Raw genomic sequence first — 57,333 nt, forward strand, 5'->3', positions numbered from 1 at the left:
ATCACTACGTTGCGCATCTTGCTCGGACTACGGCTCACGCAACGCTTGCACCATTCATCGAAGCAGTGGTCCTCAGGATATATGACACAGTAAGAGTAGGTGGATGAGAAAAAAGTCCGTCGCTTTCGAAGCGACGGAGTCGCTTCTAAGGCGACAAACTAGATTCTCATGAACGCAAACGCGGTGATATGCATGGCCGGGAAAATTCGGAGAGCCGGGTTTTGATGGGAAAGGTTGGGAATCCGAAAAAAATTAGCGCCAGGGGTCCCGAGTCGGCTTTCTGACTGTGGCGGCGAGCGCAAAGGTGCGTTTAAGGGAAGATTGGATCGATACTCGGCGGACGCCGGGCGGACACGCGAAAATTATGGCTCGGCGCGCGCCGGGAACTGCAGCAGGCGCCGACTGCCGGATTCGGTCGATCACCCGCCAGCTGACACGACGGTAAGAATGACCGTCGTGCTTTGGAAGCGGCCCTTAAATGAAGCCGGGCCGAACGGCAGAAGCGGGGTCGACTGCGGCCTCACGGTTGGCCCGAAAACTGCGTGAATCAATTGTCGGCGAAGGACAATCCGGACGTTGATTAGTGGCACGACTTCTTGCTTAACGGCATACGGGGACCGGAGATCCTTGCTGGACGGGGCTCTGCGGGCGTTGGCCGTCAGAAATTGCACGGAAAGGACGATTACCCCGAGTAAAGAGACAAGCCTGCCTCAGCGAGTTGCCGCGCCAACTTACCCCGCGTATGACGGCGGATCTGATACGCATGTTTTGACACGTAACTGCTACTCGTTTTGGAAATGCAGTCAGGTCATAGTTCGCAACTCAGATAACCGTGCGAAAACAACTTCATGCGATTTTTGCAACGCTACACAGCACGAATACGCCGGCAGCGCGCTGTATTGGACGAGCGTCTTAACGTGGCGGTGACTGCCGCCGTTGCGTCGAGCCTGGCTGGTTTGCTCGCGGCCAGCCTGATCGCATCTCGGGACGCCGGGGTGCTGGCTGTCGCGCTATCGGCTTGCGCAGGGGCTGTGTCCGTTGGTTACCTGGTTCGCCCAAAGGCAAGATTACGCCGCGCGGCGCGCATCGGTCTTCGCCGCGGGGAGTTCCAAGTCGTCTATCAGCCCATTGTGGACACGCGCACGCGACACTGCGTGGGCGTGGAAGCCCTGCTCCGGTGGGGCCATCCAAAGTTCGGAGCCGGGGGCCCGGGGCTGTTCATTGGAGAGATCGAAGGCACGCGTTTGCTCAGCGCGTTGACCTGTTTCGTGCTGCGCGAGGCGAATAACGCACTGACCCAACTGCCGTTCCCTCGGCACTGGCACATATCGGTAAACATCTGCGCGCGGCATCTGATGGAGGACCGCTTTGTCGAGGATATCTGCGAGTCCGCCGGTCCGATGCTGGAGCGCCTTGTTCTGGAACTCACCGAGCGCAGCTTCGTCGAGCGTACGCCGCGGGTTGTCACGGCGCTTAGCCATATGAAGCAACGCGGCGTACGCCTGTCACTCGACGATTTCGGCACCGGCTTCAACAATCTCGACTTACTCGCGGACTTCCGGTTCGATTACGTGAAGGTAGACCGGCGATTTCTAGCCATGCGCGGCGAAGCGCGCATCCAGTTTCTTAAGTCGGTAACCGCGTTAGTGCATACACTTGGTGCGAAAGTTGTCGTGGAAGGCGTCGAGAGCGCCGCAGAACACGACGTGGTACAGCGCTCGGGAATCGACCTCGCGCAGGGATACTGGTATGGGAAGCCGATGGCAGTCGATCAGCTTCGCGCGTTCGCGTCGTCGACTGCGTCGATAGACACATTACACGATGTGACCGGAACGGAGCATGGAGCGTGAAAGACGAATGCATCATGGATGCGCAGCAACAACGACAACCAGCCAGCGCCCCCGTGCCCCCGGAAAGCGACTACGATCAGTACTTTGAGCGCGTGACCAGAATCGCCGCTCGTGCGCTGAATCTACCAATATCCGCCGTATGTCTCGACAGTCTGGGCCAGCCAGAAGTCATAGGCGCGAGCGGGTGCGAACGGGACGTCATATTCCATATGGAGACGTACTATTGCCGGACGCTCCAATGCGAGGAACCGTTCGTCGTCAGGGATGCGTTGTCCGATGCGGAGCTTGCGCAGGGGCCACTGGCAACCAGCGAATTGGGGATCCGCTTTTTCGCAGGCATTGCGCTGCGTCTCCCGTGCGGCAAACCCATCGGTATGCTATGCGTGATGCACTCGATGCCGCGGCGCTTCACGCGCCAACAGCGTCAGATGCTGGTCGACCTGGGGCAAATGATCGAGCACGAAGTTGGCCTGCGCCAGCTGGACAGCTCTGATCGTTTGCAGGTGCTTCAGGCGATTGACCGGCTTCAGGGCCAGAATGCGCTTTACGTCGACACGTTCTATCGGACACCGGTCGCTATCGCGCATATCGGAAGGGACTGGGAGTGGCGGCACATGAATGATGCCTGCGTGAAATTCTTCGCGCACTCGCGCGCTCCGCTGACGAAAACGAACATACTCGATCTGCTGGATGCGAGCGACCGGACCAGGTTTGAACAGGTCGTGCAGGCACTCAATCGTGGCCGAGGGGTCGAGGTCCTGACGCTCGACGTAACCTTCCGGTTGCCCAACAAGCAGAGTAAGCCAGCGCGAGTGCAGGTGGCATTGAAGCAGCCGGGGTCGACCCGCGACGGAGGCTGGCTGTTTGTCATTCACGATACCCAGGCGGAGCAACGGGAAAAAACCGCGCGCGATGCGCGGGAGGCGGCGTTGCATCGGGCAGCCCATGAGGCCTCGGAAGTTCTGCGCAGGGCGCATGAGCAACTGACGACCGCCGAGCGACAATTGGGAGCCACGCGCGTAGATTTGCGCGCCATCGCTGACAATCTGCCGGTGCTGGTCGCTTACGTCGACGGTGAGCGACGTTATCGGTTCGCCAACTCAACCTATCGCGAGTGGCTGGGGTTGGACCCGGAGGAGATCGTGGGACGGCTCACCCATGAGGTTCTCGACGCTGACTATTTTGCTGCCATCGAGCCGTACGTCCAACGCGTGCTCAACGGCGAAAGGGTCGAGTACGAGGTTGGAGCGACGCTTAACGGGAGTCAACGTGTCCTGCGTGGTGTGCTGGTGCCGCGTCGCGTCCACGATCAGGCGGCTGATGGGTACTACCTGCTGGTGCAGGATGTGACGGAGCGAAGGACGTTGCTCGATCGCCTGCGGCATCAGGCGTTCCACGACGCGCTGACCGGCCTGCCGAACAGACGCTCGTTCCTCGAGAGGCTGGACGAGGCATGCGCAGCAGGCGGCGACGGTGTGGCTGCCATCATGTTTATCGACCTGGACGGCTTCAAGGCTGTGAACGATACATACGGGCATCAGTGCGGCGACGAAGTACTTGTTGAAGCCGCGCACCGGATCAGCCGCTGCGTGCGTGGCGGGGATCTGGTTGCGCACCATGCCGGGGATGAGTTCACGGTGCTGCTGACCGGCCCTGCAATCGATCGTGCTGCACTGGAGAGAATTGCACGCGCAATCCTGCTGACACTGAGCCAGCCCATAAGGTTCGGGGCGAAGGTCGTCCAGTTATCGGCGAGTGTCGGCATGCTACCGCGCGACCAGGCAGCGTCATTGAGTGGCGAAGCCCTGTTACGCGCGGCTGATGCCGCAATGTATCGTGCGAAAGTAGCGGGCAAGGCGCGTATTGTCGTGCACGAGCTTCACGATTCACCGGCCGGGATGTACGGTTGAGATCGACGCCCGTGTCATGCCGGCTGAACCGGACCGGCCAGCTTTGCGCCGCAACGCGATTCATCCGCGCACAGGGCGCCTAGCGTCGCGACCGCTTTATCGAGCTGCGCCGACCACGGGTATCCATAGTTCAGACGTACACGGTGTCGAAAGGCGCCGTCCGCAGAGAAGATAGGTCCGGGCGCGACGCTGATGCCACTGCTGAGCGCAGCCTGGAAGAGGTGTATCGAGTCTGCGTGATCCGGTAGCGCCACCCATGTGAAGTAACCGCCGTCAGACCTCGTCGCCATCGTATTGGCCGGGAAGTACCGGCTAATCGCGTCGAGCATCTGCGATTGCTGATGGGCCAATTCGCGACGTAGTTTGTGCAGGAAACGTTCATAGCCGCCGTGCTCCAGATAGTCGGCGATTGCGCGCTGCGCCGGCATGCTGGCCGATAGCGTGGTCATCCATTTTGCACGTTCCAGCCCGCCCGCGAACCTTCCGGCTGCCGCCCAGCCGATACGATATCCGGGCGCAAGGCACTTCGCGAACGATCCACAATGGATGACAAGACCTTTCCGGTCGAAGAATTTGGCCGGACGCACCGGCTCCGGGCCAAAATGCAGCTCGTTGTAGACGTCATCCTCGATGAGCGGCACGTCGTGTCTGGCGAGCAGATCAACCAGCGCCTGCTTCCTAGAATCGTCCAGCGTCACCCCGGTCGGATTGTGGAACGAGGTCATGAACCAGCAGGCGCGAACCGGATGTTGCTGCAGCGCCCGCGCGAGCGCATCCAGATCATGACCCTCCACCGGGTCAACAGGAATCTCCACTACGTTCAGCCGCAGTCGCTCGATAGCCTGCAGAGCTGCATAGAACGTCGGCTTTTCGATCACGATCACATCGCCTGGAGCGGCGAGCAACTGGGCGCTTAGCGTCAGGGCTTCGAGTGCACCGCTCGTTATGATTATCTCGTCGACGGGCACCGTCATCCCCGCCATCAGGTAACGCAACGAAATCTGCTGGCGCAATCCTTCGTACCCCGGCGGCAGTCCGTCAACCATGCTGGCCAGGTCCGTTGAACGATTGACAGTCGCGCACGACTTCCCGACGCGCGCCATCGGAAACAGCGCAGGGCTCAGGAACGCTGAACCAAGTGGGACAGTCTCGGGCTGCCTGATCGTCTTGAGGACCTCAAAGACAAGGTCGCTGATATTGACGGTCTTCGGGTCGGTACCCAGCGAGGTCCCGGGCCTTTGCCGCAGTAATTCTCCGGAACTCGGCGACACGAAATAGCCTGAACGCGGGCGCGCCTTGATCATGCCCCGATTTTCGAGCAGGTAATAGGCGCGAAATACCGTCGCGGGGCTGACACCCCAGGCCTTGCACGCCGCGCGAACCGAAGGGATACGCGCGCCGGGTGGCAGATCACCGCGCTTGATGAGCTCACTGAGTTGGTCGGCTAGCCGCTCGTACCGTTTCAACCTGTACTCCTCACAGATAACACCGTTGCGGGCGTCGCACTCGCCCTGGTAGCGCACACACTCAACGTTAGAAGAATGCCACTTATCAATCTGATACGGCCTTTCTTTTGCAATCTGCGTCTATTGCGGACGCGCACACGCTGGCAAAGTGCGGCGCAGACAGTTTCCACTTCTTTCGATGTTTCGCGTACGCGTAGCGGGCCAATCGATAGCGATTTTTAAGCCGAATTTTTTAACGATAAATCAATGGCATTTGGGTTCCCGGTATCAACCACGAGATGCAGCGCGTTCATCGCGCTCCGTCGGGCCTGGAGACGAGGTATGGCAGTCGTACTCGTCACCTGCGCAGGCACCTCACTCGCGGTTGCAGGTCCGGCCGACACTGGTTCCAGTCGCAGTCTTACGTTTGAACGCAACGTCTGGCAACAACTGACGGACTGGCTTGCTGGTCCACCAGCGCCCCCGATTCGCTTCGGCTCAGCCTGCGCGTCCATTGCGCAGTTGCCCGCTATTCCCGCCGCCCTTGCCGGACCGGTTGCTGGCCCGATGCCTGTACTGGTTAATACTTGCGATTCGCTGGACGACACGCGTGGCGAGGCCACCGGCACCGATGCTGCGATGGCCAGTTCGGGGCCGAACGTTGTGACGCTGCTTAGGGAACTGCGGTGGCAAATCAGCGACCACGCGGCGGCAGAACGAAACGGGCTTCTGGCCTCTGACGCAGTGGCCGCTACCGCGTCGCGGGTCGACCGCGCAGAGCAGTCGCCGGAACCACCAGCGATGTCGACCCCGGATTGCTCATTGGGTAGGGGTTGTGAAACGCGAGAGGTCTCGCCTTCGATCGGCGCCGACACACTCGTCTCGGTGCAGCCTTCGGCGAGCACTGCTACGCAGCGCATCTCAGTATGGACCATATTTGGATTTATATTGTGGCCGATCCTGGTGGTGGTCCTGGTCGTTGTTGTCAGTTGGGCTCTCAAAAGCTGGTTTCGCTACGACAAGTCCCTGCTGCGTGCAGCGCGTGCAGGGCTGCGTCGTGGCCGGTTCCATGTTGAGTATCAACCTGTCGTTGGCGTGCGGCGGGCCAGGTGTGTCGGCGTCGAAGCGTTGTTGCGATGGGACGACCAGAAGTACGGCGCGCTGGGCCCGGCTCACTATATGGAGTTCATTGAGAACAGTAGTTTGATCGGACCGATGACGCGATTCGTCCTGTCGCGTGCTGCTCAGGAGCTGCGGGAAATCGGCGCTCCGAAATCGCTCTACCTGGGCGTTACCGCTCCCGCGTCTTACCTGGTAAGTTCCGCGTTCATCGCGGACCTGGGTGACGTTGACTCCCTCGGTCTTCCACCGCTAATACTGAAGATCGGGGCAGGCAGCGCGAGGAAGTTCAGAAAACGTCTCATTCCGATGATGGCACAGGCGCGTGATAAAGGAATGCGTTTTGCCCTGTCGGGCGTGCGTCCCACTGACGTCGGATTTGAACTGCCTGCAGACATGACCTTTGAGATGGTGAAGATTGACAGGGACGTGCTGGGAATGGATCCCGATGAGCGCACGAAACAGATCAATGCGTTGACGTGCATGGGCCATGACATGGGCGCCGTGGTCGTGGTCGAAGGCGTTGAGAATGCGGCGCATCACAGCATCGCGCGGGCAAGCCGGGCTGAATTCGGTCAAGGTTTCTTCTACAGCCGTGCACTCGGCGCCAGCCAGCTGAAGGCATTTTTCCAGACCGCCAACGCCCCGTCCTCAAAGCCGGCTGGAGCTGCAACCGTGCTCGGCTGGCGGGTCCGAAATTTCTAGATGAGGCATTCCGCCCGCAACCGGAGCAGCTCGGGACAACTCTACTTAATTAGCATGACATAATAATGAAGCGCTATCTCCAACTGGCGGCAGAGTTCGAAAACCTGATTTCGAACGGTACGCTTGAGTCCGGCGTGCGGCTCCCGTCGGTGCGCCAGGCGAGCAGTTCGTACCGCGTCAGCCCTTCAACGGTTTTCCAGGCTTACTACACGCTCGAACGACGAGGCCTGATCGTAGCAAGACCTCGGTCGGGTTATTTCATTGCAAGTCGGCCTGCGCTAACGAAATCACTGGCGATTGTTTCAAAGCGAAGTATTGACGAGGCTGATGGCGACAGCTTGGTTATCCGCTTCATGAAGGCTCAACGTCGATGCGCGCATCCGGGGCTTGGCTCTTCGGAGCCAAGTGCCCAGCTGTTCCCGTTTGGCCGGATCTCGCGCTCGTTGACTGCGGCAACCCGGAGGATGGCGAGTTCCCGGAATGCCTTGTCGGCGGGAAAGGCGGAAGCAGATCTGCGTCGCCAGATTGCCCTGCGCTACATTGTCACAGGTGTTACCGTTCCAATCGATGAGGTTGTTGTGACGAGCGGCGCGCTCGATGCACTGATACTGTGTCTGCAGGTTCTGACGCGGCCTGGCGACACCATCGCAATAGAACGGCCCGCTTTCCATGCTGTGCAAGATGCGGTTCAGCGCCTGCATCTGAAGGCCGTGGAAATCCCTGTCGATCCACACCGTGGACTCGACCTCGGCGCATTAGCGGAGGCGTTGCGGCAGCATCCGGTACGGGCTTGCTGGTTTATGACAACGCTGCACCAGCCTACCGGCGCGACGCTCTCCGATGAACGGAAGGAGGCGCTCGTGAGGTTGCTGGCAAAACATGGCGTGCCGCTAATCGAGGACGACGTATTCCGCGAACTGCATTTTGGCTTGACGCCCGCGTATCCGGCGAAGCGCTTCGATTCTAACGGCCTCGTGCTGCACTGCGGTTCGTTTTCGAAGAGCCTTGCGCCTGGACTGCGCCTCGGTTGGGTAGCGGCGGGGCGATATGCCGCGAGAATTGAGCACGCGCGTTGGCTGACGATGGCCCCGGCATCTGTGCCCGTGCAATGCGCAATTGCCGACTACCTTGAGCATGGGGACTACGACCGGCTTCTACGCAAACTGCGTCGCGAACTGGCGTCCCTTCAGACCCGGATGGTGGCCGCGGTCGTCAGGTACTTCCCCCAAGGGACATTAGTGGTGCGGCCGCCGGGCGGATTCTTTCTATGGGTGGAACTTCCAGAAGGAGTCGAGGCAGTGCAGTTGTTCGAGATGGCGGAAGCGCACGAAATCGCGATAGCACCCGGTGCAATCTTTTCATGCAGCCGCGAATTTCGCCGTCACATCCGGCTTAACTATGGCCGTCCGTGGACCCCGGACGTTGAAAGGGAGATGCACACTTTGGGCATGCTGGCCAGGCGAGCATTGGCTGAGCAAGGGACAGCCCAGCATACTGGGCGCGAAGGAGCGGATTAAATAGCAACGATGAGCCATGATTGAAGGCGGTGCCAGCTGGAGCGGAGAGCATCCGGGGCCGCCTGCGACCCGCGTCTGGCGGCAGCCGGCCGAGGCTGTGTGAAAACGCACGCTGAACGCGGCGTTGTGGAAAATCGACCCTTCAGATCGCGCCGTATCGGCCTGGCAGCAACTCGGGAAGGGTAGAGCGACACCCGAAAATCGGGTACTTTTGCGTTTTCACACAGGCTCGGCCGGCTACAGACGTTGGCCCGCGGCGTTGTTGAATAAATTGATCTTCCAGCCCGAGGGCGCGCGATCTGGCAATGATCCGCGGTGATTTCACTTGCAGAAGAGCCAATGCCGTACAAACGCAATCAGAGCCTTCGTCACAAGATTGAAAAAGCGCATTAGAAGGTGACCAATTGGCCCGAATATAACGAAGCGTTGCGCCAACGTGGCGATATCACGATTTGGTTCACCGAAGAGGCGCTCGCCGCATGGCGCCCCGGCAAGACCGGAGCCCGTGGCAGGCCGCAGGAATATTCCGATCTCGCCATAGAAACCGCCTTGTTCATCCGCCAGGTCTTTCATCTGCCGCTACGCCAGACCGAAGGTTTCATGAACTCGCTTAGCCGCATCATGAAGGCCACCATCAGCATTCCCGACTACAGCAGAATTTCCAAGCGAGATCACCCGGCGTGGTGAGCTCGCAGGCAAGAACTTGATGGTGTTCGTCGATCGCAAGATGGAGTTTGCGCCAGGTCCGGGGAGCCGGAACATCATGCTTCTCCTGATGCCATTCATCTTTACCGTAGCCCTTGAGTCCGGTGGAATCAACGATCACGAGGCTACCCGGGTCCACCGCCTGGCTCAGGACGTGCATGGGTATTGAAATGCTGGTTCAGAACAGCTTGCGAAACCGGCTCGCCATCGTAGGCGCGGTCACCGATAAAGGTCTCAAACGGGGTGACAATTTGGGGTGAGCAGTTCCGCCACGGCCGAGGGCACCCGTGCCACGTTCACGCTTTGCGCCGCGTGGCGAATGACGCAAAATGGGCACTTGGTCTTGCCGGTCTTCGAATTATCGCGAGCGCGCTCGCGTGTGCCGCAAACGTCACGCCGGGCAAGGAAGCGAAGCGAATCAAGAGGAGGAGGCCGTATGCTCGATATCGCAGCCGAGATCGCGAAGTTCAATAGCGGCCGGGACGCCGAGCGCCTGAACATGAAGTACCAGCGCATGCGCACGTCGCCGTTTATCTTTCTGCGCGGCACCTGTCACCTCTTCTACAAGCGCTTGCCTTCTGGCGGCGTGCTCGAAGCGTCGCCGCGTACTTGGGTCTGCGGCGACATGCATCTGGAGAACTTCGGCAGTTACAAGGGCGACAACCGGCTTGTCTATTTCGACATCAACGACTTCGACGAGGCTTGCCTTGCACCGAGCCTGTACGAAATCGTCCGCTTGCTGACAAGTGTGCTCGTCGCCGCTGCGGATCTGCGCCTCAGCCGGGCAGAGGCGCTTGCGCTGTGCCATACGGCGGCCGATGCTTACAGTGCGGCGCTGCGCTTCGGCAAAACCCGCTGGATCGAAGAGGAAACGGCGGAGGGCATGGTTCGCGAGCTGTTCGACGGTTTGCACAAGCGTTCGCGAATCGACCATTTGAATCGGCGCGCCGAACTGAGGGGCAAGATACGCGTCTTGCGGCTCGATGGAAAGAAGGCACTGCCGGTAGGCGAAAAAGTGCGTGTCGACGTGACTGCCTTCATGGCCGAATTTGCCGCCCGCAAGGACAACCCGGACTTCTACAAAATGATCGACGTAGCTCGGCGAATTGCCGGAACCGGCAGTCTCGGCGTCGATCGTTACGTGATCCTGGTCGAGGGTAAGGGATCGCCCGACGGCAACTATCTGCTCGACATGAAAGAGGCGTTGCCCTCGGCGGTGAGCCCACATGTGAAGGCGCCGCAGCCACGCTGGGATACCGAGTCAGCGCGCGTGGTCGCGGTCCAGCAGCGCGCTCAGGCGGTTTCACAAGCCTTTCTGCATGCTGTTGAGTTCAACAAGCGATCCTATGTGTTGCGCGGCCTGCAGCCCTCGGAGGATCGTGTCGCGTTGGGCAACTGGAACGGCAAGTTGCCCCGGCTCGAAACGGTCGTCAACAACATGGCGGAACTGAGCGCGTGGGCGCAGTTGCGCTCCGGCGGTCGCCAGGGATCGGCGATCGCTGACGAGCTCATCGAGTTTGGAAGCAGCAACCATTGGCAGATGCCATTGATCGAAGTCGCCGTGCAATGCGAAGCCCAAGTCACGGCTGACTGGCGCGCGTACTGCGAAGCCTACGATCGCGGTGGGTTCGGCGCGCAGGCGAAGAGCTAGGCGGCGCCGCAAGCCAGGCGCCGGGAACGATGCGTCCATGATTCAGGCTCAGGCGCCCGCGCCTGGTGCACAGCATCGCGCTCTTCCGCAGACCGCCGGATCTCGGGCTCGCCATCACGTACGAATCGTGGTGCGGCGGTACGCAAACTCAAACCCTCGCCCGGCACGAAGAAGCAACGCACATTCACCCGAGCCGACCTGAACCAGGCAATCGTGCAGATCGCGCAGCAGTCGAAGACACCTTCAACACTTGGCCAACGGTCTGCACGCACTCGCTGAACGGACTGACACGCGCTGCCCGTTCAAGGCTGTCCTTCGGCACTACGTGGATTCAAACCGTCAAAGACAGACTCAAACCCGACATCAAAACTACGACATCTGTATTCAGCCAGCGCTACGACATTTCAATCTGGCCTCGGCAAAAATCGCGCGCTTTGCAACACTCCATTCCGCACAGCCTTCGTAATCCGTAAGAAGCGCCGTCATGATTTTGATCGAAACCCGCAACCAGTTGTTCATCTTGATGGCGCTCCGAACCCTGCGTCCGTTAGCGTGGCATTCATGTCGCTCTCCGTACTTGCGGCGAGCGCTCAAAAATGACTGCGTCCCATCTCGCGTTTCACTGGGCCGTTGCCGCAAACAGTCCGGCAAGCCTTTCTGCCGATCGCCAGCGCGTATCGCCGTATCAACGTCATGCTGCGACCACCAGAGACGCGTCGATCAGGTGCTCCGCGAGGAACCAGACCTGCAATTCGTTAGTGCGCAATACGTCGCTGACCAGCACGTCATTGGTGCCAAAGTCGCCCAACTCGTTGGCCTTGCTGGCTGCACTGCGAGTGGCCACAATGACGATTTCATGCGCCTCCAACAGACGCGAAAGCTGTACCGGCACCTCTTCGCGTCCGCGTGGCGGACGCGGGACCATGGTCATTTCCGCCACATCGGCAGCCATGGCGATGCTGACCCCACCGAGCAGTTGAATCCGCTCTGCTAGCGTGTCGACGAGTTTGACCTGCTTATCGTAATGCGCGTCATACAGCTGATGCAACGACTGGAACGTAGGCCCAACGACCTGCCAATGATGCTTCTTGTACATGTCGCGCAGCGTCATAGTGTCGGCCAGGATCTGATTCAACAGCTCTATGCCCGTTTCGCACGCGGTTTGGGACAACGCGATTGGCAGCTTTACGACATGACCGTACGGCTGCAGCTCATGTGCGCGCTGGTGCAGCTTCGGCTCGGGCACATGTATCACGTCGCTGGATTGGTTTCGGGTTTCGGACCTGCTGGCCCCGGTCGTCTTTGCCATGACTCGCTCCTTCAACTCAAGCGTCGTATCAGGCCATGCTCAGCCTCGAGAGCAGCGCTTTTGCTGCTGCTTCCGACGACGCGGGATTCTGGCCAGTAATTAGGTTTGCCGCGACAACCACATGTGATTGCCAATCCGGCCCCTTCGAATACTTGCCTCCATTCTTCTTCAACATGTCCTCGACGAGGAAAGGCACCACTTCGGTAAGACCGACGGCCGCTTCTTCCGAATTGGCAAAGCCCGTAACGGGTTTATCGCGCACAAGCGGAGAGCCATCGGACGCCTTTGCATGACGCAGCACACCGGGAGCATGGCAAACCGCGGCGACCGGCTTTCCCTCCGCATACATGGCTTCGATCAATGCGATCGACTGCGGATCTTCTGCCAGATCCCATAGCGGTCCGTGCCCGCCGGGATAGAACACGGCGTCATAGTCAGCGGCCGAGACAGTTGAGAGCTTCGCTGTATTTGCCAAAGCCGCTTGCACTTCCTTATCCTTCTTGAAACGCCGGCTCGCTTCGGTTTGCGAATCCGGATCGTCGCTCCTGGGGTCGAGGGGCGGCTGCCCGCCTTTTGGCGAAGCGAGTGTCATCTCGACGCCTGCGTCCTTGAACACGTAATAAGGCGCGGCAAACTCCTCGAGCCAGAATCCGGTTTTCCGGCCCGTATCGCCGAGCTGGTCGTGTGAGGTCAGTACCACCAGGATTTTCAGGACAACCTCGTGAGTCCGTTCAATTCACGTTGCAACGAGCCGAAGAGCGGTGTCATCAACCCAAGTCATTCTGGCAGAATAGGCCGCAGTCAAGAGCGCTGAGGTGTTTCCGGTTTTGGTGCTGTGGCCTTTCCCGCCCCTCGGCCACGTCGATACGCAAGCGAGCCGCCCCGTCTCCAGCAGCCCCTCAGCGCCCGATGTTGATCCGGTTGTCGACGTGCGTCACGCCGGGGGCAAGCCATGCGACCCGCTCGGCCTCCTCGCGCTCGGCCCATGAGCGGACCGTGCCGCGCAGGAGGACCTTACTGCCTTCGGCCTCGACCGTGATGTGCTGTGCGTCGACTTCCGCGTTGCGCTTGAACGCGTCCTCGATCTTGCGCTTGAGGTCCTCGGGCTTGACCTTCGGCTTGATCTCGATCTCGTTCGTCAGGCCGGTTACGCCACTCACCCGCAACGCCGTGTCGGCCGCACGGCGGCGCTGGTAGTCCCATTCGACTTCGCCCTTCAGCGTCACGTCTCCGTCCCTGACGACCGCCTTGATGGTGTCCGCCGCATAAGGTAGCTCGGCCTTCAGTTGGGCAATGATCTCGCGCACGATCTCCGGATCGGGCCGCTTGTTGATCAGAGGCAACCGCACCTCCACATCGTTTGCGACCCCCTTCACGCCGCGCACACGCGTCGCGTCCTCCTCGGCCTTGCGCCTTTGCCGGAAGCTGCGTGCGAAACCAGACAATGTGACCGCGCCGTCCTTGACCGCAACCCCGATATCTGACGGATCGATGTCCGGATCCCACTTCAGTTCGTACTCCACGTCTCGTTTGATGTCTTCGTCGGTTCTCATCTCTGCTCCTGGTCGGTTTGTTAACGGTCTAACGCGCGCGCGGGCTACGCCCTGCACCGCACGCATCCGTCCACCGTAGGGCGCGCGGGGCAGATTTTCTTCCCTACGCCTGCGCAGTTTTTGCGGAATGCTGCCGTACGTTCACATCTGAAAGCCGCGCAGCTGGAGCGCAGAGATCCGACACGTCTTTGCAGGAATGAGGAAGAAGTGCAACCGGCAAGAGCCTAGTCTAGATGTCATCGTCATCGGGTCAATGGCCACGTCGACGTCCGAAGGTACGCGCCGGGCGGGACATGCAAGGCTGGCTGGCACCACCGCTGCTTCGTGGCGCGGTCGACCGGCTTGCGCGCTGAGCTGAGCATGAATTCAACCGTCTTGCCGCGAAAGGGTCTCGTTTTATTTCCCAGAGAAATGGAGCAAATCGATGAGCGATCTAGTCGTTGTAAGCTTCAAAGGCGAAGAGACGGCCGACCAGGTATTGACCAAACTCCAGCAGATGCAAAAGGAGCACCTGATCGACCTTGAGGATGCCTGCATCGTGGTCCGTAGCGCGAAGGGCAAGGTGCACCTCAAGCAAGCCGTCGATCTCGTCAAGATCGGCGCGCTCAGCGGCGCGGCTTGGGGCGGTCTGTTTGGCGCGCTGGTTGGGCTGATGTTGCTCAATCCGCTCGTCGGTCTGGCAACGGGCATGGCCATCGGTGCTAGCACGGGCGCGTTGTCGGGCGCGCTCTCGGACTATGGAATCGATGACGATTTCATGCGTTCGACGGGCCAGAACATTGAGCCGGGTTCGTCGGCGCTCTTCATCCTCGTGCGTCGCGTGAATTTCGACAAGGTCCTGCCAGAGCTGAAGCCTTTCGGCGGAAAGCTATTAAAGACGTCTCTCACGAACGACCAGGAGGAGCGCCTGAGGAAGGCGCTAGAAAGCCTGAACAGCAGCGGCACGACAGCATGAGTCCCCTTGCGCTGCATCAGGGTTGTGATCTTGAATTCTGTAGAAGTTCGCATTTGGGTCGGATCGACACCCCGACAATTATGCGGACCATACGGTGTGGACGTCGATCACATCGACGCGCAGTTCGACATTGGAGAGTACTCACGCTTAATCCTCCGAAGACTAATATGACCGCATCTGAAGGCCGGAGAATCGAAATTCAGCAGTTGCGTGAACTGAGCGTCGGCCGACCGTGCTGTAGCGGACGCTTCGTCACTGGATGTGCTTCCTGGGCCAACAAGGTCGTTGAGAACACTTGTGTGCGTGGGACAAGCGGCGGGGAAGGTCTCTTTCGGGTCGTGAGCTCCGGAGGTAGCGCAACGGACTTCTAATCCGTTGGTCACCGGTTCGAATCCCGTACGGCGCGTCCGGTGGAGGACGGTATGCAAGCAGGAAGCACCACTATTGCGGCGCTCGCAGCGGTCGTGCTGTCAGGGCTCGTCTACGTGAATTGCCCACAGATAAGGTCGCTATGCGCCGAAGGCATGGCACTCGACCTAGCCGTCTGCGCTGCGTCTAACATCCAGGTCGCTTGTAAGACGGAAGCGCGCCGGAAGTACAAAATGTGTGTGGAACGAACGACATGTTCCCTTTAGGTAATGCCCGCCGTTAGCGTTTGGGTTCCAAGGCGAGCACACAGAGCGCCGCCAAATCGAGAAACCCGGAGAGTATCTGCATGCCAGATCGTGCGACGTCAGAAACGCGAGCCTTTCAGGCTTGTTCAACTCAGAACCGATCTTCGCGAGGAGCTTGTAGTCACGATGCCGGGGTCGAGCGTCTCCTGCTTCACGCACGCGCCGATCTCTCGCGCCACCCGGCAGATCGGTGACGTCGATTTGGATGTCGTCGATGCCGCGATTTTCGATCTGCGTGATGAAGGTGGCGATCTCCGCCTCCGATAACCGTGATTGCATGTACGCAACGCCGCTGCAATAGCGAAATTCCGCTGGTTCCCTCATGGAGCGCAATATGACAAAGGTAAGCCGCGTCGCCCCCCGGAAGTCGAAAGTCGAGGAGCCGGAAGCGCCGATGACCCTGGACGAACAACTCGACGAAGCGCTCGAAGAGACCTTTCCTGCGAGCGATCCGATTGCTGTTCACCCTGAGCCCGAGGAACAACCTGCGAAGAAGTAGACTCAGCCGTCGTCGGTACTGGAAAGCAACAGAGCGAGCTTCTCGACGCGCTGCAAAAAGCGTTTCCTGTGCGTGGATTTGTTCGAGGCCCCCGGACCAGTCGGAAAGTCTTACGGCCCAACGGGGAAATTTACTGTGATCGGGGGCTAGGCTTCAGGCCCATTTATGTTGACAGTGCCGTTCCACGTTCGCGAAGTCGCCATGTTCATTCGCAAGGAAGGGCGGAACTAAAAGCAGCAATGCGCAATAACTGCGCAGGCAAAGGGAAGACATGCACGTCGGCACGCTTTACGATGGATGAATTTGCGTGGCGCAGCCCGCGTGCGCGCGTTAGTCCATCAACAAACCGACGAGCGCAGCGATGAGTTCCTCATCGACGAACTCGATGCTGTCGTTTGTCGGGAAGTTCGCATCGGCCTCGTCGAGCGCTGCGTTCAGCTTGTCTCGCAGAACCTTCGCGAAGCTCTTGCCGTCCGTGGACAAGCCCACGATCTCGCAGTAGCGCGGCAGCTCACGCCGGAATTGCTCGTCGGAGACCTGATGCACCCGATAATCGTCGAAGCGATCACTACCCTCGACGTAAAAATCGCCGGAATTCAGTTCCCGCATGATCTGGCTGAAGACACCCAGCTCGAAGAACCGGCGGTGCAGAATCTGCAGGACGTCCCGGAACTGCCCGACCAGTTCCTCCAGCACATCGGCGTGTTCAAGCTGGTCTTTCTGCAGCCGGACATCGACCGAATTGCTCACCTGCGGTTGTGGGATCGCGAGCGTGGGCATGATATCCAGCGCTTGGGCCGCGGCCTTGCGACGACGGAACCGTTAGCCCACCGCGCACTGGAGCAGCCGGGCCAGATCGGCGCGATGCCGGCTGAGGGCGACAGACGTGTCGAAGGCGGCGGAACGCAGTCTGTCAATAGCGACCGCATTCCCGCGGTCGCCTCGGACTTGCAACCGGAGGCGGCCGACTTCGCGTGACCGTCGACGCCGTCCGCTAGATTGACGCTTACGCTGCCATTACGTGACGAGCATGGCGAGTCGGGTCAATTGTCGCGCTGCCCGCCTTCGCCGGGCCGTACCCCTTGCTGTCGCTGCGCGTGCGCCACGCGATCGCGCTCCACTTGCTCGGCGGCCGTCGCGTCGGCCGGGTCATCACGCTGCCGCATCAGCCAGTAGACGCTCCCCAGCGCCACCAGCGCAAATGCAAGCGCCGCGATCTGGGCGGGCGCACTGGCCGGATCGAGAATGATGAATTTGCGGGCGATAGCCAGCAGCGCAACCAGAAGCACCGTTTTGACCTGCACGATGTGATCGCGCCGCGTCATCACGCGCGTAATCGAATGTTTGAATTCCATAGCGATCAGCAGCGTCATGACCATGCCGAAGATGGTCTGATATACCGCGTGATCCAGCGGGTTCAGCGCGTCCGAAACCAGCAATGAAATCACCGCGCGAATCAACTGCCAGAGCGACACGAGGATGATGATAGAAATCACGACGCTCAGCACATGCGCGACAAGCTGCTCGAATCGTTCATAAAAGGTGAGCATGTCCCACTGCAGACGCAACGCATCGAGATCCTTGCGCAGCCAGCTTTTCTTTGTTTCCATGATTTGGCTCCCGGGCGGCCGTCGCTGCGCCGCGTACGCACCGTGCGTGTGCATGGATTGCACATGCGCCGTGCTCAGTTCATTCGACGGTCGCGTAACGCACATGCTACGGCCCTTCGCGTTTGCGCGGGTTCTTTGCGGATAGCGGCCCAAAGTAGAACGGACGTATTCAGTTACTGATAAGAGAGGTCAAGCTATTTGCGCTTGTGATACAGGGTACCTGTCATGTACTCGAAGAGGTGCCAGGCTGAAGCAGCAGGTCCATGCACTGTACCCCGAAGAGCGCAATATGGAATACGCCATTTGGGTAGCGCCCATCAGGGATTACGTCACTACCACTCAACCAGGACGCGCCGACCGGTCGTCAACCGCTCATACGATCTGTGCAGGTCTTGGGAGGCATCGCGTGACGCACGGTTCAATGCAGCCCCGCGCGCGTCACGCGCGGCTTTTTGGCGTTGGTCTGCTTGCATATCTTGAATAACAAACAACCAGTCTCCGTCGCGGGCCGGTGTCGCCTGCTTCAAGGCCACCTGCATACGCGCTGGCTTGCCTCGGTTATCGCGCAGCCGGAACATTACGTCGAGCGTCAGGACCTCGACACCGCGCCCCCGATCCCGCGCCTGTACGACTTGTTCAAGCCTGGCCCGGTCACTTGGGTCTGGCAGGTCGAGTATCTTCGTTTTTGCCAGCTCATCAGCCGCGGACACCCACTTCAGATACGATGCGGGCTGACTTGGAGAGGATCGGGCCTTTGCACACCGGCGTCTTTCGGCTTTTTACGCATTTTTCCGAAAAGCAGCTTTGCGGCGCGCCCTCCCGTGATGCAGTCCGCAGAAGCGACCGATTGTCCAAACATACTCGGATTAGCGACTAGACTTAAGGCATCGTTGGCGCATGCTCACGCAAGAGGAACGCATGCGCCATTCAGTCACGATCCGGACGTGCGACCGAGGGAGGCAGACCGATGCCGAAGACCGTTCGAAGCGCTGAGCAAATTCGCGACGAACTGCAGAACCGCATGGCGAAAATCGCCGCTGACGTGCCGGGAGCTTTGCGCGTGCGCATACCGCTACCAGAGCGGCACCCGCCCGACGCATCCGGCCGCAACTGGAACATAGTGCCGCTTAATGACCCCGGCGCAGATTGCGTACATCATCTCCAGAAGGTGATCGAAGACATGCGTACCGAGTTCGTGCTTCCAGATTGACGCCTTGATACGAAACCGGAGCGGTTCATGCAAACGCACGTGTTTGAACATCGAGGCTACGAGATCGTGGTACAGCCGGAGCAGAACGCATACGGCGCGTGGCAGGCGAAAGTGAGCGTGCGCCATGCCGATGGCACCGTGGCCGAATTCCGTCCGGATACGGTTCAGCCGGAATGGCTTGCGCAGGAGGAGGCGGTGCGGGACGGCATCGAATGGGGCATGCGTTTTGTCGATCACAAGCTGGAAGAGTCGCACGACCCGACGTGATGGAACCATCAGCGAAAAGCGAACAAAACCCGGCAGTTGAGCGAAAGACGCTACCCTTCGATGGACCTACAGTGCACGAATACGGCCAACCACCGTTATCCGGCGCGGCCGCCTGCTTGTGAAGCGCGAGAAACGAAAGAATGTTCTGAACGTCCTCAATGGCGGATAGCATATTCATGGTCAGGATCTATGGACGCATGCGCAGCGCAAATGGCTACGCGATACGCGACTTCCTGCATCGCTGCGACATACCGTTCGAATGGATCGAGCTGGGCAGCGATAAAGAAGCGGAGGAACTGGCGCACGTGCAGCATCTTTCCGATTCGCGCTTGCCGGTCTGCGTCTTCCACGACGGAACGCGGCTCGAATGTCCCACCGTCCGGCAAATCACAGAGAAGCTCGGCTGGTTTGCGAGTCCATCCCGTGAGGCCTACGATCTGGCGATTTACGGCGCAGGACCGGCGGGGCTGAGCGCGGCGGTGTACGGTGCATCGGAGGGGCTGCACACCGTACTGGTGGAGCGTTTGGCACTGGGCGGCCAGGCAGGCAGCAGTTCGAAAATCGAGAACTATCTGGGCTTTCCACAGGGCGTGAGCGGCGCGGAGCTCGCTGAACGGGCACGCGCCCAGGCCATCAAGTTCGGCGCCGAAATCCTGCTGGCTCGCGCCGGCGTGCGCGCGGAATTTCTGCCCGGCCAGGGCATCGTGTATCTGGAAGACGGCACACGTATCACGGCGCGCACGTCTATCTGCGCGACCGGCGTGGCATATCGTACGCTAGGCCTGGCAGGTGAAGAGCGCTTTCTCGGCGCGGGCCTCTATTACGGCGCCGGCGCGAGCGAGGCCGCGCTGATCCATGGCGAAGACGTATATGTGGTGGGCGGCGGCAATTCGGCGGGACAGGCCACCATGCATTTTTCGCAGTCCGCCAACCGCGTTTATATGCTCGTGCGTGACGCATCGCTTAAGAACACGTTGTCCCAATACCTGGTGGATCGCATCACGTCGGCGCCGAACATTGAAGTGCGCACGTGCACCGAAGTTACCGCGCTCGCAGGCAGTGACGTGTTGCAGGCGATCACGCTGACCGATGTGCGCACCGGCCGTCAACGCACGGTAAGGACGAGTTGGCTATTCGTCTGCATTGGCGGCGTACCGCAGACCGAATGGGCGCGCGAAGTTGGCATTGTCCGCGATGAAGGCGGCTATCTCGTGACCGGTCCCGACCTGCAGGAATATCGGGCGAACCTGAAATGGCCGCTCGAACGCGCGCCGCTGCATCTGGAAACCTGTGTGCCTGGCGTATTCGCCGCGGGCGATGTCCGCCACGCGTCGATCAAGCGTGTGGCGTCGGCAGTCGGCGAGGGCGCAATGGCTGTGGCGCTGGTGCATCGCTATCTGAATAGCGCTTGAGCGCAAGCGCAACCTTGATCCGCGCATGTCTGCGCGTACCTGTCCGAGGAGTACGATCATGACCCCTGGTTGCACGCACCTGGGCGAGGCCCGCATTCTCCACACGCCCATCGACTATTGCGAGGACTGCGTGAAGCTTGGCCAGCCGTGGGTACATTTGAGGCTTTGTCTTTCGTGCGGACACGTCGGCTGTTGCGATTCGTCGCCCAACCGGCATGCAAGCAAGCATTTTCACGCGACCGGCCATCCGCTGGTGCGTTCAATCGAACCCGGCGAAACGTGGATCTGGTGCTATCGAGACGAGATCGTCGTAGGGGAACTTGAATCGTGACGGCGACGCCACCCGCACGTGCGGGCGGCGTCGCGTTCTTCAGCATGCCAGCGTCACGCATGCGCCGGTGCCTGCTTCGACGCCTCGCTGGGCGCTTCTGTGGGCGCTGCTCCTTTCTGCACACGCACAGAGTGCGTACCCGAGTCGTAGGTCATTGTGACCTTGTCGCCGTCGTGCACGTCGCCTCTCAACAGCGCATCGGCGAGTTGCGATTCCACTTCAAGACGGATCTTGCGTTTGAGCATCCGCGCGCCGAACTCGGGGTCATAGCCGATCTGCGCGAGGTGATCGCGCAAGCCATCGTCGAACGACAGATCGATGCCTTGGGCCAGCGCCGTACGCCGTACGCGCGCAAGTTGTAGATCGACGATGCTGCGAATCTGCTCCTTGCCGAGCGCACGAAACACGACCACCTCGTCGACGCGATTGAGAAACTCCGGCCTGAAATGATGCCGCAGGATTTCCATCAACCGGTCGCGCAGTTCAGGATAATCGAGCTGCTTCGAGTCGGCCTTCATGTTGTCCTGGATCAGCTGTGAGCCGACGTTGCTGGTCGCGATGATGATCGTGTTGGTGAAATCGATCAGACGTCCCTTGCCGTCGGTGAGCCGCCCTTCGTCGAACAGCTGCAGCAGGAGGTTGTGCACCTCCGAGTTCGCTTTTTCGATTTCGTCGAGCAGCACTACGCAATATGGCCTGCGCCGCACGCGCTCGGTGAGTTGCCCGCCTTCCTCGTAGCCGACATATCCGGGCGGCGCACCAACCAGCCGTGCCACGGTATGACGCTCGGAATACTCGCTCATGTCAATGCGTACCAGCGCGTTCTCGTCGCCGAACACCGAAGTGGCAAGCGCCTTCGCGAGTTCAGTTTTACCCACACCTGTAGGCCCAAGAAAAAGGAAGCTCGCAGTCGGCTTGCCGGCCTCCGTCAAACCGGCGCGCGAAAGCCGCACCGCTTTGGCGACCGCGGAGACGGCTTCATCCTGGCCGACCACGCGCTCCTTCAGGCGGTCTTCCAGTCGCAACAGCTTTTCGCGGTCCTCGGCCGTGAGTTCAGATAACGGTACGCCCGTGAGCGACGAAACGATCTGCGCAATGTCTTCCGCCGTCACTTCCTGCGAGCTGGTGCCGCGCTCCTTCTTCCACGTTTCAGTAGTTTCATGCAGCCGTTCTTGTTCCGCGACGAGCTGTTCTTCCAGTTCCTTGGCTTTATCGAATTGCTTTGCAGCGCTGGCCGCGTCCTGTTCCTGCTTGATGCGGCGGATGCTCGCCTCGATATCGTGCAATGGCTGCGGACGCGAATTCGACGATATGCGCACGCGGGCGGCGGCCTGATCGAGCAAATCGATTGCCTTGTCGGGCAAAAAGCGCGCGGCGATGTAGCGGTCCGAGAGCTTTGCCGCAGCAGCGATCGCCTCTTCGGTGATTTTCACCTTGTGATGCGCTTCGAGCCGGTCACGCAGGCCACGCAGAATCTCGATCGTTTCCTCGACGCTAGGCTCAGGCACCATCACAGGCTGAAAGCGCCGCTCCAATGCCGAGTCCTTTTCAATGTACTTCTGGTATTCGTTCAGCGTGGTCGCACCCACGAGGTGCAGCTCACCGCGAGCGAGGGCGGGCTTGAAGACATTGCCGATATCAAGGCCGCCTTCGCCGCCGCCCTGGCCGGCGCCGACAATCGTATGCAGTTCGTCGATAAACACAACCAGACGGTCCTGATTCTCGATGATCTCATCCAGCACCTGCTTGACGCGTTCCTCGAACTCGCCACGATACTTCGCACCTGCCACGACGCTATTGATATTCAGTTCGACCACGCGCTTGCCGCGCAGCACTTCCGGCACCTGGTCCTGAGCAATGCGTTGCGCGAGGCCTTCGACGATAGCGGTCTTGCCCACACCGGGTTCGCCAATTAGCACCGGATTGTTCTTGCGCCGCCGCGCGAGCACTTCAATGGTGGTTTCGATTTCCTTGTCACGGCCGATCACCGGATCGAGCTTGCCTTGACGCGCAAGCGCGCTGAGATCGCGCGCGTACTTGTCGAGCGTAGGCGTGGTGGAGCGGTCTTCCATCTTGCCGTCTTCGGCACCCTTGCCGACCACCTTGACTGCTTTTTGCCGCAGCGATTGCGGCGACAGCCCGAGCTTGCGCAGCAATTCACCTGCAAAGCCGTCTTCTTCCTCGACGAGCCCAATCAGAATGTGCTCTGGTCCGACATAGCTGTGACCCAGTTCCAGCGACGACTTCAACGCATTTTCCAGCGTACTCTTGGCGCGTGGCGACACGCCGATCTGCTCGTTGTCTCCCGGTTCCTTGCGGGTGCCGCGTGGCGCGGTCTGGTCGATGGTTTTCCTGATCTCTTCGGGATCAAGCCTGAATTCGCGCAGGATTTCCTGCACCACATTGTTATCGGCGAGCGCTAGCAACAGGTGTTCCGTATCGACTTCGTTCTTGCCATATTCGACCGCTGCTTGCGCCGCGGCCTGCAGGCGATCCAGACCGCTCTGGCTCAGGTACGTCTGCAGGTCCACCGCTTCACGCGCCCGGCGATGTCGGCGTGTGCGGCCGCCTGGGTGTCCGCCCGCTGAATCGCCCATTTGCCCGCTACCGGCGCCTGTACCCTGATCCGCGCCGGCGGATTGTCCGGGCGCGCGTCCGATGTGTGACCGGCTACCGCGGCCGCCTTCCGTCTGTGGCCACATGTCGTCGAACAGACTTTCGAAAATTCCGCCGTGAAAGAGGGACTCGAGCGGCGACAGGCGGCGCTGATTGCGCGCCATGAACTCCATGTAGTGCTCATCGCACAGCATCAGCTGACGGCGTTGGCCGTTTTCGGTGATCGTGATCTGCGAGGTTGCGGGCTTTCCACAAACACTGCACTCGGCCATGATGAACTCCTTTTCGTCCGTGAGGGCATTGCCTCCCGGGCGGGTAATGGGGTGGGTGGAGAATATCTGTTTCGCCGCTCATTCCGATGCCGCCTTGTTTGCGCGCTGGCTCGCGCTGCACTCGAAGCGAGGTAATCCAGTGGACGGCACGTCGATCGATCCGTCGTTCCCGCGGCACCCAGTTCCTCTATCCGTGCGCGCAGGAATGCATCGGCATCAAGCCAGCACCGCACGGTGACTTGGCCTGTGTTGAGGCGTACCGCGACTTCCTGCAGTGGCACATCGTCCACTTCCACTGGCAGCACCGCGTGCCGCCACGCGTTGGGCAACTGGCCCAGCAGCTTGCCTGTGCGCGAGCGCACTTCATGCTCGCTCGCTGCCTCTTCGGTTTTTCGTCCCTGCCAGGCAGCACGTCTTCGAGCTTGAGCGTCTCGTCCGGTCGCCGGAATTCGAAAATCTGCTGTTCGCCTCGCCGACTTCGTCTGGGGTCCGAACCAGCGTAGCGGTGCAGCGCGCCCTCTTCAATGGATATGCCGGGATGCCCGCGAAGGCGCTGAAATCCGCCGCGTGTTCGGCTTCTTCCCCGGCGGTTCGCGTGGTAGTGGACAGTACCAGTCGCAGCTTTACGCGATAAGCGTCGCCGCTACACAGAATGTCCCTTTCGACACCCGCCCGCAAACTGGCCAGTTCCGTTGAAGACGGGTGCAGATGCCGCTTCGGATGGTGCGCGGCCAGTTCACCAATCTGTTGCTCGACGCTGGCGTGGGCCGAATCACCGAGACTGCGGAAGCTGACGAGTTGTTTCACGATAGGCCTGACCGTGGAGTACGAACGGTGCTATTTGATCTCGATGCGCCGCTTCGCTGCCGGTTCTCCGGCCGCTTTGGGGACGCGCAACGTCAGCATGCCGTTTTCAAATCTGGCCTCTGCCCGATCGAGATCGATGCCCGCGGGTAGCGGGACCGCGCGCTGAAAGTGTCCAAACGACCGCTCGACCCGATAGCATCCCTGTTCTTCGCTGGTCGATTCGAAGCGCTTGTCGCCGCTGATGATCAGCATGTCTTCAATCACTTCGAGTTCGACGTCGTCGCGGGTCATGCCCGGCAATTCAACGACAATACGCAGTGCGTCTCCTTCGTCGGTGACGTCGATCCGCGGTTGAAACTCGCTCGCGCTGAAGTCGCCGAACCAGATCCCGAGCGGTCCACGCCCGCCGAACGGATCGCGGATCAATTCGGCAAACAGATGAATCGGATCAGGCAGCGGCCAGCTGGCAGGCGCGAGTACCGGCGCAGCAGCCGCTGCAATCGGTGCCCCGTTACCCGTTTGCGTGCCGCCCGTCTGTTGCCCATTTTGCCGGACGCTCTCCTGATTGATGCGCGGCGCACCGGTCTGGCCCGATGCGTTTTTCTGCGTGGGGTGCGAGCGTAAGAACCGGAACGGATTCCATTTGTCGAGATCCAGAAGCATGTGATTCTCCTTACGTGACATATACCAGTGCCAGACCTGACGCTGGACCACTGGAGATGACGGGCAGTCTATTCGCCCTCCGGATGCGAGGGGCGCGGGTTTGACCTTGTAACCCGCGAGTGCCCGCGAGCAGTGCGCTTACGGATGCAATGGCGCGTGTGGCTCGCCGGTCAGGCCGTCACGGTGCCAGGCACGCGCAGTGATGCCGAGTACGAAAAGCAGCGCGCCCGTGAATAACGCATACACGCCTATCAGCCAGACGAGCGCTAGTGCGCCGGCGCCCGGAAAGAGCAGCACGAAGATGCCGAACAGCACGGACAGCACTCCGGTTAGCACCAGCATCCACGCATTGCGCAGGCGCCTGTGCAGCCGCGTTGCTGCGATCAGATCGAATACGCCGGTGATAATCGCGTTTGCGCCGATGATAGCGACCAGCACGAGCGTGGTAATGCCCGGCACTAACGCGGCTATCAAACCGGCGCCGATGCTGCAGATGCCGAGCAGCAAGGGCACCCACCAGCCGGCGTGCGTCGCGCGGTAGCGGATGGCCCCGACAATCGCAACAATGCCGCCGGCGATCGCGTAGGCGCTAAAGAGGGTAATAAGAAGTAGCAGAGTGAGAGCGGGCCAGAATAGCGCCAGAACGCCAAACAGTAGCGCTACCGTGCCACGCAGAATGAGCATCCACCAAGCGCGTCCAAGCAGTTCATCCATGTGGGACTCCAAGCTGTACCGTCATGCGATGAACTTCAGTCTAGGCTCCACGCAGCTGCGATTCTTTCGCGTTTCTGCCATGCGTTTCGCAATTCTGCATTCGTTCACGAGGCGTGCGGAATGGCATCCAGACGCACGAAAATAACCTGATCCATCACCGCTTTTTTATAGCAGCTTGCGGTGAGACCTTCTAACATGAACTTACGCCGCGCACGGTCTGGCATTAGCCTTTTCATTGCTGGCCCGGCGTCGCACCTCAACACCAGAACGAAGGGAATCTCATGAAAGCGAATCTCCTTGTATTGCTGCTCGCGTCGTCGCTCGGACTCGCTCCATACGCGAACGCCCAGGTGGCCGGCGCCCAACCGCTTGGTGTCAGCGTGGAAGAGTCGGCCGCGATCGTGGCAGGCTGGAGCGTGAGAAAGTCGATCATGGACAAGCCGGTCTTCAATGAGAAGGGTGAGCGTGTCGGTGTCATTCATGACATTATCGTGGCACCGGATCGGTCGGTATCGTTTGCAATCGTCGCCGCAAACCAGTTTCTGGGGGTGTCGCATCACGACGTGGCCATTCCGATTGAGCAGCTCGATTTCGTCAATGGCAAACTGGTGCTTGCCGGTGCGACGAAAGATGCGATCAAGGCGCTGCCCGAGTTTCAATACGCAAAGGTACGCGTGACACCTAAGGCGAGGTCCGACTACAGCGAGCATCACTGACTTATGTCTCGCATCGTCCACGATCGATGCATTTGACGCGCGGCACATTCGGTCCATGGGCAGTGCGCGGATTAGTGCGCGGCCGCGTGACTATTCGTCGTGCCGCATGACCGCCGCCTGCTCTTCAGGCGACTTTCTTAACCAGCGCCGGTGCAACGCACGTTCAATGCTGCCGCCCACCGAGAGCAGCAGCAGGAGCAGGGCGGTGGCAATACCCGCAATCTGCCATGCGCCGATGCCGCACACAATGCCGAGCGCGGCGGTGACCCAGATCGAAGCCGCCGTCGTCAAGCCGCTGATCCTGCCGGTGGCGCGGTTTTGCAGGATCACCCCGGCGCCGAGAAAACCGATGCCCGTAATGACGCCCTGAATCGCACGGCCGGCGTCACTGCTGTCGCTGAAACCGTGCAGTTCGAAGGACATGCCGGCCATCGTGACGAGACAGGAACCAAGCGCAACGAGGCCCAGCGTCTTGACACCGGTTGGCTTGCCGTGCAGGTTTCGATCGAGCCCGACGATACAACCCACCAGCACTGCCGCGACCATGCGCAAGATCGCCTCAAGCAATTGCACGTGTGAAATCATCGACATTCCCGCTAAGGTTTCCAGGTAACGTCGCGCTCGGCGAGCACCTGGCTGCTCACTACAGTCTAGCGTCGAGGGGAGCAAACTGCTTGAGCGTCAAACGCGGCTCAGGCGACCCGTCAGCCCGGAAACCGCAGTTATCCTCTTGCGATCGCAGCGATCGGTCGCCGTTGCAGCGGCGCAGATGCGGTGATGCGGTGATGCGGTGATGCGCGCGCAGATGTAGCGCAGCAACTCGCGTCAGCGCTGGAGCTTCGGGAACTGCTCCGCGAAGCGTGCGACGTTGATACCGTGATGTGGCTTGATAGTAAGCCGATGCAGCAAAAAGTTTAATTGACCCGAAGTGGTGACTGCCTCTTCGAGCACGCTTTTCAGTATCAGTGCACTTCAACTACTTAACCGCGCTTGCAGCCCCGCCGGAGCGCGAAAAGCACATAGATCGCGGATTCCAATAGGGACTCGACATGGCTATTTCGCACGCTTTATGAGGTCAGATTCCTGCATGCCAGTCTCGCGCAAGCCAGATGGAACGCCGAGAGCCCTCGTCCAGGCTCGCAGACACCATGCGCAGCGCTCTCGCCGCCTGGCGCGTGGCAGATTCGTGTCATGGCCTCAGGCGACGCCGCGCTGTTAGATGCCAGTGCGTAAGGCAATATGATCGCGTGCGTTTACGCATGCGGCAGGTTGAAGCTTTCGCCAAGAGTACGACAAAGCTTGTGATGCAGCGCCATTCCAACGTGCCCAGCACACAGCCGCATAGCCTTGCACCGCAGAGACAATCACTGTGCGCTAACAGGCTCTAGGGCTCGTTCTTGATGCCGCGCAGTCCGGTCGCCAACGCACGTATTCCGTCATCCAGTTGTCAGCCATCAGCCATCAGGGGCATGACTGGATTGCCATCATGGGAATACAGCCCCCTCCGCTGCATGCGCAGTGGCATCGAGGCCACTCACGAAAGGCAAGTCGGGCGGCAATTCACGTGACAGCTCGGGTCGTGGATAAGCGTCTTCGGCAACACACGCAGGTCGCGTCCCATACCTTTCAGACCGTCCTCGGTCAGGCCATAGATCGGTGTCATCTCTGAGCCTGCATACCTGGTCGGGATCGCGATGATCGGCAGGCTCCATTCGAGCGCGACGCCTTACCCAGGCCAAGTCCGATCGATGTCCCCAGATCGCGGACGCGCGCGCGGTGCGCATGGCATGCTGCTTCGCGAACCTGACCGCTTTCGAACGCTCCGTAATACCCGGCGTAAGCGTTAGCTTGCAGAAAGCCTTCAGGAACGATGGGTTGCTTTGAATCCCGGCTATTAGCGTGTCGAGCGTCGCCCCAAGTTGCCCGGCAATATAGCTCAGCAGCAACTGCATCAACGAGGTCGGGATTGCTTCCGCCCATATTACGAATCCGCCTTAAGCAGCCTTGAATTCGACGTAAGCTTGGGTATGCGACGAGACAACGAGGAAACTTCTGCTCATCATGAAGCAAGAAACAAGATCGACCCCGGATCGCGGGTTACGCTGCCAAGCAATGAATGTCGCTCTCGCCGATGGCGGCCTGAATTCGGTGCAGGGACTTCGCCTCGTTATACCGACAGGTAGCACTGTTGCGCGGGCTGCGGGCTGCGACGACCTCGGGATGAGTCATGTCATCCTAATAAGTGCACCATTTGTCGCAGTTATTCCGGCGGTGGCGCAGTTGGCCACAGTCGCTGACAACGATCCCACGGGATGGGTTATCGCACTCAAACCGGGCGTACTTGGGCAAGTCTCGCAAGAAGCGTTTGACGCGGTCCCTAAATGGTCCAGGTCTTGGGATCCGTTCCTGCGCGAGGCCGCGGACACATTGGCTGCTCTGCATCATGCGGATCTCATCGACGCTGCTTGCGCCGACGCTTTTGCAGATGTCATCTCGGTGCACATCGCTCTCCGCTACGGGCACTGTGCTGGTGCGGCCGAGCCGGACATGCCTCTTACCCGTCCAATGCTGACTCGCATTCAAGCCTTCGTTCATGAGCACATAGCCGAAACCATTTTGGTCGAGCAACTCGCAGTGCTGGCGCACATGAGTTCATCAAGCTTTGCACGCGGTTTCAAAACGGCGACAGGTAACCCACCCCATCTGTACGTGACACTCGAACGGGTGAAATTTGCCAGGACGATGTTGTGCGAGGAGACCTTTCCCCTGGTTGACGTTGGCGCGCGCGCGGGGTTTCAGACTCAGCAGCATTTCACCGAAGTGTTTCATCGATACACCGGTGTGACGCCGCGCGCATTCCGACTTGCCCACCGGAACGTCGGTAGCTGATTCATTTGGCGAAATTGCGAGCAAAACAATGACCGCGGGACTTGCGCGCTCGCGATTGGACCAGAGCGACACGAGTATCTCGAAGTGGATACTGCGCCGGGGGTTGATCAGAACAATAATTCCGGCACCTTGACCCTGCCCCCGTTTGACGAATCCCGTGGCTGGGGGAATTATGGGTTCGCTTTGCTAAGCCGCGAACCAGTTCTTCTCAAATGGCATGGGACTGACCTAGTCGAGTGTCGAATGTAACGGCGCGCATTGTAAAAGCCCAGAGCTGAGGGCGTGGCGGGCCGCATCGGACCCGATGGAACGATGCACCGGGTGACCGCAGGATCGTGACATATCTGGGCAGAAACCGGAAAGAAGCGCGCGCGGGCCATGGCTAGACTGGCCCGAGAGCGGGATGCTGTCGATGTGATTTGACGCCGACGCTTCGAAGCGTCTATGGCAGCACTTTTCGGGCCGAGTCAAAAGCAAGGAGCAAATTTATGCCTGATACGGAAATCGCGCCGGGGGAAGCCGGGCAGCACGACGAGCAAATTCCACTACGCAAGCTGTTCGAACCCGTAAAGGTGGGACCGCACAACCTGCGTCATCGTGTCGTAATGGCGCCGCTGACGCGTTCGCGCGCGAGCCGACCAGGCAACATACCGTCGCAGCTGAACGCCTGCTATTACGCGCAGCGCGCAGCGGCCGCGCTCATCATCAGCGAGGCGACGCAGGTGTCGATGCAAGGGCAGGGCTATGCATGGACGCCTGGCATTCATACTCGCGAGCAGGTCGAAGGCTGGCGGCTCGTGGCGGACGCCGTGCACGCGGCGGGCGGGTTGATGTTCATGCAGCTCTGGCACGTCGGGCGCATATCGCACCCCTCGTTGCAGCCCGATGAAATGCTTCCCGTTGCGCCGTCTGCGGTCAGGCCGAAAGCGGAGGCGTTCATCGAGAACGAGCGCGGCGAAGGTGTCGTCGCGCCCTGCGTCACGCCTCGCGCGCTGCAGGTCGAGGAGATGCCGTATCTCGTGCGCCAATACTTCAGGGGTGCGCGCAACGCAAAGGCTGCCGGTATGGACGGCGTCGAAGTGCACGGAGCGAACGGGTATCTGCTCGACCAGTTTCTGCTGTCCGGCACGAACCGCCGCACGGACGAATACGGCGGGTCGAGCGAGCGCCGGGCCAAGCTGCTGTTTGAGGTGATCGAAACGGTTTGCGAAGTGTGGGGGCCGGAAAAGGTCGGCGTACGGCTCTCTCCTCTCGGCACCTTCAACGACATGCATGACGACGATCCCGAGGCGACCTTTTCTTACGTCATCGAAAAGCTCAATCGATACGGGCTGGCTTATTTGCACATCGTCAATCCCGCGCTGGCGGCGACCGGTGAGGATGTCGCTTTCACGGAGCGCGCGAAACGCATGAGCGAGATGATACGCCGCTCTTATCGTGGTGTGCTGATGGTCGCGGGCGGATTCGACGGCGGCAGTGCAGAAAGATGGCTCGAGGACGGCAACGCGGACCTGATCGCGTTCGGACGCTTGTTCATCGCCAATCCCGACCTGCCGGAACGCCTGCAGTCGCACGCTCCGCTCAATTCGCCGGATCCGTCCACGTTCTACGGAGGCGGCGAGCGCGGGTATACCGACTATCCGTCGCTCGCGCAGGAGCGCGGGGAGGCCCCGCGGTCCGTCATCGATGGGCGTTGGAGATAGACTGTCGTTGACCGGCGAGCTCGCTGGCGTCACGCGACGATTTGCGATGGCCGCCGAGCCGGCGACCGATCACGCTGAGAGGCGCACCATGGCTGTCACTACCTGGGTTGTCGTTGCCGACGGCAGCCGTGCTCGAGTCTTCGAGACACCGGGACTTAAGCTGGACTTGCGGGAAATCGAAGACCTTGTCAATGTCGTCCCTAGTGGACCGGCGCTGAGCGAGAAGGACCGCGAAAAATTCGCAAAGACCGTCGCCGACTATGTCGAACAGGGACGGCTTCATCACCGGTATCAGCGATTACGATTTGCCGTGGAGCCGAAGTTTCTCGGGATGCTGCGCAAGCGTCTGAGCGAGGAAACGCGTCAGATGATTTTCGAAGAGATCAACGAAGATCTCTCGGCCCTCGATGCGCGCGAAATTCAAGCGCACCTGCGAAGGCATTGACGGCGACCTGCCCGGTCGTGGACGAGAGCGTGCAAAGTTGGGGAGGCTCCCAAGGAGGGCCTCTTGTGCTTCCGGCAGCGGCATCGGTTTCGTCTGGAGTAGGCTGATCGGTCTCGCAACGGTGGGAGCAAGCCATGCGGTTGATCATCGAAGCAAGGTCGGCCGACGGAGACAATGATACGGTTGAGGAAGGTGACGGAGTTCTGGCTGTCATTGAGCGCCCTGACTGCTGTCTTGCCGACCTGGGCCTGCCTCTCGCGCAAGGGCGGTTGCTGCTGGCAAAGGTGCAGGCCGAGCTCATTTCGAAACAGGTGCAGTCGTGGCTCTCAGGCCAGACCCATTGTCGGAGCTGCGGTGCGGCCTTCAACCGCGAAGGACAGTCGCTCGACGGTGCTGCGCACCGTCTACGGCAAAGTGACGGCGACGAGTCCGAGGGCTGTGGTCGTGTGCTTGCCAGCGGACTGCGCGGACACCGTTGCATAACATTGTTGCTCGCCCGGTCTATCGGTCGGCCTTCTGGCCCACGCCGTCGGTGGCAAGCGCTACGCAAACCGCCAGAAACAAAATTCCACAAAACCCCCGAACAGCTTTGTGCAAGCAAACGGGTTTTTTTGCAGCTAATTATGTAGGATTCCGATGTATTTAACATAATTATATTGATCAATTTTTGACATGACATCGTCAACACGACTAGCGGCTTTGTGCCTTCGCGGTCGAGTCTGCTGCAGACGGCAAAGGCTGGCGACCAGGAGGCCGCCTTTCCGCAATGGCCGCTTCCGAGCAAACGACCTGGCGTCACCGACGCCCCCGCTGCTACGAAGTTGGTAAATTCGACGGAGCCTGTGATAGATCACGGGTTCCGTTCATCCTGCTTGCTACGGCTGTTCTTCCCGGCCATAGCGCCAAACTGGCTACCCGACCTGAAGCAGGTTCATTATCTGATTAGCAAAAACGCCTATTTCACCAGCATTCCAATAAGCCAGTAGGCCTGGCTGAGCGTGATGATGCCTCGGTCGAGCGATCCGGTTCGAGAAATCGGTCAGCGGGCTACTGCCGGCCGCCTCGGATTGAGATGCTGCGTCGGCGGCACCGGCGAATGCGAATGTCGCGTCCGCCAGCGACGACATCAGAAGCTCCAGAAGAGGAAGTGTCGATGCCGTCGCGCATGGACCGTGCGGGGTGGCCAGGTCTCGGGTCCGAACCGCGCATCCGGATCAATGACCCTCGCGCGCAGCGCCATGTCGTAGAACGCGCCCACCGTCGGTAAGGCGCTGTGCGCACCCTCGCCCCAATAGTCGTCGCCAAGTGTCACACGCCCATCGTCGAAACCCACCCACGCGCCCGCGACCAGTTGCGGATGCATCAGGATGAACCAGCTATCCGTGTTGTCCTGAGTCGTGCCCGTCTTGCCCCCACCCGAAACGGCATCAGCGTGCCAAGGTGGAGTTACGTGTCAACCACTTCACAGACGGGAGCGCCCATCCCATTGCTTCGAGCGGGTCCTTCGACTTGAGTCGATGGACCCAAGGGTCATGCCATTGCGCGATCAAAGCAGATAGGCGGTTCATCTGCTTGAATACCTGCGGGCGACGCCGGCTTCGGGAACGCATTGGGCCTGCTAGCGGCGCATCCAGCTACCGTGACCAACTTCGCCTTGCTATCGCTAATCTCAGTTCCCCGATCCGTTTCTCAATTCTCAGGATGTCGTCTTCGGGCAGAACTTCTCCAACCCATAACCTATAGTCCAATAGTTCGCGAAGACGTACTTCGGTTGGACTATCGTCTCGATCAATAAACATCGCATCATGAGGCGTTATAGCTCGCACAACAAAAACTGGCCGGCTACTACGCATCGGCCGGAATGTTTGTGAATGAACCCCTTTCGTCATGCTTAAAGGGTGAAATTCACCGATCATCAATCCTGCCTTCATAAAAACGGGCTTCGACATCGAATGTGCCTCGTCTATATATTTCGAATATAGCTCTTCTTTCAGGCCATTCAAGAATATGCATATCGAAAAGAGCCGCGATTTTCCGGGCGTGCCGGAAGACAGCCGATGATAAAGAGCAGGCAGCCTGTTCAATACCGGGAGGAAAATTTCGAATGGTAGTTCTTTTACATCCCAGGCACAGAAAACCAATGATCCTTCGTCATGAACTGGCTTGGCAAAAGGGCAGACCGCGCCACGACGGCCCAGTTCAGCATGAGGCCTCATGATAAAGCCCGCAAGCCAGTCGAGGCCCGATTCAAATACCCTCCGGGTGAATTCGTCGGGCACGGATTCGATGTCTGTCGACAAGCATGCCGACCGCTCTATTTTCTTGATTTCCAAATCAAACATCGAAAGGAGAGGTCCGCATTCTTCAATATCAGTCGCCATGATCTAAGCCGTCGATTCGTTGAAAAGAAGCAATGCACGATGTGCACGCGGCGTGTGTCAAGACGCTTGTCGCCTCAGTCACGCAGCCAAGGGCTGTTTGTTTGCATTTTGCGACGCCGCTGACGACGGAATCGCGCTCCGGATTGAGCGTGACGACGGCAATGGGCGTCCAGTCTTGCGTGTCGCCCGGCGCGTGTCACTTATTGCTGCGCGTCTTCGATGCAGGGGCGGAACTGTGCCGTCATCGGACAGCTTTGCGCGGGCCGGTCTGAATCCACATCCGCCGCAGCGAACTCATGTGTAAAACTGTAGCGTCCAGGACGTCGGCACACTCGGTATCGAAAGTCCTCTCGAGCAAAAATTCCTCGAAATGCGCCATCACAATTTCACGCGCTGTGCGCGAGAACAACGAGTGATCCACTTTCTCCAGTATCTTTGCCGTAACGTTCGTCAGCTTTTCAAGTTCGCTACCGTTCGGTCGAAAACGGATCGCCAGTTCATCGAGCCCCGCATCGAGCGAGCCGTACACCAGCGACGTTCGCACGCCCTTGCGCTCGAGGTCCATCAAGAGTTGGCGGATAGCACCCGTCGACGTGTTGACGCCCAACCTGCCTTCGAACGGACTGCCGGCGAGCGAAGTCAAGCGCATGTACCAGCGGCGTCCCAGCTCCACGGCGATCGCTCGCCCATTCGCCCGGCCGCTCAGCAGCCGGAGCCACTTATGGGGGTTGCGGATCGAACGCCAGTACACCTGACTGGATTCGATATGGTGAGCGCCCGGCTTCGTTTGCGGGCCGCCCCAAAAGAAAAACGGCAAGTTGACCGACATGCAGCCCACCACGCGAGGATGCGCTAACGCCGTATGAATGCTGACGTATGCGCCCGTGCAGACGCCGAACGTGACAACCCCCGGGTGTCCGGCCGCAATCAGCCATTCCACTCCCGCCGTCGCGTCTGTGACCGAATGACGCGCGTACACGGCTTCGAGCGTCGGCGAATCTTCGTGATGCAGACTATCGCCAAGGCCGCCAAGGTCCATGCGTAACGAGGCGATGCCTTGCCCCGCAAGCCGTCGCGCCATCAGTACGGCAATCCGTCCGTCGCCGACGCGATGAGCGCCGGCCGTGTTGACGAGCAGCACAGCGGGGGTCCGCTCTTGCGCGCAGCGCGGCTGGCAGAGCACGCCGACATAGCGCCCGCCGCCGAACACGACAGGCGTCTCGTGACCTGCCGCAAAATCGATCCGCGCATCGGCGGCCGGTGGAAGTATCTCCACCGCAGGCGTCGCCGGCGTGCCGGACTGAAGGCCGAGCCACTCGAGCACGCTGTCGAAGGCCCGTTGCGGCGGCACGCTAAACCGTGGGTCGACCAGGAACTTGTCGTACTCGGGAACGATCTGCACGTCTGCGCTCGCACCATGACCACGATACCGCTCTATCAACTGGCGCATGGGAGCGCTGTCGCAGGCATCATGCACCAGCACACGGCGCGCGGCGGGCCGCTCGCGCTGTACGAGGTCAACGGCAGCGAGTTGCTCGAGCGTGTCGGCATACAGCTGGAATCCGAATGCGCCCACGGCTCGCCCGTCGTCATCCGCTTGCACCGCTGCGCGGCCGCTTGGGGTCTTGAGCCAGCTCTGATGCTGCATGTTCAGCTCCCGGATATAACGCTTGCCAGCTATGACGGGCGCCATCAAAATCAGGCTATCGATGTCGCCCAGTTCTTCGGCCGCCATGACTGCCAACGTTGCTCCCAGACGTAAGCCACACAGGATCACGCGCGTCACACCGGTAGCCGTCCGCAGATACTGTGTCGCAGCCTTGATGCTGTCGATCCATGCGCGAAAGCGCTGCGGATCTTCTTCGTTGCCCTCCGAATCGCCCGCTCCCGGATAGTCGAAGCGCAGAACGGGGATACCGCCAGCCACCGTCAACCCTTCTGCAAAGTCGCGCCAGCCGCGGTGCACGCATAGGGCGTCGTAGCCGAACGGGCTGCACAGCACCATGCCCGTCGTGGCCCCGTCGCCCGTCGGCAGGTGCAGCGACCCGTAACAGCCACCAAAGGTGACTGGCCTCATTGCAGCCTTCGCTGTCATGGCTGTCGCCGCGCAGTCGCACACGGCCGGTGCGCCGCCCAGTCGTCCCTTACGAGCGGTGCGAGCGCGCCCGCGAGCGAATCGATACTTCGAAACAGGTCAAACGTAATCAACTCTCCCGGTATCTCTATGCCCAACGCGTCTTCAACGGCCAGCATCACACGAAACGTGCCGAGCGAGGACAGACCAGCGGCGTAAAGGTTGTCGATATCGCTCAAGGTTTCGACCGGCACCTCGAGGCATGCGGTTTCCGCAAGAATGCGGCGCAAAGCGACTTTCATTTGCTCCCCTATAACGCCTGCTTTTCAGGCATGCCATCAACGCACTCATGCGCGGCGATGGCTGGCTATTCGTTGCTTGGATCTGGCACAAACCTCAGGCGGCAACCATGCCGTGTGCGCACTGTCCTGCGAGCGCCATTCTGTCGATTTTGCCGTTTACGTTAAGCGGAAACGCGTCGAGGACAACGATCCGTTGCGGCACCGCATGGACGGGCAAGCGCTGCCGGCACGCCCGCAGAACCAGCGCGGTCTCGACCCGGGCGTTCGTCACGAAGGCGACGAGGCCGATGGCTTGCCCGGCTTCATCGAGCGGCCATGGGATCACCGCGCACAGCGCAGCTTGGCTGCACGCTTGCACGACATGTTCGACCTCTTCCAGCTCGATCCGGTTGCCGCGAATCTTGACCTGCGTATCGAGACGTCCCTGAAACACGATTCCGTGTTGCGTGGTGGCGCGCGCGGCGTCGCGGGTTCGATACCAGCGTCGCTCGCGCCGGCCGTGATAGGTCTTCGCGATGAACCTGCTATTGCCGGCTTCGTCAGGCGACAGATAGCCGCCGGCTAGCTGCGGACCTGCGATCAGCAACTCGCCCGTCTGCTCCGCGGCGACAGGTTCGAGTTCGGCATCGACAATCATCAGCTCCACGCTCGGGAGCGCCCAGCCGAGCGGCATGACGCTGTGCTGCGGATCCTCGAGGAATCCGGCGCTGACCTCGAAGCATGTGCAGGCGATGGTCGCTTCGGTCGGCCCGTACATATGCAAGATCCGGCTGTTCGGCGCGGCGCGCGCCCACGCTAACGCCAGCGAGCGAGATAGTGGCTCGCCGCCGAACATCGAGACTCGAAGACTCGGGAATGCACCCGGCGTCAGCTTGCGCATCTGCTGCATGAAGCCGGCCACGGAAGGCACGCTATTCCAGTGTGTAATCTCGTGACGCTTGACGAAGTCTGAGTTATAGACAGGATCGACGGTGTCAGGCACGTACAGGCAGCCGCCGTTCGCCCAGCAGACGGACATGTCGTGCACAGACGGATCAAAGCCTAGTTCGCAGAACTGGATATAGCGTGCATCGCGCACGTTGTCGTCCAGTTGCAACTGGACTTTCACATAAGCATCGGCGTTCGCATGCGTGATCGGTACGCCCTTCGGCCCCCCCGTCGAGCCGGAGGTAAAAAGTATGTAAGCGACGTCGCGCATGGAGCCCTGGCGTTGCACATACGGCGCAGCGGGCAGCGGCGGCAGATGGGTGACAACGGAGGGCAGATGGGGATCATCCACATCTTCGTCGAGCTGGAAGATCCGTGGGCGTTCGTCAAGCAGGGACAGCACTTCATCGAGCATCCCGGTGCAACGACGATCGACCAGCATCAACGGCGCGCCGGACTGCTCGATGATGGCCGCGATCCGCATCGCTGGCATCTTCGGGCTGAGCGGCACATAGGCCATACCGGTATCGAGAATTCCCAGCACGCCAACGTAGGCGGCCGCGCTGCGATGCCCAAACAGCAAACACCTGCGTGCGTCGCCGGTCCGTGCAACCGCTGACAGTCCCGCGGACACGCGACGTACCCTGGTTTCGATTTCACCGTAGCTGTAAAGACGCTCAGTGGCCCATAACGCCGGGCCGTGCGGCTGGCTCGCGGCAGAATCGAAGAAGAAGGTGTGCAACATCTGACGCCCTCGGTCGCTCTCGGGAAGACAGGCACCGCCACAATCACGGCACCAACGGTGTGTGCAGCATGCCACCCGGTCATCAGTCGACTAACCTCGCACGTAACTTTCGCTGCCGACAGCCGGGCTGGCCAATTGCTTGCAATGCAGCATAGGGGAAACCGGACCGCAGGGTCAAGACAGAGTCTTGTAACGGGATGTGAAGAAATGTGATACGGACTGCGAATTTAAATGCTAGAGCACCCCGAATGGCACTATAACTATTAGGCTTATGATAGAAATTCGCGCTCAGCTTGGCCTAACCCTGATTCCGACCGCGGCCGGGAGAATGACGATGAGGCTATTCGCTTTGTTTGCGGTCGCACTGCTCGCGACATTCCCGCACATTGCATTCGCCGAAGATTTCTGTGACATCGGAGGGGCGTCTCGATACATCCCGTTGCCAAGGGCCGTGAACATCAACGGGGTGTCCGAGATAGTGGAGGTTGCCCATGGTAGCGCCGGCCGGATTCAATCAATGAGCAGTTTTGTAAGAAAATTGCCGAATTTGTAAATCCACAAACGCGACCGGCGCTCGCTGATCCCAGTGGAGCACCGTGGCCTGTTGCGCATCCAAAATCCTCAGACTTAATGGTGCAAAAAATACCTTGGTCGCTGTTACAAACGAAGATTTTTCGTCTTGAGGCGAGGACCGAGGAACGATACCTTCAAGTCACTCGTGCGGTCTTCCCAGTCACGCGGGTGTGTTTTCAGCGGCGTCCCGATTCCAAGCCGGTGACGCCACTCTTTATGGCCCCGGGCTTCAAATTACAGCGTTTGCAAAGTGCGAGTCGTTGACAGTCGCCACCCCGACCACCGTTGATCACCCTCTTGATCTGTTCGTACTACGTATGATGTGAGGGTGCGTCGAGCGTGTAGTTCGATAGACACTTCTTTCTAAAGCAACGCAGGCCGTAGCCCTATGGATTGATGCAGCGGCGCGCCGACAGGAGCCCAATGCACGGTCAGGAACAGCCGTTGCAAAGAGGCGTTCATCCGCTGTCCATGGCATCGAGGAGGAGATATGCGCGACCATACCTGCCAACCATACCGAGAACTCGGAATACACGTGCGCGTCGACGAGAACACCGCGCTTTCCTTCAACGGTGTCGAGCCACGCTATACCGTCACCTGGTATGTGCATAAGGAAGCTCGCTTCCTTCCGGAAAGCGTGGTTGCAAGTTATGCAGAGTCGCTTGAATTTGCGTGTCCCGAGGAGGCTGTCGCCTACGGTCAGCGTCGTGCGCATACTTTCGTCGATTGCGCATTCGTCGTCTCGAGGAGGTGACGTCACCACGCGCAGGTCGGGCGTGTGGCCTCCCCAGATCGCGCCAGCGGCTTCTTGAGACTGGTCATGAATCAGGCCGACCTGCGGCCGACGCTAACGACTGCACCTAGGTGACCCGTCCAGGCGAGTGACGAGTGGCACCGTCATGAATTACGTGAATGCTAATGTTGAGGCTTCGGACTGGTGCCAGGCTTCATCGTGCTTACGCGATGGGCAGTTCAGCAGCGGCCCAGCGGCGGTCGCATGTGTATATCGATGCCACTGGGGAATGTCTCTATCCGACCGAGGCCGTGTGAAAAACCATGCTGAATGCGGCGTTCAAAAAATCGACCGCTCATATCGCACCGTATTGGCTTGGAAGCAACTCGGGAAGGGTAAACCGACACCCGAAAACCGAGTACTTTTGAGTTTTCGCACGGCCTCGGTCCTTCTCGGACGCCATGTCATGCGGCTGACGTGGTCGAGTATGGCCCGGCGAGCATTCTAAAAGCGGACCTATTGACAACCTCATTCATCCTAGCGCGCCTGGTAGCCAAGTGGTGGCCTTGCAAGCGGCAATGCTTGCTCCCGGCCCGTTGATCAACGCAAGAACCTTGCGCTGACGCTCGTTCGCGGGCAGTTGCAAGAGTCTTTGCTGACTCGGATGCAGGGACGCGCGTGTTTCGAACGGGACACCAGCCAATAGCTCTGCTGGCGCCAGTTCGTTCAGCGCGTCCTGCGCCGTAACCAGGAAAGCATGGACCTCAGTTCTCAACGCCCCCCGAAGGGCGAGAAGCACAGGCGGCAACAGTTCAGGCACCGGTCCAGCGAATTGCCACGCGGGAAATTCACGACCGTTACTCTGGCCTGACGGCACGACGCAATAGAACTTGTTCGCTTCGACATAGCGATACAGGCTCGCGAGCGACATGCGCACCTTGCGCTGCTCGATCACCTCCGAAGGCTTCAGGTTGACAACAGGCAACGAGGAGGAGCGGGCTTCAGATCCGTCGGCGTCACCGGACGCCAGAATCGTCGCGAAGCGCTCTTCCAGGACATGTCGCAGCAAGTCACGGATCGAACTGTCCGCGAGCTCCGGGACTTTCACCCGCAACGTCCCTTCGATATCAGAAGCAAACGACTCGGCGACATCCCGAACCAGCTGACGCGCATCGCCCGCGTAATTGCCGGTAAGCGCAGCACGGATCTTGAGAGCCGACGCTTCGTTTCGTTCTTTCGTCACCTGTGTCATGAAAGCCTCCTTCAGGCAATTTGCGGCGGGGCGCCGAGCGGGTTCAAGCGCTTCGCGAGGGCAGCGGAACTGCCTGTCTCGGCCGTCGGATTAACGAGGCGCCGCAGAAGGGATAACCGGACAACCCCGAGCCGTTGTGCCAGCCGACGGGCGTCGGTAACGAGCAAGTGCAACTGCTCGAGCCAATACTCGCGTGCAAGCCAGCGGCTTGAGAGGGCGATCTCGGTTTCGTTGAGATAGTCAGCCGCGTAGCGTAGTCGCGAGCCGAACAGCTTTTCGATAGCGCGCGCGACCGGCGACATCGCGCGGTTGTCGGCCTTTGATCTGAACAGCTTGAACCAGAACTCGTAGACATTCCCGAGTTGGCTCAACGCGGTCGCTTCAATCTCGGAGCCGAACTCGCCGTCGTAGTCCGGATCGACGCGGCCGAAGCATTCGTCAAACGTCACGCGCCCTTCGGGGGCATCCCGCAACGCATAGTCGCCAGGCTGCGGCCCGAAGGCGAATATAGCCTCGGTCGTGCGTGCGTTGCTCTTTGGTTTCTCAATGGGCGGGTTGAAGGTCATCACGGCGGCTGTTTCCCGAAAGCAGATGGACCGACTATAGGTGTTTTCTCATTTTTCGCAAGATTCTTTATTTTCGCACCACGTACTCGCTGCCGGCGCTGTTCGGTGCGCAAGTCCCGACTTCAGCGCCCGTCCATCGGCCAGGGATTTACGCACTAACTTGAAAATCCCCTGATACCTGTATATATATACAGTATGTTTGCATATACAGTTGCGGAGGATGGCATGGAACATCTGGTGCGTGTGCAGAATGAACGGGACCGCCGCACGCTCGCGTGGCTGCGCGGGCAAGTCGGCGACGCGGCGATCGTGGCAGCGGCGCAGCGCTGCGGCGGCCCGTTGAAACCTTACCTGTCGGCCGTGTGCCGGACGCTTGGCGTGACGGCGCCGCGGTTCAGCGGGGCGCGCCGGCCTGCGCCGAGTTCCACCGCCGAGCAATCACTGGCCACCATCCGGCAGATTCTGGCGTCACGAAGCGGCCGGCGGCCGTCGAAGCCCGTAGCAGTGCAGCGCGGCTGAGAAGTCCGGCGCGCGCCGGTGCAGTGACTCTAATGTATGCGTGGTCCGTCCTAGCGACACGACTACAAACGGGGCAAAGGCGGGGCTGGCGGCAGGACTGGCCGCCCGTCTTTGCTTCGCCATGACCGGGTCCGCGACGTGCGGGCCGTTTTTTTTTTGCGCCGGTCTAGCCCGTTCAACCCCACTTATCAGCGTTGCGCGATGAAAAGAGGGCGCCACCGGAATCGCGCCGACGAACATCGAGGCGCGGAAGTAGCGGAATGAGTGTCCGGCCGAATTTGGTAGCTAATTGGTAGCCTTTTGTTATCTATTAGCTACCTTATTGCACGAGGAAATTCCAGAGGCAAAACCCGTCGGCTGGACATGCAGTCGACGGTTTGCATAGATTTGTTCGTGTCCGATCCGGCCAGGAGACCCCTACACTTAGACGGGAAGTTTGGCTGCGCAAGCAATCGCCGATCGTCACGGTCTTGGGTACGGGGAAATGTTTCTGCAAGACGCGGAAACAGTTTTACGCAAACCAATAGCATGCTGGTTCAATTAGGAATACTACATTTTACATAGAAGAAATGATCAACTTTTGACGTGACTAGCCGCCCGAAATTGCACGAAAAGGACGATTACCCCAGGTGGGTACCGCCATATTTCGCACGAAAGGTACAATTACCCCAGCTCACGTAACGATAGTGAGGTTTTCGTCCTGGCCGAATCACTTCGCGAGCCGACGAGTGCAGCAGACGAAGAAACGACGCCACGGGAGTTGCCCGCAGCTTCCAGAGCTCGGCTCCAGCCGGCGCAAGCAATCAAGGCTGCGATGAGAAGAGGCAGGTCTCTCTTCTCAACGACCGGGTACGTGGCGTCTGCTGAAAGGGCGCGCCGTTTCGCGGGCAGCCCCTGCTGCCACGGAGTTCTGCTGAACTGTCGATTCAGGTCAGAGCGAAACGATCTGTCGCAATAGTTCCAGCGCTTTCATCTCATCCAGCCGCCCAGTCCGTGCTTTCCCTGCGAGCGTCTTGATCAGCGCTTCTGCTATTGGTTCAATGCCTATCAGATCGTCCAGGCTCGTCACGGGAGCAGAACGGCGCGGCTCCGCAATAACCTCTGTGACGGAGGCCGGCGCCGGCTGCTGGTGAGAGGCGGGCGGTGGGACATCGTTGTCAACAGTTTGCCGGATCGCCAGATCGGAGGCAGGCGGGAGTACTGGATCTAGTTGCTCCACGACTGCCTTCGTCACGGCGGCATCGCTGGCGTGATCCGCCTCGGACGGTTGGGCGTGTCGATCGCTCGCGGTTTTCGCCTTCTTACCCGCGGGCTTTCTTGCCACCGCCGCTTCCGGCCTTATCACAGCTGATAGCTCCCGTTGGTCAGATGCAGGTCGACCCGACTGTGGATCAAGCAGAGCCGACACCGAATCAGGAATGTCCGTGACTGAACGCGGAATGTCCAGCCAGCCAGTTGGCAACCCGAGGCGTTCAGTGAAGCGGCTGGCTTCGGCGTCGTCCATGCGCTTCTGCCCATACAGACGATTGTCCAGGTTGGAGGCGCTGATACTCATTACCGCGCTGAGTCGCACCTTCGATCCCTTACGGGAGGTGAGTACGTGCAGGTTGGCGCGACGAATGTTTTGCAGAGCCGCCAGGTCGTTCAACGGCAAGGATTGCTGGGCCCCCGACTTCACGGACGCTTTAGCTTTCGCTGATGCCGGTTTCGACGAAGTAACCGTGGCAGTCCTTGCCGCTGTGGACTTGCTCTTCGCGACGGCCTGTGGCGAGCCGCCATCGGTTCTCTTTGACATTTCTGGTTCCCTCGGCAAACGGTCGGTGGGGGTAGGGTGGCGGTTCGCTGGTATTGCCGGAGCCGGTTCCGATGCCTGCTCGTCCGCCGATTCCGGTTCAGCGTTAGCGCGAATAAAGTCAAGCGGCGCCTTCAAACGACTGATGGTCTCGGATGTGAGGGCAGGGTTGGGTTGATCGAAAAACCCATCGGGTAGCCCGAGCGTCGTTTCAATGTGGAAGGCCGTCTCGGGTGTGAATCTCTCGCCGTTTATTAATTCGGCCACGCGCGTCAGGTTGGAATCGAGTCCCAGTGCAATATTCTCTGCGCCCACCGCATCGACCAGCCATTTAAACGAACGCGTTTTGAAAATGGATGCCGTCTGGGTTGGATCCCGGGCAGGTGGCGTTTTTACGTATGGCTTGTTCTGTCGATGAGAAGTCGATGGTTGGCGCGATTGACGCGGGCCCTTGTCTCGAGGTCCCGGATATCGCCCATGTGGCTGACTCATAAAGTGGGGCTCTCCGCCGGTGAAATCACTTTCAATGCGGGGATTATAAGCGAGGGGGTGCTCACGCCGGGCTTGTCGTCAGCCAACGAGCCGTTCTGGTGACCCCAAACGCTGACGGCGTTGCTCCTTTCGGTTGTGGTGCCAATAGAGAAAGCGATCGAGAAGCCGCCAGTTTTCGCGTCAACTCAACAAACTGGAAGCTTGGCTATGCAGACGACAGGCGCGGTAGTCTCTGTGAGCCGCACGTCGGTCAGACCGAGTTGGCCTCAGCGAATGCGATGCATCAGTTCGATCCCGGAGATCGTAACGGTGGAGTCCCTGAAGCGTTTGAAGCCGAGCACGACGTCCACCCGCGATTTGACGTTGCGATGATTCCGGTCGATGCGGTTTTGCACACCGGCAAGCGGGTCTGTCTGAAGGGAGGAATTCGAACGCCAGCGTTCTGAGTGAGAGACCGTCGCGTTGTGCCCCAAGGGGCACCGTACACAGCCAGGTTCGCTGCTAGCCCATCTGCTCAGGCGGATCGAGACTAACGCGGACAGTCCGCTGCCCGAGATGGGTTAAGCCAACTTCAAAGATCGATACAGTTCAAGGCTGCGGTGGCGCAAAACCGTCGCCCCTTGTAAATCGTTCAATGAATCGAGTCCCGGGTGTTGAAGAGACTATGCGAGTCCATCCAGTCGTACGGTTCGTTGCTGTGCGCCCACGCCCAGTTCCTTGCTGTCTCACGTTTCTTGCCGACCGCCTGTGCGACCTCTACGGAGGGTGAACCTCCGTCATACTTGTCGTTCGTGCGCTCAGCGCGACCGATGTTTCTGGATTTCGATGAGTCGTAGTTCATTGCGGTTCCTGTTTGAGATTGCTGTCAACGCGCATCAATCCTGCTCCACCAGCTCATCGTGCATCGACACGGCAAGAAGCTCGGCGAATCGCTCAAGCGCTGCGACTGAGCCGTGCACTGTGCGGTACTCCTGACGCCCAATCTTCGCGTCAAGAACCACCGTCATTCCCGATTTCCGAGCCAGGTCAAGGATGTCCATCTGATGCTCCACATCGTTGAATCATGCGATTCTGTTAGCACTCTGATGCGCGTGAGCGGTTTGTCCACACAATCCATTCTATGCACTATGCGCTGGGCATCAACGCAGCCACGGTGAATTCACAGTTTTCAAAACGACAACAATAGAGACGGCGACCGGATACTGCGAGATCCCATCCGCATTCCGAATACGATGAAATACAAATCGTCGGAAGATTGACCGCGAGGTTAATCGGTTCTGTCGCAGTAGGCCGATCTGCTATGGTGGGCGGTCCCGAGACGAGCGATGTAACGAATGATCAAGACCTCGAACGCCACTGTGAGCAAGGCGCTCAAACGGCTGCATTACCCGCTGGACATAATGCTGACATGCGTACGTTGGTACGTCGCCTATCCGTTGAGTCTGCGTCACCTGGAAGAAATGATGTCCGAGCGGGCAGTGTCGGTCGATCATTCGACGGTGCACCGGTGGGCTATCAAGTAGGTGCCTGCGCTCGGTAAGGTATTCGGACCGCGCAAGCAAAAGGTCGGTCGAAGTTGGCGAATAGATGAGACCTACATCAAGGTCAAGGGCGAATGGAAGTACTTGTATCGGGCCGTCGATAAGGCTGGCGACACGGTTGACTTCCTGTTCCGCGCCAGGCGGGACAAGGCCGCGGCCCGGCGCAATTTCGAAAAGGCGATCTTTGGAAACGGCGTACCTGAGACGGTGACGATCGACAAGAGCGGGGTGAATCTCGCAGGGCTAAATTCGATCAATGCTGATCGCGAAGTGCCGATCAAAATTCGACAATCGAGTATCTGAACAACGTGGTCGAGCAGGACCATCGAGCGATCAAACGGATCGTACGGCCAATGCTAGGATTCAAGAGCTTTCGTTGCGCCCGCGTCATTTTAGGCGGTATCGAACTCATGCACATGATAGCGAAAGGACAGATGAAGAGTGACGGTCGACGGCATCGTTCAGTCGCCGAGCAGTTCTACGATCTTGCGAAATAAGCATTCCTCTCCGTTCCGTCCCGACTCTTCCTAATTTCCTTACTGCGACAGAACCGGAGTTCGTCGTGGAGCACGAATTTGACCCATTCGGACTCGCGAGACATGGCAATCTCCTCAAGAACATTTCGGAAATCCTGGGGCCGCGGCAAGGGCCTGGGAGAACGGTCAATCCCGCATATCACCGAGCGTGCGGGCTCACACGGTCCGACGTGTCAGTGAATTCGCGCGAGGGTACGAAGCAGGGCATCTCCGTCCTGCGTAACGCGAGGGAGCACGGCACCACCCGCAAGTTGCTCCATGTCGAGCAGTTGACGTTCGAGCAACGCGTCAAGTTCGTCCCGGTCGGCAATCTGTTCGACGCAGTCCTTGACGAGCATCAATGTCGCAAATTCATGGGGGCTGAGCATACCTGTCTCCTGAGAGTTCGAGTAGGCGCTGTACATGGAATGCGCCGGCTACCGGCTTGTGTGCCGTGCCCGCCAGGCTATAGCGCTCGCTTGCGGCCACGCATTACCAGCGGCGCATTTGGCTGCGATATGCAGCGGGGAGTTGATGGTAGAAGGAGGTTCAGGAGTACGGCAATTCGGGGTGTCCCGCATATTGGACATATTGGCCGTAGCGCACTTCCAAAGATGCGGCACCGATTAAGCGCTTGCTTCATCGTCGTGTCTCCCTTGTGAAGGGAACCGGTGAGCGAGCGCACGCTTGCCGGCCACGAAGGGTCGTTTGTGTTGCACGACCCAATGGCTGGTTCTTGGCGAACTGCGGCCCACAATTGACACTCAACATACTCTTACCTGTACGCGCAGGTTTGACCGTGCGTGTCAGCTCCTGAAAAATTCCAGACCCGTTTTTCGAAAAATTCACGCCGGGCAGATTTTCGGTTAAATTCCGAAAACGTCTACTCCAGAAGACGTCCATGCACATTCCAGTAACGAACTTCTTCGCATGAGCTCCCGCGCACCCACGGTTGATGTCTGCCGTCCGCTAAAGCACGGCATTGCCCACAGTCACTTCAGCGTGCGGGGGGAAGCGCCACAGCGGCGCTTGCTCGCCTGGCGGGATCGGGTCGGTCACCTTGTTGACGTGCTGCCCTCGCGATCTGACCTGGAGAGGCCGTTCCAAGCGTCGATTGACCGCTATCAGGTTGGCGAGCTTGTATTTACGGATTGCCGGTCGGACCTGATTGTGCTCGAGCGCTCACTGGCCCGGATCTCGACAGACCGGGTACGCGACTTCGTCTTTCATGTGTTTCTGGAGGGCGGAGTTGAGAACGTCGCCGTGCGCACTGCGCGGCGCGATCCCACACCCTCAGCCGCAAGCATCCTTGCACTGGATATGAACCAACCCGTTCGAATGCAACGCCAAGCATGCAGGGTGATCGCGTTTTTCGTGCCGGGCGAGTTTGTGCAGGAGGTCTTTCCTGATCCGGAGGCCATCCACGGCCGTGTGCTCCATGGTTCGACGCCGCTCGAGCGACTGATCATCGAACACGTTGCGGCGCTCAGTCGGACGATCGCATGCATGAGTGCCGGTGAGGCGGACGGCGCCATACGCGCGGCGGCCAGGCTCCTTGTCGCAGCGTTTGGACGACAGGCGCGCCTGAGCGGCGACACGCGCGCTGCAGCCCGGGCAACCATGTTCGGTCAGGTACGGCGCTATATTCAGGCGCACCTGACTGAAGATGAACTCTCCCCCGAAAGTGTGCTAAATGCGCTTCAACTTCCTCGCCCGACCATCTATCGCCTGTTTCAGCATGAAGGCGGCGTTGGCGCTTATATCCGCCACCTGAGGCTACGCCATGCGGCCGATGAACTGATCCGGTATCCGCACTTAGCGGTGATAGAGATTGCCTACGGACTCGGCTTCAAAAGTGCGTCTGATTTTACGCGCGCCTTCCGGCGAGCCTACGACATGGCGCCGCAGGATTTTCGGGCTCTAGCTGACAAGATAGTTCAGACCCAGTGATAGGCGTCAATGCGCACGCGGCGGTTCAGGTTTCGAGGCGCCGTTCCTTGAAAAGCGTCAGCGCACAGAAGCTCACCACACACGCCGGCGCCACATACCAGGCTGCAGACATGGGATCGCCGGTCCATCTGATCAATGCCGTCACGATGAATTGAGCAGTGCCGCCGAACAAGGCGACGTGCAGCGCATGCGAAACGGCCATGCCGCTGGCGCGCACCCGCGCAGGAAGCGCTTCGAGCACAAGCAGGGCGACCGCGCCGGCGCCGAACGCCACCATTGTGCTAATGAGCCCGACGCCGCACAGGATAGGCAGCGCGCTGGTCGCACGGGTAATCACCAGAAAGACCGGATAGACCAGAAGCGCCGTGCATCCAGAGGCAAGGAGGGCCAGTGGTTTGCGGCGAGGCAGACTGTCTATGAGACGGCCGGCCAGCGGCGGAATGACCACCAGCAGCAGCGCAGACAACGCGGAAGCCAGAAATCCGATGACGGCGGGCATGTGCATCACGCGAGTCGCATAGCTAGGCATGAAGTAGACGATCGCGTAGACCGGTATGGTTTGCCCCATCATCATCAGCATCGCCAGCAGGATCGTCGTCCCATGTTCGCGACACAGTTCGGCGAGCGGTGTGCCGGCATTTCTGGCGGTGTTGGTGGGAATCCGATCATCGCGAAGCCGATGGCGAACGTAGAGACCGACTGGCGCGATCAGCAGACCGATCAGGAATGGGATCCGCCAGCCCCACGAAGCAAGAGCGGCCGGTGACACCGTGCTGGTGAGTAGCACCCCCAGGCTTGCGCCCAGCAACGCGGCCGCGCCTTGGCTAGCGAGCTGCCAGCTGACCAGATAGCCGCGACGCGACACGGGCCCAGCCTCCAGCACGAAGGTCGCGGCAACTCCGATGTCGCCGCCGACGGCAAAGCCCTGCAACGATCGAGCGGCGATGACAACGAGCGGCGCAATCACGCCTATGCTGGCAAACGACGGGCACAGGCCGAGCGCGGCGGTTCCCAGAGCCATCATCCAGCTGGTCCTCGTCATCGCTGCGCGGCGTCCAACGCGGTCCGCGTAAGCGCCGATGATCATCGCGCCAACAGGTCGCATGAAAAAGCCGACGCCGAATGTACCGACGGCCCACAGCAATGAAGTCATCGGATCGTTCGCTGGGAAGAACCGGTCTCCGATCATCACCGCGAAGAATCCGAAAACGGTGAAATCGAACATTTCGAGGCCAGTCACAAGCGATGCTGCGACAACGGTTCTGAGAAGCTCGCGGGGATTTTCTTGATTGCCCGAAGGCTGGTCGCACGTCGCGAAGGGAGGCGTGAACATTCTTTTGTAAGGTCGTCAGTAATGGCGCATGAGTTTCACGTTGAAAACGCATTCTCGCTACGCGACGCGTTGCACGATACCACGTGCGCCCCTTCGCTGACTGGCGGCGCGCACGTGGCTCTCCCTCCGGGAGTCCGGTCCGGTGACATGGGACGGTCGCTGCCTCGCCAGATGAGGATATTCGATAACGTTTGCGTCTTGACAAAGCGAATGTCCACCGAGAGTGCAAAGCCCTAGTCCGCACTACACCGAAGTCGACGGACAAAGACTGGCAACCGGGGAAAGGCGCGGCAGATTCGCCAGACGGCCATTCGAAACGTCATTGGCGATTGACCGGTGCTGGCCTTGGAACGGACCGTTGTAAATCTCGTCCGATCAGCGGCTTCGGGTCGGCGAACAACCCTAAACGACTACCGCCGGATAGCCCCCGGGCGAACGCTGGCGCGTGAGGCCTGCCTTGTTACTCGTCGTTCGAGTGGGTGCCTCGGCTGATCACCTGCCGCGATCAGGTTGATTGAAACGATGCTGGCTCAGACAGAGTTAGCCCGTTGGTCTCCCGAAATGGCTCACCTTTTGGCGCCTCGATCAAAACAAACAGATGCAACTAACCGTCTTGCGTTTTCTGCGATACGAACACACCAAACCCCAGTCGTTGGGTCGCATAATTTTGTTCCCGTTCCTGGCCAGTCGAATTGCGGCTGGCAGACATGTCGGGAACAACTTTGCTTCAAGAGGCCTTGCAGAAAGTTGTTCCCCAGACCAACGCTTGAGGCGATTTTGTGACTTTTCCGGCAGGCCCCAAGCGCAGCGCCGAATTGAATACCGGTGAAAGCGCTCTCGTTTGACGGTACCCCGTGCGCTGACGGGGAGGCTGGGCTGGCGGTATCACAGGGCGTTTGTTTCACGTCTAGAGGCGAGGAACAAATTGCTGCAAGAAGGTGTGGTGGTGATCGATTCTCCGCTCAAGGCATACGCTGATCGCGATTCGGCCGAAGAACGGGCCCGGCCTACCCGGACGCTCACTGACAGGTTTTATGCGTGGCTGTCGACCTGGGGTGGGCCGGGGCAGATTGTGGTGGCCGAGAATGAAAAGATTCACGCCGCAACGGCCGACGTGCTGAAACCGGTTGAGTTCACGCGCCGCAACGATTCGGGGCGCGCGGGCTTCTATCTGAAGAGCGTTGTACCGATGCAGCCAGTGGATGATGTCCGATCCGACTAGCGACTCCAGAATGAAACTGCCGATATGATCGAACCACGGCTTCAACGTAGGGCGGAACTGCTGCGCGATATAACAAACCTGGGGCTCCTCGGCAGCCTTTGTGAGGACCACGGCGACGTGGTCGTTTTCGAGCGTACACCGCTACTGCTGTCAAAAAGGGAGCGCCCAGACGCGATCGCCGGTCGGGCTGTTTGGGTGGACGATCCCGCAGGATGGTTTGCTAAGGACTTGAGCGGTTGCGAGGCGCTGGCCCGATGGATGCCGGATTATGTGGCGCCTCATTTCTACCTCGCAACAACTCGCGAGCAGAGCTGGCGATGCGGCGAAGCCACAGCCGTGCATTGCATCGCGTGCACAGGGGACTATCTGCAGCGGCGTCTGGACTATGATGAGGACGACGGTGCAGTCCGAGGTGTCGAATGGGCAATATCCGAGTATGGCTCGTTCGTTGGAATGTTCATCGGCAACTTGACGCTTGTGAATGGCAGTGTTCGTAGACTCATCAGCGAGCGATGTCCGGGGTCGAGCTCCGCCTGGGCGAAAAACGCGCTCGCCAGTTTCAGAATCTCGTCGGCGCGGCGCAGTTCCTTGACCTCGCGCTCCAGTGCTTTAAGACGTTCGCGTTCCGACGTGCTCACACCCTCGCGCTCGCCGCTATCGACTTCATCTCGTTTGACCCACCCCAGCAATGTCTGGCTCGTGCAGCCGATCTTGGGGGCGATGGATTCGATCGCGGCCCACTGTGACGGATACTCGCCCCGATGCTCTTGCACCATGCGCACTGCACGCTCGCGGACTTCAGCAGAAAATTTGTTCGACTTGTTCATGGCTCCATTCTCTCAAGAGTTGGAGCCTCCGCCAAATCCGGGGCGGTTCACATAGGCAATGACGTTACCCTCATAGTTCTTTTTTCCTACAACCCGGGAGCCGCCATTGACGTTGTGCATGCTCGAAGGGCGGCCCAGGGTCGGGAGTGTGAGTTCGCCGATGTAGGAAGCTGCCGTTCGGCTGCTTGATGCCACCACCGTCAGCAATCGAACACATTGCTGACGTAGAACCCAGCTCGCCTCAATGTCGGCAATGGCCGATGAACCGTCAAAGCAGCGGGGACAATTGCAAACCAACACGATTGGCATTGAACGCAGAGGCGCGCTGGCTTTTTCATCCTAACCATCGGCGGCTACTTCGTTAGCGGAAAACTCCCCTCCACAAACGCGCGCGTCTGCGTGAGGTCCGTCTTCGCATACGCGGCCGTCGTCTGCACCGACGCGTGTCCCAGTAACTGCTGCGCGACTGGCAGCGGCACCGCGTGGTCGACCACCAGCGTGCGCGCGTAGCCGTGCCGGAGCCAGTGGGTGGACGCCGCGCGCAGCATCGCGAGCGTCACGCCGTCACCGGGCGCGACGTGGTCTTCCGCTGCACGGAAGACCGCCTTGACCTCGTCATACAGCCCGCTCGCGCCGAGCGCGTCGCGCTTCTCGCTGTGGATGGGCGGCAGCCGTTCGAAGGGACCCGGTTCGGGCGTCAGGCCACGGGCGAGCCGGTATGCGCGCAGTGGCGGCATACAGAGGGCAGGCAGCGGAATCGCCCGCAGCCTGTTCCCCTTGCCGCGCACGTGCAGGGTCCAGTGGCTGTCAGTGTCTGCGTCGGCGTCGACATCCAGCCGTGGCAGTCCCAGGGCTTCGGACCAGACCAGCTCCGCGAGCCGCACCCCGCCGTAGCGGTACAGCGACCAGATGGCGCAGCGACGTGTCCACACGGGCAATGTGAGGCCGGTCGGCGCAGGGCCCGCGACGACCGCATCGCACAGCGCGACCACGCTCGCCGGCATGATGCGGGTCGGTGTCCAGGCCGCGCGGGCGGCGCCGCCGCCGGACAGATCGGCGGCCGGATTCGCGGTCAGGTAGCCGGTTTTCAACCAGTAGCGGAACAGGCTCGAGACCACCGCGAGCGCGCGGGATGCCACTGCGGCGGACCGCTGGCGCGGCCCACCAGGTTGTCCACGACGCCCTGGCTGGCGGCTGCCGGGGGGCGTCTCTTCGCCGAGGGCAGGACCGTGTTCGGGCTGGAGTTCGAGGCCGCGGCGGTACGCGAGCAGGTCGTGGCGCGTGAGGTCCGACAGCGGCCCGAGCCGCTCGCGTTCGCACCAGGTGATCAGGCGTTTCAGGTCAGCGAGATACGCGCGCCGCGTGTGCGGCGAGCGGCCGGCGCGATCGCGCAGGAAGAGGATCACCGCCTGGGCATCGTCGGCGACGCCGAGGGTGTTCGTGACCATCGACGGATTGACGAAGCGGCCCGCCCGCGCGAGCCATCCGCCGGCGGCAGGGGTGGCACTGGACACATGGTCGACACGCGCGGCGACGGTGTGCGGCGGTTCGAGCGCCGCGAGCCAGACGGCAGTCGTGACAGTCGCGGCGGGCGGCACTGCGGCGCTCGCAGGCACCGGCGCGGTGCTGTCAGCGACCTCGTGGAAGCGGCGCCGGTGCTGGCGCAGCACCCGCTCCAGGATGGTCCCGGGTGGGGGCGCATCGTGCGCGGCGACTATCCGCAGGCGCCCGCGGTCCCAGTACTCGACGGCGGCGTCGTGTTCAAGCAGCAGCGCGAACACGGTGGGATGCTCGCGTTTCGCGTCGGCGAGCGACGGACAGCCGCGCTTGAGCCGCGACAGCGTCCAGCGGGTATGGACCGGGTGGCCAACCGCGTCGGCCACATACGCGAGCGCTGCATCGACGGTCTCGGGCAGCCGCTGCGGTGGCGACGCGGCAGTGTCGATCCAGCTGGCGGGGTTCATCGTGCCTTCCTCCGCACCGAGGCGCCAGCCGGGGAGGGCGTCGCCGCCGGGGTCCTGCGGTGCCGGACCGGTGCAGGCTTCGCCGGGCGGCGGGAAGTGGCGTGCACGGCTTCCAGCAGGGCGCGGTGCTCGGCGGCGACCGTGGCCAGTGCCGCGGCTTCGGCGGCGGCGTGCTGGTGGGCGTCGCGCTCGCTGGCGAGTTCGGTCAGCAACCGGTCACGTAACCCCTCGAGTGCGGCGGCCCGTTCCTGGGCCTGGGTGATCTGGCCGGACAGGCGCTCGCGTTCGCCCTGCAGCGCGTGCCGCTGGTGTTCCGTTTCCTGCAGCAGCTGACGCGACAGGCCTTCGTAACGGGCGTGAATCGCGTCAATCGCCGCCGCGTGTTCGGCGTTCGCCGTGCCGAGCGCGGCGTTCGCGGATGCCAGTGCGGCGCGCAGGGTCGATGTTGCCGTTTCGGCTTCAGTCATTTTTTCGGAGGCGGCGCGGAATTCCGCCCGCACGGTGGCGAGGGCCGTGTCGCGCGCCGAGAGCTGGTCGCGCAGGTCGGCCAGTTCGACCCGCAGCAGTTCGACCCGCAGGTCGGCGTCGCGCCGCGCCACCTCCGCCGCTTCGGTCGCCTGGGTCGCCTCGGTCTTCAGCCGTACGACCTCATCGAGCTGGACCGTGACCGCTGCCTGCCACAGCGCGCGCATCTGTTCGGCGATCGTATCGGGCAGCCCGGGAATCGCGACCTGCACGAGCCCGGCGCGTACCACCTCCGCTTCGATCGTGTTCAGCACGCGCGACAGCATCGCCGGGTCGCCGGCACCGAGCCGCGCGCGCAGTTTGCGGACCGACACCACCTTGCGGAAGCGCTCAGCGGTGGGCGGCGGGTGACCGGGGTTCATCTCCGCCTCGGCGAGCATCGCCAGCACGGTGGTGCGGATCTGGTCGGCGGAGACGGCAGCGGGGCGGGCCATGGATATACTCCAGCGGCGGCACGCCAGCGCACCCGGGGGAAAGCAGATGCAGGCGGGCGCAGGCTGGAAATTCCAGTCTAGATTACGCACAGTGCTAACGCCAGAGCACCGTTTTCCGGCCGGGAATGCAGGGGCTGGCCGCGATAAACCCGCTTATCGCGGCAAATCATGCGAGACCGGCGCCGGTCCCCCCGGACTCATCCGGCCGCGCCGTCGCCCGACCCGTCAGGTCCAGGATGCTCCGGACACCAGGCAGGGTGACACGTCAGGGTCAGTGGTTTGCGTGAAACTGATTCCTTAGCTGGCCAGCTAAAGAAGCGGTTTTAGCTAAACGAACCGGTTTTTCAGCAGGGCAATATTGCTGGACCGGACGAAGCAGCGGTTGCCAGCATCGGGCGGGCACGGCCAGGGGTTCCGGCCCGGTCGGAGGTCGCGCGTACGACCAACCGCCAGCCCAGCTGGACTGTCGCGCCGGGACGGCAGCCAGTCCGGCATCGGCGTCGGGCGCCGGTGTATGCATTGCCCGGTAGCGGCGCGGACAGGCCACGGCTACTTCTCGCTGACAATCGTCAGCAACCGGTCGCGCAACAGGGCCGTAGTCCGTTCTATCTCTTTGGGTGTGAGCCTGTCCATGTAAGCCACCGTCAGCAGGGTGAGCGGGTGTACGCCCAGCACTTCCGCGAGTTGTTCGATCTTTCCCAGTGTTGGCGACTTCAGGCCTCGCTCGACCGTGCTGATGTAGGTGCGGCTGGACACCAGCCCGAAATCTTCCTGCGTGACGTTAGCAATCTCCCGAAGCTGCTTCAATGCCTTGCCCAAAGTGGCGTCGGAGCGCATGCAAGTCCTCCCGATAAAGGACCTGATGAACTCATTGCGAACACTAAAGGGCTACAATCTATAGTGTTCATTTGCTATGATGCGCGGCTTCATTAGGAACTATGCACTGCGCGGTCGACAGGAAGCGCCGCATGGCCAGGGGCTGCCGGATTTGTTCTAAGAGTGGATAAGTGGTGCGACAGCGCCGCGATTCCCCTCCGATGGGTCTGCGGGCCGCGCATCAACGTTTGAAAATCTGCTTTGTGCGGGATGTATCGGACTGGCTGCCAGCTGCACGGTGGGCGGCCTGACCTACGTGGTCAAAACAAACGAATAAACAGTTTGAAGGAAAGAAACATCAATGTTGGTGACGGATGCTACGTGGGCAGAAACCCATCCGGTCAGGCGTGCCCTGGTCCAACCGCTTTGTGCATGGCGGTGTGTGAGCTGGACCGATGAACAAACGAATTTCTGGGTGATCGCCCCGCGGCGGCTGCCGGAGTCCGGGGATCTGCCCGACGGCTGGCTCCTGGGCGGCCCGGAGGCGCTGCTTGAATTCACGTCGCACCTGCGCGCCGAAGAACTGTCCGTGTATGTGTTCGACGGCAAGGTCAAGCTCCGTCAGGTGACGGGCCTGTGGAGAAAACGGGACGATCCCGACGGGATGCAGGGTTACTGGTACGGCGTAACGGGCGGCAAGCTGAAACCCTGCTACCGCAGCAAGCGGTTGATTACCCCGGGGCCGGAGTTCATGTGCGAACGGCAGTTTGCCAGCGCGCCGGCGGCCGGGCGGGACGCGCAGCGGGCCGGCCTGACCTGACCCGAGGCGAGCGGAGCGCGACGTGCGGATACAGATCGCCTCGGACCTGCACCTGGAAATCCTGCAGCAGAGTTTTCCAGGCTACAACCCGGTCACGCCGACCGATGCGGACGTGCTGGTGCTCGCCGGGGACATTGCGAGAGGCGTTGACGCCGTCGAACAGTTCGCGCGCTGGCCGGTGCCGGTCATCTACGTGCATGGCAATCACGAGGCGTATGGCGCCGAGTACGGCGCGCTGGCCGATAACATCCGGGCGCGTGCGGCTGGCACGGCGATCCATTACCTCGAGCGCGAGGCATGCATCGTGGAGAACGTGCGGTTTCTCGGGTGCTGCCTGTGGACCGACTATGCGCTCAACGGCACGCCCGACCAGACCATGGTGCTGGCCCGCCGCCTGATGCATGACCATCGTGTGATCCGCGCCAGTGAGGGCGAGCGGTTCCGGCCCGAGCACGCACTGGCCGAGCATCAGAAAGCGCTGGGCTGGCTGCAGGAACAGCTTGCGTTGCCCTTCGCGGGACGAACGGTCGTGGTGACCCATCACGGTGTGGCGCCGGCCTCGGTGCACCCGCGCTATATCGGCGATCTGCTCAATGCAGCGTTCGTGAGTGACCTGCGGCCGCTGCTTGGACTGGCCGATGCGTGGATACACGGTCACGTGCATGATTCGTGCGATTACCGTGTCGGCCAGACGCGCGTGATTGCCAATCCGCGCGGCTATGCACTGAACCGTCTGATGGCGGGCGCGCCGGCCGACCTGAAATGGGAAAACCCGGCGTTTGATCCAGAACTGGTGGTCGAGCTCTGAAGGCAATGCAGTCGGGCGTTGAGGTGTTGAACCGGCAACGGACCTTACCCGAAGGCCGCATCGGAACGCAGGGCGCCGGCCAGGTCGTCACGTGCGACGGCGGGCCCGACCGCCCGCCAGTGGGGTATGTCCGTCGCAGCTAGCCGGGGAGGAAGAACGTGGCCCGGATCGAATCACTGGCTGCCGAGGTGTCAGGGCGGTACGCGGCGCTGGACGACGCGGGTCGTCGGGTACCCGATCATGCATCGCGATCTTGACGGGCTGCGTGGTGTGCAGGCTGTTGCTTCTAACGACTCCAGCAATGACTGATCCAAAAACGGACTTCGCCACGACAGTGGCGAAAAAAAATCCACCGGCCGGGCAGTCGGACCGGAAGGTGCTTCTGCTGGATTTCGACGGTGTCGTCCACCGGGGCGACGCCTATCGCACCAGGCACGGGATTGTCAGTAGCGACCCGTCCCGGATCCGGCTTTTCGAGTACGCCGAGGTACTTGCCGAGGCACTTGAACCTTATCCGGACGTTGAGATTGTCCTGTCCACGACCTGGGTGAAAGTACTCGGCTTCAATCGTGCGCGCGACGCGTTGCCGGTGAGAGCCCTGCGGGACAAGGTAGTCGGTGCGACGTATCACACACGATTTCACGATGCCCATCTCTGGTATGGAATTCCCAGAGG

Annotated in this window: 50 protein-coding genes and 5 pseudogenes (1 of these 55 only partly in view); 26 read left to right on the forward strand and 29 right to left on the reverse strand. The window is 60.5% G+C overall.

Translation table 11 applies throughout. The features are described from left to right. Window positions 1–917: 917 nt before the first annotated feature. Both P3T25_RS42885 and P3T25_RS42890 read left to right on the forward strand, forming a co-directional pair. Complete coding sequence (locus tag P3T25_RS42885) at window positions 918–1,850, forward strand: EAL domain-containing protein (RefSeq protein ID WP_429363345.1); 933 nt, start codon at window positions 918–920, stop codon at window positions 1,848–1,850. Window positions 1,851–1,864: 14 nt separating this feature from the next. After that, window positions 1,865–3,760 (forward strand): diguanylate cyclase domain-containing protein, encoded by a 1,896-nt coding sequence (locus tag P3T25_RS42890; RefSeq protein WP_429363347.1) that lies wholly within the window; start codon window positions 1,865–1,867, stop codon window positions 3,758–3,760. A gap of 14 nt (window positions 3,761–3,774) precedes the next feature. Here P3T25_RS42890 and P3T25_RS42895 read toward each other — a convergent pair whose 3' ends face one another. After that, entirely contained in the window at window positions 3,775–5,226 is a 1,452-nt protein-coding gene (locus P3T25_RS42895) for a PLP-dependent aminotransferase family protein (RefSeq protein ID WP_429363420.1), read from the reverse strand. 321 nt (window positions 5,227–5,547) lie between these two features. Between P3T25_RS42895 and P3T25_RS42900 the strand changes: the two genes are divergently transcribed. The 3 genes from P3T25_RS42900 to P3T25_RS42910 all read left to right on the forward strand — a co-directional run bounded on the left by P3T25_RS42900 (window position 5,548) and on the right by P3T25_RS42910 (window position 9,233). Further along, window positions 5,548–7,029 carry an EAL domain-containing protein gene (locus P3T25_RS42900; RefSeq protein ID WP_429363349.1) on the forward strand — a complete coding sequence of 494 codons (1,482 nt, stop codon included), beginning with the start codon at window positions 5,548–5,550 and terminating at the stop codon, window positions 7,027–7,029. Window positions 7,030–7,094: 65 nt separating this feature from the next. Continuing rightward, the gene (locus tag P3T25_RS42905) at window positions 7,095–8,546 is read left to right on the forward strand and encodes a PLP-dependent aminotransferase family protein (RefSeq protein ID WP_429363351.1); all 1,452 of its coding nucleotides are present in this window, start codon (window positions 7,095–7,097) and stop codon (window positions 8,544–8,546) included. Window positions 8,547–8,942: 396 nt separating this feature from the next. After that, entirely contained in the window at window positions 8,943–9,233 is a 291-nt protein-coding gene (locus tag P3T25_RS42910; RefSeq protein ID WP_171928905.1) for a transposase, read from the forward strand. A gap of 28 nt (window positions 9,234–9,261) precedes the next feature. On the opposite strand, the pseudogene P3T25_RS42915 reads toward P3T25_RS42910, so the two are convergent. Continuing rightward, a pseudogene (locus tag P3T25_RS42915) lies at window positions 9,262–9,372 on the reverse strand (IS5/IS1182 family transposase); the annotation flags it as partial. A 315-nt stretch (window positions 9,373–9,687) separates the two neighbouring features. On the opposite strand from P3T25_RS42915, the gene P3T25_RS42920 reads away from it, so the two are divergent. Further along, entirely contained in the window at window positions 9,688–10,902 is a 1,215-nt protein-coding gene (locus tag P3T25_RS42920) for a DUF2252 domain-containing protein (protein ID WP_429363353.1), read from the forward strand. 384 nt (window positions 10,903–11,286) lie between these two features. Here the strand turns inward: P3T25_RS42920 and P3T25_RS42925 are convergent, their stop codons facing one another. The 4 genes from P3T25_RS42925 to P3T25_RS42940 all read right to left on the reverse strand — a co-directional run bounded on the left by P3T25_RS42925 (window position 11,287) and on the right by P3T25_RS42940 (window position 13,764). Next, a complete protein-coding gene (locus tag P3T25_RS42925) occupies window positions 11,287–11,421 on the reverse strand; it encodes a hypothetical protein (RefSeq protein WP_429363355.1) in 135 nt (44 codons plus the stop codon). A gap of 172 nt (window positions 11,422–11,593) precedes the next feature. After that, window positions 11,594–12,211 carry a Dps family protein gene (locus P3T25_RS42930; RefSeq protein WP_429363357.1) on the reverse strand — a complete coding sequence of 206 codons (618 nt, stop codon included), beginning with the start codon at window positions 12,209–12,211 and terminating at the stop codon, window positions 11,594–11,596. Between the two features lie 28 nt (window positions 12,212–12,239). Further along, a complete protein-coding gene (locus P3T25_RS42935) occupies window positions 12,240–12,923 on the reverse strand; it encodes a type 1 glutamine amidotransferase domain-containing protein (protein ID WP_429363422.1) in 684 nt (227 codons plus the stop codon). A 187-nt stretch (window positions 12,924–13,110) separates the two neighbouring features. Continuing rightward, window positions 13,111–13,764, reverse strand: coding sequence for a BON domain-containing protein (locus P3T25_RS42940; RefSeq protein ID WP_429363359.1), 654 nt, complete (start codon window positions 13,762–13,764; stop codon window positions 13,111–13,113). 424 nt (window positions 13,765–14,188) lie between these two features. Between P3T25_RS42940 and P3T25_RS42945 the strand changes: the two genes are divergently transcribed. Then, a complete protein-coding gene (locus tag P3T25_RS42945; protein ID WP_171928909.1) occupies window positions 14,189–14,719 on the forward strand; it encodes a DUF1269 domain-containing protein in 531 nt (176 codons plus the stop codon). 1,008 nt (window positions 14,720–15,727) lie between these two features. Beyond that, on the forward strand, window positions 15,728–15,892 hold the full coding sequence (locus tag P3T25_RS42950; RefSeq protein WP_166618347.1) for a hypothetical protein: 165 nt from the start codon (window positions 15,728–15,730) through the stop codon (window positions 15,890–15,892). Between the two features lie 360 nt (window positions 15,893–16,252). On the opposite strand, the pseudogene P3T25_RS42955 reads toward P3T25_RS42950, so the two are convergent. Beyond that, window positions 16,253–16,549: pseudogene (locus tag P3T25_RS42955) on the reverse strand (hypothetical protein); the annotation flags it as partial. 386 nt (window positions 16,550–16,935) lie between these two features. Continuing rightward, window positions 16,936–17,502, reverse strand: a complete 567-nt coding sequence (locus tag P3T25_RS42960) for a phosphate-starvation-inducible PsiE family protein (protein WP_429363361.1) — start codon at window positions 17,500–17,502, stop codon at window positions 16,936–16,938. Between the two features lie 967 nt (window positions 17,503–18,469). Between P3T25_RS42960 and P3T25_RS42965 the strand changes: the two genes are divergently transcribed. The 4 genes from P3T25_RS42965 (at window position 18,470) to P3T25_RS42980 (ending at window position 20,722) form a co-directional block, all read left to right on the forward strand. Continuing rightward, on the forward strand, window positions 18,470–18,712 hold the full coding sequence (locus P3T25_RS42965) for a hypothetical protein (RefSeq protein ID WP_429363363.1): 243 nt from the start codon (window positions 18,470–18,472) through the stop codon (window positions 18,710–18,712). Between the two features lie 27 nt (window positions 18,713–18,739). Continuing rightward, window positions 18,740–18,979, forward strand: coding sequence for a DUF6566 family protein (locus P3T25_RS42970; RefSeq protein ID WP_154566753.1), 240 nt, complete (start codon window positions 18,740–18,742; stop codon window positions 18,977–18,979). Window positions 18,980–19,155: 176 nt separating this feature from the next. Continuing rightward, entirely contained in the window at window positions 19,156–20,391 is a 1,236-nt protein-coding gene (locus P3T25_RS42975) for an NAD(P)/FAD-dependent oxidoreductase (protein WP_408494547.1), read from the forward strand. Window positions 20,392–20,449: 58 nt separating this feature from the next. Continuing rightward, window positions 20,450–20,722, forward strand: a complete 273-nt coding sequence (locus tag P3T25_RS42980) for a UBP-type zinc finger domain-containing protein (RefSeq protein ID WP_093636111.1) — start codon at window positions 20,450–20,452, stop codon at window positions 20,720–20,722. A gap of 53 nt (window positions 20,723–20,775) precedes the next feature. Here the strand turns inward: P3T25_RS42980 and P3T25_RS42985 are convergent, their stop codons facing one another. The 3 genes from P3T25_RS42985 to P3T25_RS42995 form a co-directional block, all read right to left on the reverse strand. After that, entirely contained in the window at window positions 20,776–23,610 is a 2,835-nt protein-coding gene (locus P3T25_RS42985; RefSeq protein ID WP_429363366.1) for an AAA family ATPase, read from the reverse strand. A gap of 837 nt (window positions 23,611–24,447) precedes the next feature. After that, on the reverse strand, window positions 24,448–25,080 hold the full coding sequence (locus tag P3T25_RS42990; RefSeq protein WP_429363368.1) for an Hsp20/alpha crystallin family protein: 633 nt from the start codon (window positions 25,078–25,080) through the stop codon (window positions 24,448–24,450). A gap of 138 nt (window positions 25,081–25,218) precedes the next feature. Beyond that, complete coding sequence (locus tag P3T25_RS42995; RefSeq protein ID WP_123385479.1) at window positions 25,219–25,794, reverse strand: HdeD family acid-resistance protein; 576 nt, start codon at window positions 25,792–25,794, stop codon at window positions 25,219–25,221. A gap of 281 nt (window positions 25,795–26,075) precedes the next feature. On the opposite strand from P3T25_RS42995, the gene P3T25_RS43000 reads away from it, so the two are divergent. Continuing rightward, on the forward strand, window positions 26,076–26,510 hold the full coding sequence (locus P3T25_RS43000) for a PRC-barrel domain-containing protein (protein WP_123385478.1): 435 nt from the start codon (window positions 26,076–26,078) through the stop codon (window positions 26,508–26,510). A 90-nt stretch (window positions 26,511–26,600) separates the two neighbouring features. Here P3T25_RS43000 and P3T25_RS43005 read toward each other — a convergent pair whose 3' ends face one another. Next, complete coding sequence (locus P3T25_RS43005; RefSeq protein WP_123385959.1) at window positions 26,601–27,095, reverse strand: MgtC/SapB family protein; 495 nt, start codon at window positions 27,093–27,095, stop codon at window positions 26,601–26,603. 1,476 nt (window positions 27,096–28,571) lie between these two features. Here P3T25_RS43005 and P3T25_RS43010 point away from each other — a divergent pair. The 4 genes from P3T25_RS43010 to P3T25_RS43025 all read left to right on the forward strand — a co-directional run bounded on the left by P3T25_RS43010 (window position 28,572) and on the right by P3T25_RS43025 (window position 32,176). Further along, window positions 28,572–29,399 (forward strand): helix-turn-helix domain-containing protein, encoded by an 828-nt coding sequence (locus P3T25_RS43010; RefSeq protein WP_429363371.1) that lies wholly within the window; start codon window positions 28,572–28,574, stop codon window positions 29,397–29,399. A 488-nt stretch (window positions 29,400–29,887) separates the two neighbouring features. Further along, window positions 29,888–31,102: an alkene reductase gene (locus P3T25_RS43015; protein ID WP_429363373.1), complete on the forward strand. Its 1,215-nt coding sequence runs from the start codon at window positions 29,888–29,890 to the stop codon at window positions 31,100–31,102. 7 nt (window positions 31,103–31,109) lie between these two features. Then, window positions 31,110–31,547: a host attachment protein gene (locus P3T25_RS43020; RefSeq protein ID WP_429363375.1), complete on the forward strand. Its 438-nt coding sequence runs from the start codon at window positions 31,110–31,112 to the stop codon at window positions 31,545–31,547. 134 nt (window positions 31,548–31,681) lie between these two features. Further along, the gene (locus P3T25_RS43025; protein WP_429363377.1) at window positions 31,682–32,176 is read left to right on the forward strand and encodes a hypothetical protein; all 495 of its coding nucleotides are present in this window, start codon (window positions 31,682–31,684) and stop codon (window positions 32,174–32,176) included. Window positions 32,177–32,458: 282 nt separating this feature from the next. Here P3T25_RS43025 and P3T25_RS43030 read toward each other — a convergent pair whose 3' ends face one another. From P3T25_RS43030 to P3T25_RS43055, 6 genes and pseudogenes are all read right to left on the reverse strand, one after another. Then, entirely contained in the window at window positions 32,459–32,674 is a 216-nt protein-coding gene (locus tag P3T25_RS43030) for a hypothetical protein (RefSeq protein WP_429363379.1), read from the reverse strand. After that, window positions 32,674–32,958 (reverse strand): annotated as a pseudogene (locus P3T25_RS43035) (penicillin-binding protein); the annotation flags it as partial. The gene P3T25_RS43030 and the pseudogene P3T25_RS43035, both read right to left, overlap by 1 nt. 223 nt (window positions 32,959–33,181) lie before the next feature. Further along, window positions 33,182–33,928, reverse strand: coding sequence for a DUF6875 domain-containing protein (locus P3T25_RS43040; protein ID WP_154566517.1), 747 nt, complete (start codon window positions 33,926–33,928; stop codon window positions 33,182–33,184). A 241-nt stretch (window positions 33,929–34,169) separates the two neighbouring features. Next, window positions 34,170–36,023: a serine aminopeptidase domain-containing protein gene (locus tag P3T25_RS43045; RefSeq protein ID WP_429363381.1), complete on the reverse strand. Its 1,854-nt coding sequence runs from the start codon at window positions 36,021–36,023 to the stop codon at window positions 34,170–34,172. Then, a complete protein-coding gene (locus tag P3T25_RS43050; RefSeq protein ID WP_429363383.1) occupies window positions 36,020–36,304 on the reverse strand; it encodes an acyl carrier protein in 285 nt (94 codons plus the stop codon). Before P3T25_RS43050 ends, P3T25_RS43045 begins: the two co-directional genes overlap by 4 nt. 94 nt (window positions 36,305–36,398) lie before the next feature. Then, entirely contained in the window at window positions 36,399–37,976 is a 1,578-nt protein-coding gene (locus P3T25_RS43055) for an amino acid adenylation domain-containing protein (protein WP_429363385.1), read from the reverse strand. A gap of 1,063 nt (window positions 37,977–39,039) precedes the next feature. On the opposite strand from P3T25_RS43055, the gene P3T25_RS43060 reads away from it, so the two are divergent. After that, window positions 39,040–39,303, forward strand: coding sequence for a hypothetical protein (locus tag P3T25_RS43060; protein ID WP_154566521.1), 264 nt, complete (start codon window positions 39,040–39,042; stop codon window positions 39,301–39,303). A 511-nt stretch (window positions 39,304–39,814) separates the two neighbouring features. On the opposite strand, the gene P3T25_RS43065 is transcribed toward P3T25_RS43060, so the two are convergent. After that, window positions 39,815–40,534, reverse strand: a complete 720-nt coding sequence (locus P3T25_RS43065) for a hypothetical protein (protein WP_154566522.1) — start codon at window positions 40,532–40,534, stop codon at window positions 39,815–39,817. An 11-nt stretch (window positions 40,535–40,545) separates the two neighbouring features. Beyond that, window positions 40,546–41,103, reverse strand: a complete 558-nt coding sequence (locus P3T25_RS43070) for a hypothetical protein (RefSeq protein WP_154566523.1) — start codon at window positions 41,101–41,103, stop codon at window positions 40,546–40,548. 222 nt (window positions 41,104–41,325) lie between these two features. Here P3T25_RS43070 and P3T25_RS43075 point away from each other — a divergent pair, with 222 nt between their 5' ends. Beyond that, window positions 41,326–41,619 (forward strand): hypothetical protein, encoded by a 294-nt coding sequence (locus P3T25_RS43075; protein WP_154566524.1) that lies wholly within the window; start codon window positions 41,326–41,328, stop codon window positions 41,617–41,619. Between the two features lie 931 nt (window positions 41,620–42,550). Here the strand turns inward: P3T25_RS43075 and P3T25_RS43080 are convergent. Further along, window positions 42,551–43,903 carry a hypothetical protein gene (locus P3T25_RS43080; protein WP_429363388.1) on the reverse strand — a complete coding sequence of 451 codons (1,353 nt, stop codon included), beginning with the start codon at window positions 43,901–43,903 and terminating at the stop codon, window positions 42,551–42,553. A 98-nt stretch (window positions 43,904–44,001) separates the two neighbouring features. On the opposite strand from P3T25_RS43080, the gene P3T25_RS43085 reads away from it, so the two are divergent. Then, window positions 44,002–44,349, forward strand: coding sequence for a hypothetical protein (locus P3T25_RS43085; protein WP_429363390.1), 348 nt, complete (start codon window positions 44,002–44,004; stop codon window positions 44,347–44,349). Between the two features lie 185 nt (window positions 44,350–44,534). On the opposite strand, the gene P3T25_RS43090 is transcribed toward P3T25_RS43085, so the two are convergent. Both P3T25_RS43090 and P3T25_RS43095 read right to left on the reverse strand, forming a co-directional pair. Then, on the reverse strand, window positions 44,535–44,744 hold the full coding sequence (locus tag P3T25_RS43090) for a hypothetical protein (RefSeq protein WP_429363392.1): 210 nt from the start codon (window positions 44,742–44,744) through the stop codon (window positions 44,535–44,537). Between the two features lie 34 nt (window positions 44,745–44,778). Then, window positions 44,779–44,943: a hypothetical protein gene (locus tag P3T25_RS43095; protein ID WP_166618329.1), complete on the reverse strand. Its 165-nt coding sequence runs from the start codon at window positions 44,941–44,943 to the stop codon at window positions 44,779–44,781. 294 nt (window positions 44,944–45,237) lie between these two features. Here P3T25_RS43095 and P3T25_RS43100 point away from each other — a divergent pair. After that, window positions 45,238–45,941 (forward strand): annotated as a pseudogene (locus P3T25_RS43100) (IS6 family transposase). Between the two features lie 212 nt (window positions 45,942–46,153). On the opposite strand, the gene P3T25_RS43105 reads toward P3T25_RS43100, so the two are convergent. Then, complete coding sequence (locus P3T25_RS43105) at window positions 46,154–46,348, reverse strand: hypothetical protein (RefSeq protein WP_429363394.1); 195 nt, start codon at window positions 46,346–46,348, stop codon at window positions 46,154–46,156. A gap of 541 nt (window positions 46,349–46,889) precedes the next feature. Here P3T25_RS43105 and P3T25_RS43110 point away from each other — a divergent pair. Further along, window positions 46,890–47,909 carry a helix-turn-helix transcriptional regulator gene (locus tag P3T25_RS43110; RefSeq protein ID WP_429363396.1) on the forward strand — a complete coding sequence of 340 codons (1,020 nt, stop codon included), beginning with the start codon at window positions 46,890–46,892 and terminating at the stop codon, window positions 47,907–47,909. A gap of 25 nt (window positions 47,910–47,934) precedes the next feature. Here P3T25_RS43110 and P3T25_RS43115 read toward each other — a convergent pair whose 3' ends face one another. Further along, window positions 47,935–49,149, reverse strand: coding sequence for an MFS transporter (locus P3T25_RS43115; RefSeq protein ID WP_429363398.1), 1,215 nt, complete (start codon window positions 49,147–49,149; stop codon window positions 47,935–47,937). Between the two features lie 1,018 nt (window positions 49,150–50,167). On the opposite strand from P3T25_RS43115, the gene P3T25_RS43120 reads away from it, so the two are divergent. Beyond that, the gene (locus P3T25_RS43120) at window positions 50,168–50,464 is read left to right on the forward strand and encodes a hypothetical protein (protein WP_429363400.1); all 297 of its coding nucleotides are present in this window, start codon (window positions 50,168–50,170) and stop codon (window positions 50,462–50,464) included. 519 nt (window positions 50,465–50,983) lie between these two features. Here P3T25_RS43120 and P3T25_RS43125 read toward each other — a convergent pair. The 4 genes and pseudogenes from P3T25_RS43125 to P3T25_RS43140 form a co-directional block, all read right to left on the reverse strand. Further along, window positions 50,984–51,291 (reverse strand): annotated as a pseudogene (locus tag P3T25_RS43125) (transposase); the annotation flags it as partial. A 353-nt stretch (window positions 51,292–51,644) separates the two neighbouring features. Continuing rightward, window positions 51,645–53,255 (reverse strand): tyrosine-type recombinase/integrase, encoded by a 1,611-nt coding sequence (locus P3T25_RS43130; RefSeq protein ID WP_429363402.1) that lies wholly within the window; start codon window positions 53,253–53,255, stop codon window positions 51,645–51,647. Then, a complete protein-coding gene (locus P3T25_RS43135) occupies window positions 53,252–54,214 on the reverse strand; it encodes a DNA-binding protein (protein ID WP_429363404.1) in 963 nt (320 codons plus the stop codon). Before P3T25_RS43135 ends, P3T25_RS43130 begins: the two co-directional genes overlap by 4 nt. A 549-nt stretch (window positions 54,215–54,763) precedes the next feature. Continuing rightward, window positions 54,764–55,051, reverse strand: coding sequence for a helix-turn-helix domain-containing protein (locus tag P3T25_RS43140; protein WP_429363406.1), 288 nt, complete (start codon window positions 55,049–55,051; stop codon window positions 54,764–54,766). Between the two features lie 421 nt (window positions 55,052–55,472). Between P3T25_RS43140 and P3T25_RS43145 the strand changes: the two genes are divergently transcribed. The 3 genes from P3T25_RS43145 to P3T25_RS43155 form a co-directional block, all read left to right on the forward strand. Next, a complete protein-coding gene (locus P3T25_RS43145) occupies window positions 55,473–55,850 on the forward strand; it encodes a hypothetical protein (RefSeq protein WP_429363408.1) in 378 nt (125 codons plus the stop codon). Between the two features lie 22 nt (window positions 55,851–55,872). Next, window positions 55,873–56,658, forward strand: coding sequence for a metallophosphoesterase (locus P3T25_RS43150; protein WP_429363410.1), 786 nt, complete (start codon window positions 55,873–55,875; stop codon window positions 56,656–56,658). A 301-nt stretch (window positions 56,659–56,959) separates the two neighbouring features. After that, window positions 56,960–57,333 carry the 5' portion of an HAD domain-containing protein gene (locus P3T25_RS43155; protein ID WP_429363412.1) on the forward strand. It continues 187 nt past the right edge of the window, so 374 of the gene's 561 nt are visible here — the first part of the coding sequence; the start codon lies at window positions 56,960–56,962; its stop codon lies off the right edge, out of view.

Origin of the sequence: Paraburkholderia sp. GAS32 (assembly GCF_050434225.1) — a bacterium.
GTDB classification, from domain to species: domain Bacteria; phylum Pseudomonadota; class Gammaproteobacteria; order Burkholderiales; family Burkholderiaceae; genus Paraburkholderia; species Paraburkholderia madseniana.

Bases quoted from the DNA above. Each gene is read 5' to 3' on its own strand.
- P3T25_RS43045 (WP_429363381.1), bottom strand. From the start codon at position 36,023: ATGACAGCGAAGGCTGCAATGAGGCCAGTCACCTTTGGTGGCTGTTAC.
- P3T25_RS42965 (WP_429363363.1), top strand. From the start codon at position 18,470: ATGCCGAAGACCGTTCGAAGCGCTGAGCAAATTCGCGACGAACTGCAG.
- P3T25_RS42905 (WP_429363351.1), top strand. From the start codon at position 7,095: ATGAAGCGCTATCTCCAACTGGCGGCAGAGTTCGAAAACCTGATTTCG.
- P3T25_RS42980 (WP_093636111.1), top strand. From the start codon at position 20,450: ATGACCCCTGGTTGCACGCACCTGGGCGAGGCCCGCATTCTCCACACG.
- P3T25_RS42985 (WP_429363366.1), bottom strand. From the start codon at position 23,610: ATGGCCGAGTGCAGTGTTTGTGGAAAGCCCGCAACCTCGCAGATCACG.
- P3T25_RS43095 (WP_166618329.1), bottom strand. From the start codon at position 44,943: ATGGACATCCTTGACCTGGCTCGGAAATCGGGAATGACGGTGGTTCTT.
- P3T25_RS43015 (WP_429363373.1), top strand. From the start codon at position 29,888: ATGCCTGATACGGAAATCGCGCCGGGGGAAGCCGGGCAGCACGACGAG.
- P3T25_RS43040 (WP_154566517.1), bottom strand. From the start codon at position 33,928: ATGGCGACTGATATTGAAGAATGCGGACCTCTCCTTTCGATGTTTGAT.
- P3T25_RS43105 (WP_429363394.1), bottom strand. From the start codon at position 46,348: ATGCTCAGCCCCCATGAATTTGCGACATTGATGCTCGTCAAGGACTGC.
- P3T25_RS43090 (WP_429363392.1), bottom strand. From the start codon at position 44,744: ATGAACTACGACTCATCGAAATCCAGAAACATCGGTCGCGCTGAGCGC.
- P3T25_RS42940 (WP_429363359.1), bottom strand. From the start codon at position 13,764: ATGAGAACCGACGAAGACATCAAACGAGACGTGGAGTACGAACTGAAG.
- P3T25_RS43055 (WP_429363385.1), bottom strand. From the start codon at position 37,976: ATGTTGCACACCTTCTTCTTCGATTCTGCCGCGAGCCAGCCGCACGGC.
- P3T25_RS43030 (WP_429363379.1), bottom strand. From the start codon at position 32,674: ATGTCGTCGCTGGCGGACGCGACATTCGCATTCGCCGGTGCCGCCGAC.
- P3T25_RS43075 (WP_154566524.1), top strand. From the start codon at position 41,326: ATGGAACATCTGGTGCGTGTGCAGAATGAACGGGACCGCCGCACGCTC.
- P3T25_RS42900 (WP_429363349.1), top strand. From the start codon at position 5,548: ATGGCAGTCGTACTCGTCACCTGCGCAGGCACCTCACTCGCGGTTGCA.
- P3T25_RS43080 (WP_429363388.1), bottom strand. From the start codon at position 43,903: ATGAGTCAGCCACATGGGCGATATCCGGGACCTCGAGACAAGGGCCCG.
- P3T25_RS43065 (WP_154566522.1), bottom strand. From the start codon at position 40,534: ATGACACAGGTGACGAAAGAACGAAACGAAGCGTCGGCTCTCAAGATC.
- P3T25_RS42975 (WP_408494547.1), top strand. From the start codon at position 19,156: ATGGTCAGGATCTATGGACGCATGCGCAGCGCAAATGGCTACGCGATA.
- P3T25_RS42950 (WP_166618347.1), top strand. From the start codon at position 15,728: ATGACAAAGGTAAGCCGCGTCGCCCCCCGGAAGTCGAAAGTCGAGGAG.
- P3T25_RS42990 (WP_429363368.1), bottom strand. From the start codon at position 25,080: ATGCTTCTGGATCTCGACAAATGGAATCCGTTCCGGTTCTTACGCTCG.
- P3T25_RS42945 (WP_171928909.1), top strand. From the start codon at position 14,189: ATGAGCGATCTAGTCGTTGTAAGCTTCAAAGGCGAAGAGACGGCCGAC.
- P3T25_RS42995 (WP_123385479.1), bottom strand. From the start codon at position 25,794: ATGGATGAACTGCTTGGACGCGCTTGGTGGATGCTCATTCTGCGTGGC.
- P3T25_RS43005 (WP_123385959.1), bottom strand. From the start codon at position 27,095: ATGATTTCACACGTGCAATTGCTTGAGGCGATCTTGCGCATGGTCGCG.
- P3T25_RS43025 (WP_429363377.1), top strand. From the start codon at position 31,682: ATGCGGTTGATCATCGAAGCAAGGTCGGCCGACGGAGACAATGATACG.
- P3T25_RS42930 (WP_429363357.1), bottom strand. From the start codon at position 12,211: ATGGCAAAGACGACCGGGGCCAGCAGGTCCGAAACCCGAAACCAATCC.
- P3T25_RS42970 (WP_154566753.1), top strand. From the start codon at position 18,740: ATGCAAACGCACGTGTTTGAACATCGAGGCTACGAGATCGTGGTACAG.
- P3T25_RS43060 (WP_154566521.1), top strand. From the start codon at position 39,040: ATGCGCGACCATACCTGCCAACCATACCGAGAACTCGGAATACACGTG.
- P3T25_RS42960 (WP_429363361.1), bottom strand. From the start codon at position 17,502: ATGGAAACAAAGAAAAGCTGGCTGCGCAAGGATCTCGATGCGTTGCGT.
- P3T25_RS43130 (WP_429363402.1), bottom strand. From the start codon at position 53,255: ATGAACCCCGCCAGCTGGATCGACACTGCCGCGTCGCCACCGCAGCGG.
- P3T25_RS43110 (WP_429363396.1), top strand. From the start codon at position 46,890: ATGAGCTCCCGCGCACCCACGGTTGATGTCTGCCGTCCGCTAAAGCAC.
- P3T25_RS42890 (WP_429363347.1), top strand. From the start codon at position 1,865: ATGGATGCGCAGCAACAACGACAACCAGCCAGCGCCCCCGTGCCCCCG.
- P3T25_RS43135 (WP_429363404.1), bottom strand. From the start codon at position 54,214: ATGGCCCGCCCCGCTGCCGTCTCCGCCGACCAGATCCGCACCACCGTG.
- P3T25_RS43000 (WP_123385478.1), top strand. From the start codon at position 26,076: ATGAAAGCGAATCTCCTTGTATTGCTGCTCGCGTCGTCGCTCGGACTC.
- P3T25_RS43140 (WP_429363406.1), bottom strand. From the start codon at position 55,051: ATGCGCTCCGACGCCACTTTGGGCAAGGCATTGAAGCAGCTTCGGGAG.
- P3T25_RS42920 (WP_429363353.1), top strand. From the start codon at position 9,688: ATGCTCGATATCGCAGCCGAGATCGCGAAGTTCAATAGCGGCCGGGAC.
- P3T25_RS42925 (WP_429363355.1), bottom strand. From the start codon at position 11,421: ATGAACAACTGGTTGCGGGTTTCGATCAAAATCATGACGGCGCTTCTT.
- P3T25_RS43010 (WP_429363371.1), top strand. From the start codon at position 28,572: ATGAAGCAAGAAACAAGATCGACCCCGGATCGCGGGTTACGCTGCCAA.
- P3T25_RS43050 (WP_429363383.1), bottom strand. From the start codon at position 36,304: ATGAAAGTCGCTTTGCGCCGCATTCTTGCGGAAACCGCATGCCTCGAG.